This is a genomic window from Micromonospora sp. SL1-18 (genome assembly GCF_047921505.1).
Lineage (GTDB): Bacteria > Actinomycetota > Actinomycetes > Mycobacteriales > Micromonosporaceae > Micromonospora.
On the sequence record NZ_JBLROA010000005.1, the window covers coordinates 111,264 to 162,814 of the forward strand.

At 71.7% G+C, this 51,551-nt stretch carries 49 protein-coding genes and 2 pseudogenes (1 of these 51 only partly in view); 16 read left to right on the forward strand and 35 right to left on the reverse strand.

Annotation, left to right across the window (positions count from 1 at the left end):
* From ACNAW0_RS03825 to ACNAW0_RS03840, 4 genes are all read left to right on the forward strand, one after another.
* Positions 1-815, forward strand: partial view of a ThuA domain-containing protein gene (locus ACNAW0_RS03825; protein ID WP_416286284.1) — the 3' end only. The gene continues 2,521 nt to the left of window position 1, outside the view; 815 of the gene's 3,336 nt are visible here — the last part of the coding sequence; the start codon falls outside the window, past its left edge; the stop codon is at positions 813-815.
* A gap of 84 nt (positions 816-899) precedes the next feature.
* Positions 900-1,973 (forward strand): sugar phosphate isomerase/epimerase family protein, encoded by a 1,074-nt coding sequence (locus ACNAW0_RS03830; protein WP_416286285.1) that lies wholly within the window; start codon positions 900-902, stop codon positions 1,971-1,973.
* Between the two features lie 104 nt (positions 1,974-2,077).
* Entirely contained in the window at positions 2,078-3,262 is a 1,185-nt protein-coding gene (locus tag ACNAW0_RS03835) for an ROK family protein (RefSeq protein WP_416286286.1), read from the forward strand.
* 183 nt (positions 3,263-3,445) lie between these two features.
* Positions 3,446-4,954, forward strand: coding sequence for a M28 family metallopeptidase (locus ACNAW0_RS03840; RefSeq protein WP_416286287.1), 1,509 nt, complete (start codon positions 3,446-3,448; stop codon positions 4,952-4,954).
* Positions 4,955-5,047: 93 nt separating this feature from the next.
* On the opposite strand, the gene ACNAW0_RS03845 is transcribed toward ACNAW0_RS03840, so the two are convergent.
* The 17 genes from ACNAW0_RS03845 to ACNAW0_RS03925 all read right to left on the reverse strand — a co-directional run bounded on the left by ACNAW0_RS03845 (position 5,048) and on the right by ACNAW0_RS03925 (position 24,031).
* Entirely contained in the window at positions 5,048-6,058 is a 1,011-nt protein-coding gene (locus ACNAW0_RS03845; protein WP_416286288.1) for a sugar phosphate isomerase/epimerase family protein, read from the reverse strand.
* 261 nt (positions 6,059-6,319) lie between these two features.
* Entirely contained in the window at positions 6,320-7,387 is a 1,068-nt protein-coding gene (locus tag ACNAW0_RS03850) for a polyprenyl synthetase family protein (RefSeq protein WP_416286289.1), read from the reverse strand.
* On the reverse strand, positions 7,384-8,778 hold the full coding sequence (locus ACNAW0_RS03855; protein ID WP_416286290.1) for an alkaline phosphatase family protein: 1,395 nt from the start codon (positions 8,776-8,778) through the stop codon (positions 7,384-7,386). Before ACNAW0_RS03855 ends, ACNAW0_RS03850 begins: the two co-directional genes overlap by 4 nt.
* A 76-nt stretch (positions 8,779-8,854) precedes the next feature.
* Positions 8,855-10,048 carry a metabolite traffic protein EboE gene (eboE, locus tag ACNAW0_RS03860; RefSeq protein ID WP_416286291.1) on the reverse strand — a complete coding sequence of 398 codons (1,194 nt, stop codon included), beginning with the start codon at positions 10,046-10,048 and terminating at the stop codon, positions 8,855-8,857.
* Positions 10,048-10,899, reverse strand: coding sequence for a TatD family hydrolase (locus tag ACNAW0_RS03865; RefSeq protein WP_416286292.1), 852 nt, complete (start codon positions 10,897-10,899; stop codon positions 10,048-10,050). The genes eboE and ACNAW0_RS03865 overlap by 1 nt, the downstream gene beginning before the upstream one ends.
* On the reverse strand, positions 10,899-11,519 hold the full coding sequence (locus ACNAW0_RS03870) for an EboA domain-containing protein (protein ID WP_416286293.1): 621 nt from the start codon (positions 11,517-11,519) through the stop codon (positions 10,899-10,901). The genes ACNAW0_RS03865 and ACNAW0_RS03870 overlap by 1 nt, the downstream gene beginning before the upstream one ends.
* Positions 11,520-11,567: 48 nt before the next feature.
* The gene (locus ACNAW0_RS03875) at positions 11,568-12,536 is read right to left on the reverse strand and encodes a sugar phosphate isomerase/epimerase family protein (RefSeq protein WP_416286294.1); all 969 of its coding nucleotides are present in this window, start codon (positions 12,534-12,536) and stop codon (positions 11,568-11,570) included.
* Complete coding sequence (locus ACNAW0_RS03880) at positions 12,533-13,477, reverse strand: SCO3242 family prenyltransferase (protein ID WP_416286295.1); 945 nt, start codon at positions 13,475-13,477, stop codon at positions 12,533-12,535. Before ACNAW0_RS03880 ends, ACNAW0_RS03875 begins: the two co-directional genes overlap by 4 nt.
* Entirely contained in the window at positions 13,474-14,622 is a 1,149-nt protein-coding gene (locus ACNAW0_RS03885; protein WP_416286297.1) for an inositol-3-phosphate synthase, read from the reverse strand. The genes ACNAW0_RS03880 and ACNAW0_RS03885 overlap by 4 nt, the downstream gene beginning before the upstream one ends.
* A gap of 218 nt (positions 14,623-14,840) precedes the next feature.
* A complete protein-coding gene (locus tag ACNAW0_RS03890; protein ID WP_416286298.1) occupies positions 14,841-16,046 on the reverse strand; it encodes a Gfo/Idh/MocA family protein in 1,206 nt (401 codons plus the stop codon).
* A gap of 20 nt (positions 16,047-16,066) precedes the next feature.
* On the reverse strand, positions 16,067-17,119 hold the full coding sequence (locus tag ACNAW0_RS03895; protein WP_416286299.1) for a substrate-binding domain-containing protein: 1,053 nt from the start codon (positions 17,117-17,119) through the stop codon (positions 16,067-16,069).
* 93 nt (positions 17,120-17,212) lie between these two features.
* On the reverse strand, positions 17,213-18,316 hold the full coding sequence (locus ACNAW0_RS03900) for an ABC transporter permease (RefSeq protein WP_416286300.1): 1,104 nt from the start codon (positions 18,314-18,316) through the stop codon (positions 17,213-17,215).
* 76 nt (positions 18,317-18,392) lie between these two features.
* Positions 18,393-19,955 (reverse strand): sugar ABC transporter ATP-binding protein, encoded by a 1,563-nt coding sequence (locus ACNAW0_RS03905; protein ID WP_416286301.1) that lies wholly within the window; start codon positions 19,953-19,955, stop codon positions 18,393-18,395.
* On the reverse strand, positions 19,952-21,130 hold the full coding sequence (locus ACNAW0_RS03910; protein WP_416286302.1) for an ROK family transcriptional regulator: 1,179 nt from the start codon (positions 21,128-21,130) through the stop codon (positions 19,952-19,954). The genes ACNAW0_RS03905 and ACNAW0_RS03910 overlap by 4 nt, the downstream gene beginning before the upstream one ends.
* Positions 21,131-21,336: 206 nt before the next feature.
* The gene (locus ACNAW0_RS03915; RefSeq protein WP_416286303.1) at positions 21,337-22,386 is read right to left on the reverse strand and encodes a YihY/virulence factor BrkB family protein; all 1,050 of its coding nucleotides are present in this window, start codon (positions 22,384-22,386) and stop codon (positions 21,337-21,339) included.
* A 59-nt stretch (positions 22,387-22,445) separates the two neighbouring features.
* Positions 22,446-23,255: an ABC transporter permease gene (locus ACNAW0_RS03920; protein WP_416286304.1), complete on the reverse strand. Its 810-nt coding sequence runs from the start codon at positions 23,253-23,255 to the stop codon at positions 22,446-22,448.
* A gap of 11 nt (positions 23,256-23,266) precedes the next feature.
* Positions 23,267-24,031: an ABC transporter permease gene (locus ACNAW0_RS03925; RefSeq protein WP_416286340.1), complete on the reverse strand. Its 765-nt coding sequence runs from the start codon at positions 24,029-24,031 to the stop codon at positions 23,267-23,269.
* A gap of 286 nt (positions 24,032-24,317) precedes the next feature.
* Here ACNAW0_RS03925 and ACNAW0_RS03930 point away from each other — a divergent pair, with 286 nt between their 5' ends.
* From ACNAW0_RS03930 to ACNAW0_RS03940, 3 genes are all read left to right on the forward strand, one after another.
* Positions 24,318-26,051, forward strand: coding sequence for a lamin tail domain-containing protein (locus ACNAW0_RS03930; protein WP_416286305.1), 1,734 nt, complete (start codon positions 24,318-24,320; stop codon positions 26,049-26,051).
* Complete coding sequence (locus ACNAW0_RS03935) at positions 26,048-26,638, forward strand: SH3 domain-containing protein (protein WP_416286306.1); 591 nt, start codon at positions 26,048-26,050, stop codon at positions 26,636-26,638. The genes ACNAW0_RS03930 and ACNAW0_RS03935 overlap by 4 nt, the downstream gene beginning before the upstream one ends.
* Before the next feature lie 148 nt (positions 26,639-26,786).
* Positions 26,787-27,113, forward strand: coding sequence for a DivIVA domain-containing protein (locus ACNAW0_RS03940; protein WP_416286307.1), 327 nt, complete (start codon positions 26,787-26,789; stop codon positions 27,111-27,113).
* Between the two features lie 77 nt (positions 27,114-27,190).
* Here ACNAW0_RS03940 and ACNAW0_RS03945 read toward each other — a convergent pair whose 3' ends face one another.
* From ACNAW0_RS03945 to ACNAW0_RS03955, 3 genes are all read right to left on the reverse strand, one after another.
* Positions 27,191-27,838 (reverse strand): hypothetical protein, encoded by a 648-nt coding sequence (locus ACNAW0_RS03945; protein WP_416286308.1) that lies wholly within the window; start codon positions 27,836-27,838, stop codon positions 27,191-27,193.
* A 308-nt stretch (positions 27,839-28,146) separates the two neighbouring features.
* A complete protein-coding gene (locus tag ACNAW0_RS03950) occupies positions 28,147-28,338 on the reverse strand; it encodes a DUF397 domain-containing protein (RefSeq protein ID WP_416286309.1) in 192 nt (63 codons plus the stop codon).
* Positions 28,335-29,117 carry a helix-turn-helix domain-containing protein gene (locus ACNAW0_RS03955; RefSeq protein WP_416286310.1) on the reverse strand — a complete coding sequence of 261 codons (783 nt, stop codon included), beginning with the start codon at positions 29,115-29,117 and terminating at the stop codon, positions 28,335-28,337. Before ACNAW0_RS03955 ends, ACNAW0_RS03950 begins: the two co-directional genes overlap by 4 nt.
* A gap of 225 nt (positions 29,118-29,342) precedes the next feature.
* Between ACNAW0_RS03955 and ACNAW0_RS03960 the strand changes: the two genes are divergently transcribed.
* Both ACNAW0_RS03960 and ACNAW0_RS03965 read left to right on the forward strand, forming a co-directional pair.
* The gene (locus tag ACNAW0_RS03960; protein ID WP_416286311.1) at positions 29,343-29,564 is read left to right on the forward strand and encodes a hypothetical protein; all 222 of its coding nucleotides are present in this window, start codon (positions 29,343-29,345) and stop codon (positions 29,562-29,564) included.
* On the forward strand, positions 29,564-29,809 hold the full coding sequence (locus tag ACNAW0_RS03965) for a flavin reductase (protein ID WP_416286312.1): 246 nt from the start codon (positions 29,564-29,566) through the stop codon (positions 29,807-29,809). Before ACNAW0_RS03960 ends, ACNAW0_RS03965 begins: the two co-directional genes overlap by 1 nt.
* A gap of 114 nt (positions 29,810-29,923) precedes the next feature.
* Here ACNAW0_RS03965 and ACNAW0_RS03970 read toward each other — a convergent pair whose 3' ends face one another.
* Positions 29,924-30,682 carry a TetR/AcrR family transcriptional regulator gene (locus ACNAW0_RS03970; RefSeq protein ID WP_416286314.1) on the reverse strand — a complete coding sequence of 253 codons (759 nt, stop codon included), beginning with the start codon at positions 30,680-30,682 and terminating at the stop codon, positions 29,924-29,926.
* A gap of 110 nt (positions 30,683-30,792) precedes the next feature.
* Between ACNAW0_RS03970 and ACNAW0_RS03975 the strand changes: the two genes are divergently transcribed.
* Entirely contained in the window at positions 30,793-31,992 is a 1,200-nt protein-coding gene (locus ACNAW0_RS03975) for a DUF418 domain-containing protein (protein WP_416286315.1), read from the forward strand.
* Between the two features lie 87 nt (positions 31,993-32,079).
* On the opposite strand, the gene ACNAW0_RS03980 is transcribed toward ACNAW0_RS03975, so the two are convergent.
* Entirely contained in the window at positions 32,080-33,012 is a 933-nt protein-coding gene (locus ACNAW0_RS03980) for an ABC transporter ATP-binding protein (protein ID WP_416286316.1), read from the reverse strand.
* Positions 33,013-33,284: 272 nt separating this feature from the next.
* Between ACNAW0_RS03980 and ACNAW0_RS03985 the strand changes: the two genes are divergently transcribed.
* The 3 genes from ACNAW0_RS03985 to ACNAW0_RS03995 all read left to right on the forward strand — a co-directional run bounded on the left by ACNAW0_RS03985 (position 33,285) and on the right by ACNAW0_RS03995 (position 34,982).
* Positions 33,285-33,869 carry a matrixin family metalloprotease gene (locus ACNAW0_RS03985; protein ID WP_416286317.1) on the forward strand — a complete coding sequence of 195 codons (585 nt, stop codon included), beginning with the start codon at positions 33,285-33,287 and terminating at the stop codon, positions 33,867-33,869.
* A 14-nt stretch (positions 33,870-33,883) separates the two neighbouring features.
* Positions 33,884-34,618 (forward strand): hypothetical protein, encoded by a 735-nt coding sequence (locus ACNAW0_RS03990; protein WP_416286318.1) that lies wholly within the window; start codon positions 33,884-33,886, stop codon positions 34,616-34,618.
* Positions 34,619-34,883: 265 nt separating this feature from the next.
* A complete protein-coding gene (locus tag ACNAW0_RS03995; protein WP_416286319.1) occupies positions 34,884-34,982 on the forward strand; it encodes a hypothetical protein in 99 nt (32 codons plus the stop codon).
* Here ACNAW0_RS03995 and ACNAW0_RS04000 read toward each other — a convergent pair.
* The 3 genes and pseudogenes from ACNAW0_RS04000 to ACNAW0_RS04010 all read right to left on the reverse strand — a co-directional run bounded on the left by ACNAW0_RS04000 (position 34,967) and on the right by ACNAW0_RS04010 (position 36,662).
* On the reverse strand, positions 34,967-35,365 hold the full coding sequence (locus tag ACNAW0_RS04000; RefSeq protein WP_416286320.1) for a transposase: 399 nt from the start codon (positions 35,363-35,365) through the stop codon (positions 34,967-34,969). The two genes, ACNAW0_RS03995 and ACNAW0_RS04000, sit on opposite strands and share 16 nt — an antisense overlap.
* A gap of 161 nt (positions 35,366-35,526) precedes the next feature.
* Positions 35,527-35,757, reverse strand: a pseudogene (locus ACNAW0_RS04005) (transposase family protein); the annotation flags it as partial.
* 551 nt (positions 35,758-36,308) lie between these two features.
* Positions 36,309-36,662: a hypothetical protein gene (locus tag ACNAW0_RS04010; protein ID WP_416286321.1), complete on the reverse strand. Its 354-nt coding sequence runs from the start codon at positions 36,660-36,662 to the stop codon at positions 36,309-36,311.
* Between the two features lie 51 nt (positions 36,663-36,713).
* Here ACNAW0_RS04010 and ACNAW0_RS04015 point away from each other — a divergent pair.
* Both ACNAW0_RS04015 and ACNAW0_RS04020 read left to right on the forward strand, forming a co-directional pair.
* Positions 36,714-36,899: pseudogene (locus tag ACNAW0_RS04015) on the forward strand (hypothetical protein); the annotation flags it as partial.
* Positions 36,900-37,186: 287 nt separating this feature from the next.
* Positions 37,187-37,621, forward strand: a complete 435-nt coding sequence (locus ACNAW0_RS04020) for a replication-relaxation family protein (RefSeq protein WP_416286322.1) — start codon at positions 37,187-37,189, stop codon at positions 37,619-37,621.
* Between the two features lie 10 nt (positions 37,622-37,631).
* Here ACNAW0_RS04020 and ACNAW0_RS04025 read toward each other — a convergent pair whose 3' ends face one another.
* The 10 genes from ACNAW0_RS04025 to ppdK all read right to left on the reverse strand — a co-directional run bounded on the left by ACNAW0_RS04025 (position 37,632) and on the right by ppdK (position 49,029).
* Positions 37,632-38,168, reverse strand: a complete 537-nt coding sequence (locus tag ACNAW0_RS04025) for a hypothetical protein (protein WP_416286323.1) — start codon at positions 38,166-38,168, stop codon at positions 37,632-37,634.
* Positions 38,169-40,061, reverse strand: coding sequence for a DNA primase (dnaG, locus tag ACNAW0_RS04030; RefSeq protein WP_416286324.1), 1,893 nt, complete (start codon positions 40,059-40,061; stop codon positions 38,169-38,171).
* 88 nt (positions 40,062-40,149) lie between these two features.
* Entirely contained in the window at positions 40,150-41,412 is a 1,263-nt protein-coding gene (locus tag ACNAW0_RS04035; protein WP_416286325.1) for a phospholipase D-like domain-containing protein, read from the reverse strand.
* 45 nt (positions 41,413-41,457) lie between these two features.
* Complete coding sequence (locus ACNAW0_RS04040; RefSeq protein ID WP_416286326.1) at positions 41,458-41,709, reverse strand: helix-turn-helix transcriptional regulator; 252 nt, start codon at positions 41,707-41,709, stop codon at positions 41,458-41,460.
* 10 nt (positions 41,710-41,719) lie between these two features.
* The gene (locus tag ACNAW0_RS04045) at positions 41,720-42,571 is read right to left on the reverse strand and encodes an ABC transporter permease (protein ID WP_416286327.1); all 852 of its coding nucleotides are present in this window, start codon (positions 42,569-42,571) and stop codon (positions 41,720-41,722) included.
* The gene (locus tag ACNAW0_RS04050) at positions 42,568-43,542 is read right to left on the reverse strand and encodes an ABC transporter ATP-binding protein (protein ID WP_416286328.1); all 975 of its coding nucleotides are present in this window, start codon (positions 43,540-43,542) and stop codon (positions 42,568-42,570) included. The genes ACNAW0_RS04045 and ACNAW0_RS04050 overlap by 4 nt, the downstream gene beginning before the upstream one ends.
* A gap of 100 nt (positions 43,543-43,642) precedes the next feature.
* The gene (locus ACNAW0_RS04055; protein ID WP_416286330.1) at positions 43,643-44,479 is read right to left on the reverse strand and encodes a siderophore-interacting protein; all 837 of its coding nucleotides are present in this window, start codon (positions 44,477-44,479) and stop codon (positions 43,643-43,645) included.
* A gap of 5 nt (positions 44,480-44,484) precedes the next feature.
* Positions 44,485-45,774, reverse strand: coding sequence for a deoxyguanosinetriphosphate triphosphohydrolase (locus ACNAW0_RS04060; protein ID WP_416286331.1), 1,290 nt, complete (start codon positions 45,772-45,774; stop codon positions 44,485-44,487).
* Positions 45,775-45,831: 57 nt separating this feature from the next.
* Positions 45,832-46,185 carry a VOC family protein gene (locus tag ACNAW0_RS04065; protein WP_416286332.1) on the reverse strand — a complete coding sequence of 118 codons (354 nt, stop codon included), beginning with the start codon at positions 46,183-46,185 and terminating at the stop codon, positions 45,832-45,834.
* Between the two features lie 135 nt (positions 46,186-46,320).
* Positions 46,321-49,029: a pyruvate, phosphate dikinase gene (ppdK, locus tag ACNAW0_RS04070; RefSeq protein ID WP_416286333.1), complete on the reverse strand. Its 2,709-nt coding sequence runs from the start codon at positions 49,027-49,029 to the stop codon at positions 46,321-46,323.
* 505 nt (positions 49,030-49,534) lie between these two features.
* Between ppdK and ACNAW0_RS04075 the strand changes: the two genes are divergently transcribed.
* Complete coding sequence (locus ACNAW0_RS04075) at positions 49,535-51,283, forward strand: family 20 glycosylhydrolase (protein WP_416286341.1); 1,749 nt, start codon at positions 49,535-49,537, stop codon at positions 51,281-51,283.
* The last annotated feature ends 268 nt before the right edge of the window (positions 51,284-51,551 follow it).

The window sequence follows — 51,551 nt, forward strand, 5'->3', positions numbered from 1 at the left end:
TGACCGACTCCAGCGGCAAGAAGTCGTCGGCGAACACCACCATCACGGTGGGCAACACCGCGCCGACGGTCACCGTCGACACCCCCGTGGAAGGCGGCTTCTTCAACTGGGGCGACGACATCCCCTGGTCGGTGACGGTCACCGACCCGGAGGACGGGCCGATCGACTGCAGCAAGGTCGAAGTGACCTTCGTCCTCGGACATGACGAGCACGGCCACGGCGAGGCCAACCAGTTCGGCTGCTCGGGCGTGCTGCCCACGGAGGCCGATGACGCCTCGCACGGCGGCTACATCTACGGCGTCGTCAGCGCGTCCTACACGGACAAAGGCGCGAACGGGCAACCGCCGCTGACCACCGTGGCCCAGAACGTCATCCAGGTGAAGCGGCAGGAGGTGGAGTTCGCCCGAGACCAGTCCGGCACGACCGTCGGCAGTAGCGCCGACACCGGCGGCGGCCAGCAGCGGGGCAGCCTGGATCCGGGTGACTGGATCGCCGTCAACAACAAGGTCAACCTGACCAACATGTCGTCGGTGACGTTCCGTACCTCGGGCGGGAGCGCCGCCACCGCCGGGCAGCCCCGGTTCGGGATCGAGTTGCGGCTCGACCGACCCGACGGCCCGCTGCTCACCACCGCGACCATCAACGCGACGTCCGGCAACAACGCGTTCAGAAGCACCACCGTGCCGATCACCGATCCGGGCGGGTCGCACAAGCTCTACCTGGTCTTCACCACCGTCCCCGGTGGTCCGGCCAACGGCTTCGGCAACCTCAACTGGGTCAACTTCAACGGCCCGGGCATCGGCATCACCCCGTGACGCCGGAGTCGGGGGCCGCCGGACGGCGGCCCCCGACCGGCCCGCTCCCCGTACACCCCCGTCACCTGAGAGAGGCAGCACGAGATGAACAACAGCACACCCGGAATGAGCCGCCGCCGCATGCTCGGCGCCATCGCCGGGGCGGCGGGCGCCGTCGCCGCCGGCGCCGCCGGCCTCGCGCCGTCGGCCGCCTTCGCGAGCAACGGCGTACTCGTCCCGCCCGGCAAGCGGGGCATCATCCTCTACAGCGTCCGCGACCGGATCACCGCCGTCCCCGACGAGACCGGCGTGCCGTACGGGTTCGAGCAGGTGCTCGCCCGGCTCGCCGAGGTCGGCTACAAGGAGGTCGAGTTCGCCGGGTACACCCAGCACACCTCGATCCTCGGCCGGCAGATCACCCCGCAGGAGATCCGCAAGGTCCTCGACGACAACGGGCTGCGGGCCAACGGTTCGCACGCCTCCGTGCCGGGCACGGTCACCCCGGCCACCATCGCCCAGTTCGAGCAGACGCTCGACACCGCCGAGATCCTCGGCATGACCCACATCGGCACCGGCAGCGACCCGACCAGCAGCAACTACAAGGCCGACTGGGACGCCGCCGCGGACCGGTGGAACACCTTCGGCGAGATGGCCGCCGCCCGAGGGCTCAAGCTCTACACCCACAACCACGACGTGGCGTACAACTTCCTGCGGGACAGCGGGCCGCTGGACGCGCAGGGCCGGCCGACCCGGTCCTCGGGCATCCGGAAGCTGGAGTACTTCTTCGGGCTCACCAACCCGGAGTGGGTCTGGTTCGAGATGGACATCTACTGGGCGCACGTGGCGCAGCACCGGTACCGCAGCTACACCGACCCGGACGGTGTGACGCAGACGAACATCTTCGACCCGCTGGCCACCGTGCAGGTCCGGACCAACCGCTTCCCGCTGTTCCACGCCAAGGACGGCGCTTTCAACCCAGCCACCACCAACGGCTACGACATGGTGCCGCTCGGCCAGGGCGACATCGACTACGGCACCTTCTTCGCCAACATGGGGGCCAAGGGCTACCACAACCCGATGTGGGAGCAGGACAACGCCCCGGGCGGTGCCGCCGACCCGGGCCGGTCGCTGCGCTACGCGGAGGTCAGCTACCAGCACATGTCGGGTCTGCGGGGCTGACGGATCCGACCGGCCGCAGGGGCCGCCCCCGGTTACCGGGGGCGGCCCCCTCGCGTCACCGGCCGTAACAGCGGTGTGGCACATTCCGGTGGGAGGTGGTCACGATGACGATGATCGGACCGGAGAACGCGGACCAGGCACGGCTGCTGCGCCTGCTGCGCGACGACGGCCCCCGCTCACGGGTGGAGCTGCTCGACGTCCTGGGCCTGCCCCGGGCCCGGTTCGGCGCGGAGGTGGACCGGCTCGCCGCGCAGGACCTGGTGGAAACCGCGGGGCCGGCCGCGTCGCGGGGCGGTCGCCGCTCGTCGCTGCTCCGGATCGCCGGCCGGGTCCGGTTCGGCGCGGTGGCCGTCGGCGAGGGGCGGCTCGAGGTCGCGCTCACCGACGGTGAGTTGACCATCATCAACCGGTACGCCGAGCCGGTCGACGTACGCCTCGGGCCGGAGGCGGTGGTGGGGCGCGCGGTCGAACTGCTCGCGAAGCTGCAGGCCGAGGCCGGGCTGGCCCGGCTGACCGGGGTCGGGGTGGCCCTGCCCGCGCCGGTCGCGGTTCGCGAAGGCAACCCGGTCTCCTCGCCCGCGCTGCCCGGCTGGCACCAGTTCCCGGTCCGCGGCACCATCGCTGCGGAGCTGGGCTGCCCGGTGCAGGTCGACAACGACGCCAACGTGATGGCCCTCGGCGAGCACCATGCCGGCACCGGCCGTGCGTTCGACGACTTCCTCTACGTCAAGCTGGGCAGCGCGATCGGCTGCGGGCTGGTGCACGGAGGGGCGCTGTACCGGGGCGCGAGCAGCGGGGCCGGCGATGTCGCACACCTCCAGGTCAGCGAAGACGGGCCGCTGTGCGGCTGTGGCCAGACCGGCTGCCTGGAGGCGTACTGCGGGAATGCCGCGCTGGTCCGGCAGGCGGTGACCGCCGCGCGGGCCGGGCGCTCGACGGCGCTCGGCGACCGGCTGGCCGAGTCCGGCACCCTGACCATCGACGACGTGGCCGCGGCGGCGACCGGCGGTGACCCGACCGCGCAGACGATGGTCCGCGCCGCCGCCCGCCGGCTCGGGCAGGTGCTGGTCAGCCTGGTCAGCTTCGTCAACCCGGCCATCGTGATCATCGGCGGCGCGCCGCTGGGCATCAGACCCGTGCTGCTGGCCGAGATCCGCGGCGTGGTCTACCGGCGCTCGACGCCGCTGGCCACCGACAGCATGCCGATCGTCCTCTCCGACCTCGACGATCGGGCCGCCCTGGTCGGCGCCGCCCGGCTGATCAGCGACCAGGTCTTCGCAGCCCGCTGAGCGCCGCCGGTCCGGCCGCCGCCCGACCGGGGGCGGCCGCCGCGTCCCAGGGGGTGCGGAACATCACTTCCATGGCTATGCTCACCGGACTTCCCCAGGCTCACCGGGCCGACCCATCCCGTGAGCCTGGCTGGCCAATAGGAGGACATTGTGGTCTCCCGCAAAGCCTGGCAGCGTGGTGCGGTGGCAACCGCGACCGCGGTGCTGGTCGGCGTCGCCACCGCGGCGCCGGCAGCGCACGCCGAACCCAACAACAACAATTCACAGAAGCTGCGGGCGGCAGTCACCGCCGACGGCATCATCAAGCACCTCAAGGCCCTGCAGCGAATCGCCGACGAGAACGGTGGTACGCGGGTGGCCGGCTCGGCCGGCTACGACCGCTCGGTCGACTATGCCGAAGGCGTGCTCCGCGCGGCCGGCTTGCAGGTGAGCCGGCAGCCGTTCCAGTACCAGACGTTCATCTCGCACGGTCCCGGCCTGCTGCAGCGGGTTTCCCCGTCGCCGGCCGCCGACCTGCGGAACGTGTTGATGAGCTACTCGGGCAGCGGCGACGTGACCGCGTCGGCGTCGGTGCCGACCGGCTCCGCCTTCGGCTGCACGCCAGGGGACTTCGGCCCGGCCAACGCCGGCACGATCATCCTCATCAGCCGTGGCGGAAGCACCGACACCCTTTCCTGCAGCTTCGGCTTGAAGGCCCGCAACGCGTTCAACGCCGGGGCGGCCGCCGTGGTCATCTACAACAACACCACTGGCGATCTGAACGGGACGCTGGGCGAGGACTTCACGCTCGACTTCGCGGCGACCGGCATCACCCAGGAGCTCGGCCAGCAGCTCGTTGCGCAGGTCCCCAGTGGCCTGAAGCTACGGGTCAAGGCCGACACCTTCCGTGGTAAGGCCACCGCTGAAAACCTCATCGCCGAATCGGTCTGGGGCGACCCGAACAACGTGGTGATGGCCGGTGCCCACCTGGACTCGGTCTCCGCTGGCCCCGGCATCAACGACAACGGCTCGGGCAGCGGGTCGCTGCTGGAGATCGCCACGCAGATGCGCAAGGTCAAGCCGAAGAACAAGGTCCGCTTCGCCCTCTGGGGTGCGGAGGAGTCCGGCCTGATCGGCTCGGAGCACTACGTTGCCAACCTGTCGGCGGCAGAGACCAAGAAGATTGCTCTCTACCTGAACTTCGACATGGTGGCCTCGCCCAACTACGTGCGGTTCGTCTACGACGGCGACAACTCGGCGTTCCCGGTCGGCACCGGGTCCGCTCCCGGGCCGGCCGGCTCGGGCGCCATCGAGCAGCTCTTCCACGACTACTTCGCCTCACAGGGGCTGGCATCGCGGGAGACGCCGTTCTCCGGGCGTAGCGACTACGGGCCGTTCATCGCCGCAGGCGTGGACATCCCGTCCGGTGGCCTGTTCACCGGCGCCGAGGGCATCAAGACCGCGGACGAGGCGGCGGTCTTCGGTGGCACTGCGGGCAGCCCGTACGACTCGTGCTACCACCAGGCCTGCGACAACATCGACAACATCAACAAGCAGGCGCTTGAGGAGATGTCGGACGCGGTCGCGCACGCCGTGATCACGTACGCCTTCGACACCAGCAGCCTGCACGCGCCGGTCCAGGGCAAGGGACCGGGTGCCGGCGACAGCGGTGGCGGTGGCCTGCACGACCACGACCACGAGGTCACGCAGTAACCGTCCGGCCAACCAGACCGGCAACTGCACCGAAAGGGCGGGAGGCGACCGAGGTCGCCTCCCGCCCTTCCCAGTTCGTAGCGACCGGAAGGATTAATCCCGGCTGCTGCTGAAGGCGGCGTCGAAGGCGGCGGCCGGCGCGTCGAAGGCGAGCCGGCGTACGAACTGCAACGCCTCGGGCGCACCGACCAGCCGGTCCATGCCGGCGTCCTCCCACTCGACGGAGATCGGGCCGTCGTAACCGATCGCGTTCAACGCGCGGAAGCAGTCCTCCCACGGCACGTCGCCGTGGCCGGTGGAGACGAAGTCCCAGCCGCGCCGCAGGTCAGCCCAGGGCAGGTGGGAGGAGAGTCGCCCCCGCCGGCCGTCACCGGTACGCACCTTCGCGTCCTTGCAGTCGACGTGGTAGATCCGGTCGGCGAAGTCGAAGATGAAGTTGACCGGGTCCAGCTCCTGCCAGACGAAGTGCGACGGGTCCCAGTTCAGCCCGAACGCCGGCCGGTGGCCGATCGCCTCCAGCGTCCGCTTGGTGGTCCAGTAGTCGTACGCGATCTCGCTGGGGTGCACCTCGTGGGCGAAGCGCACGCCCACCTCGTCGAAGACGTCGAGGATCGGGTTCCACCGGTCGGCGAAATCCTGGTAGCCGCGTTCGATCATGGCCGGCGGGACGGGCGGGAACATCGCCAGGGTGTGCCAGATCGACGAGCCGGTGAAGCCGACCACCGTCTTCACCCCGAGCTTCGCCGCCGCGCGGGCGGTGTCCTTCATCTCCTCGGCGGCCCGCCGGCGGACGCCCTCCGGCTCACCGTCGCCCCAGATCCGGGCGGGCAGGATGTCCTGGTGCCGCTCGTCGATCGGGTGGTCGCAGACCGCCTGGCCGACCAGGTGGTTGGAGATGGCGAAGACCTTCAGGTTGTGCTTGGCGAGGGTGGCCCGCTTCCGGTCCACGTACGACTCGTCCGCGAGCGCCTTGTCGACCTCGAAGTGGTCACCCCAGCAGGCGATCTCGAGGCCGTCGTACCCCCACTCGGCGGCGAGCCGGCAGACCTCGTCGAACGGAAGATCGGCCCACTGGCCGGTGAAGAGCGTGATGGGTCGCGCCATTGTCCTTCTCCCCTGTCGTGATGGGGATTCCGTAGCGGACCGGGGCGAGGGCGACCGGATGCGGACGACCCCGACGGGCACCGGTGGGCGCGGTCGCACCTGGGCCCGACGGGTTGCGCCTCCCGTCGGATCACCGGCCACCTCGCGGTCGCCGTCCTCACTCTATTTCTGCCGCACGGTTCGCGGAAGGCCCCACCGGTGCGGGTCCGCTGTTAAGAAGGGGACCCTTTACTACGCCAGGCGTTAATAGGGGGCCCCTCCTTACACCTCGCGGTGTGCGGCGCGGGTGGTGAGGTCGGTGAGGGCCGCCCGGGCCGGCTCGGCCAGCGGCAGCCCGTCCAGCGCGGCGCGGGCCTGGCCGACGCGGGCCTGGATCATCTCCTCGACCCGCTCGCGCGCGCCCGTGGCCTCGATGACCCGCCGCACCTCGGCCGCGCCCCCGTGGTCCAGCTCGGGGTCGCCGACGAGCACCCGCAGCCGCGCCGCCTGAGCCGGGCCGGCCGCCTGCCGGGCCAGCGCCATCAGCACCGTCGGCTTGCCCTCGCGCAGGTCGTCCAGGTTGGACTTGCCGGTCGCCGCCGGGTCGCCGAATACGCCGAGCAGGTCGTCGCGGAGCTGGAAGGCGTCCCCGAGCGGGTCGCCGAAGTCGGCCAACGCCGCCACCGCCTCAGGGTCGGCACCGGCCAGGGCGGCGCCGATCTGCACCGGGCGGGTCACCGTGTAGCGGGCGGTCTTCATCCGGACGACCACGAGCGCCGCCGCCACCGAGCCGTCGCCGACGGCGGAGACCACGTCCAGGTACTCCCCCGCGATCACCTCGGCCCGCATCTGCGCGAAAACGGCGAGACCGTGCCGAACCCGGGCGGGATCCAGCCCGCAGCCGTGGAACATCTGCCCCGACCAGGCGGCGCAGAGGTCACCGCAGAGCAGGGCGGCGTCCCGGCCGTACGCCTCCGGGTCGCCGCACCAGCCGGAGCGGGCGTGCAGGTCGGCGAAGCTCCGGTGCACCGTGGGCTGGCCGCGCCGGCGGTCGCTGCGATCGAGAATGTCGTCGTGAATCAGGGCGAACGCGTGGAACAGTTCCAGCGCCGCCGCCGCGGCCACGATCGGGGCGCCGTCGGGGCCGCCGAAGCCCCGCCACCCCCAGTAACAGAAGAGGGGCCGCACCCGCTTGCCACCGGCGAGGACGAACCGGTGCAGCACGGCGTGGACGACCGCCGTACCGTCGTCCGACCAACCCGCCCGCTGCCGATCCAGGAACGCGGCGAGCGCGGCGTCGAAGCGGTCCCGCAGCAGGGCAGGGTCGGTCGGTGCGACGGTGACGGTCATGGCGCCTCCCTGGCCAGTCCGGCGAGCTGAAGCAGCAGAGCCTTCACGTCGGCCGCGGCCAGCCGGTCCCGGGCCGCCGACGGGTCGGAGCAGAGCAGCACCGGCCCGTCGGCCGGGTCGGCGGGCAGCCGGCCGTGCGAGCCACGGACCGCCCGCGCCCCGGCGTCCAGCCCGACCACGCTCATCAGATAGCGCAGGCCGAGCTTCTTACGGGCCAGCGCCACCGCCGCCCGACGCTTCGCGGCGCCCGGGGCGGCCGGGTCGAAGAACAGCTCGGCCGGGTCGTAGCCGGGCTTGCGGTGGATCTCCACCAGCCGGGCGAAGTCGGGCGCGCGCGCGTCGTCGAGCCAGTAGTAGTAGGTGAACCAGGCGTCCGGCTCGGCCACCAGCACCAGTTCGCCGGAACGGGGATGGTCCAGCCCGTACCCGGCCTGGCCGGTCGCGTCCAGCACCTCGGCCACCCCGGGCAGCCCGGCGCAGAGCTTCGCCACCGCCGGCAGGTCGGCCGGGTCCTTCACGTACACGTGCGCCACCTGGTGGTCGGCGACCGCGAAGGCCCGCGACGTCCAGGGATCGAGGTACTCCATCCCGGCCTGGGTGTAGACCCGCAGCATCCCCTCGGCGCGCAGCAGCCGGTTGACGTCCACTGGGCGGGAGACGTCGGTGATGCCGTACTCGGAGAGCGCCACCACGGTGGCGTCCCGCTCCCGCGCGGCGTCCAGCAGCGGGGCCAGCACCGCGTCCAGCTCGGCCGCCGCGGCGGCCGCCTCCGGCCCGGACGGGCCGAAGCGTTGCAGGTCGTAGTCGAGGTGCGGCACGTAGACCAGGGTCAGGTCGGGGTTGTGGTCGGCGAGGATCCGCTCGGCGGCCCGGCAGATCCACCGGGACGACGGCAGCCCGGCGCCCGGCCCCCAGTAGGTGAACAGCGGGAAGGTGCCGAGCGCGTCGGTGAGCTCGTCGCGCAGCTCGGGCGGGTCGGTCCAACAGTCCGGCTCCTTGCGCCCGTCCGCGTGGTAGATCGGCCGCGGGGTGACCGTCCAGTCCACGTCGGCGCCCATCGCGTACCACCAGCAGACGTTGGCCACCCGGTAGCCGGGCTCGACCCGGCGGGCCGCCTGCCACAGTTTCTCCCCGCCGACCAGGGCGTTGTGCTGCCGCCAGAGCAGCACCTCGCCGAGGTCTCGGAAGTACCAGCCGTTGCCGACGATCCCGTGGCCGGCAGGCGGTTCTCCGGTGAGGAAGGTGGACTGCACCGAGCAGGTGACCGCCGGCAGCACCGTGCCCAGCTCGGCGACGAAGCCCGCCTCGGCGACCGCGCGCAGCCGGGGCATGTGCGCCAGCAGGCGCGGCGTCAGCCCCACCACGTCGATGACCACCAGCCTGCGGCTCATGTCGGCACCTCGCTTCGCTCGGCACCGCCACGAGGCACCACAGCACTGTGTCGATGATTCACTCGCTGACGCTCGCTCATGCCGGCACCTCGCTTCGCTCGGTGGGGGCCAGGCCGAGCCCGACCAGCTCGTCGCGGGCGAAGGCCAGCTCGGCGGCGATCCCGGCGGCCAGCTCCGCGTCGGTGCGCGGCCGCCGTGCCGCCGGCAGCACCCCCCAGGTGTACGTCTCGACGTCGAGGTGGTCGCAGCCGGCTGCCGGCCCGGCGTACAGGGCGGCGAGGGCGGCCCGCAACACCGGCACGGTGGACCGCAGTGGCGGCTCGGGCGGGGCGTGCAGCGGCACGTGGTAGTGCACCCGCCACGGCCCGGGCAGCCGCGCGTCGAGTGCGGCGTCCAGGTCGTCGGCCGCGTACGCCGGGTCGGCCGGGTCGGTGACCGCGGCGCAGCCGGCCGCCCGGGTCTGGTGCAGGAAACGCGGCTCGACCCAGCGGCGCAGCGCCTCGGCCGAGCCGGCCGGGTCGCCCGCCTCGACGGCGGCGGAGACCTGCACCTTGACCACCGGCAGCCCGGCGGCCCGCAGCCGGCCCAGCGCCTCGACCGGCTCCTCCCAGGCGCAGGCGAGGTGGGCCAGATCGAGGCAGATCCCGAGCCGATCCAAATCCATGCCTGAGAATATCCTACGCGCCTGTCCGGTGGACTCCACCAGGCAGCCCGGTTCCGGCTCGAAGCCGACCCGGACGGTCCGACCGGTCTCCCGCTCCACCGCGGCCAGCCCGGCGGCCAGCTCGTCGAGGTTACGCCGGGCGGCGTCGGCCCGCTCGCCGTCCCAGGGCGTACGCCAGGCCAGCGGCAGGGTGGAGATCGAGCCCCGGGCCGCGTCCTCGGGGAGCAGGTCGGCCAGCACCCGGGCCAGGTCCAGGGTGTACCCGAGCCGCTCCGGGGTGGTCCAGTCCGGGTGGTACACCGCGCCCTTCACCACCGGCGCCTGGAAGGCCGCGTACGGGAAGCCGTTGAGGGTGACCACCTCCAGCCCGCGTACGGTCAGCTCGTGCCGGAGCCGGCGGCGGGCCGCCGGGTCGGCGGCGAGTGCGGTGGCCACCGGGGCGGCCAGCCAGAGCCCCAGCCCGAGCAGGTTGGCGCCGAGCGCCCGGCGGACGCCGAGCGCGTACGTGTCGAGCTGGGCGAGGATCCCGGCCAGGTCCTCGGCCGGGTGGACGTTGGTGCAGTAGCCGAGGTGCACGGTGCTGCCGTCGGCATGTCGCAGGCGCATCACGAACCCCCGCGCAGGATGGAGTTGCCGGCGAAGGTCGGTGCCGGGGCGTCCACGTCGCTGAGGTCCAGCTTTCCGGACTGGCCGTAGAACTCCACCGGGTTGCGCCACAGCACCCGGTCCACGTCGTCCTCGGTGAACCCGGCGAGCAGCATCGCCTCACCGGTGGCCCGGGTGAGCAGCGGGTCGGAGTGCCCCCAGTCGGCGGCCGAGTTGACCAGCATCCGCTCCGTCCCGTACGTCTTGAGCAGCTCGACCATCCGCGGCGGCGACATCTTGGTCTCCGGGTAGATGGAGAAACCCAGCCAGCAGCCGGTGTCCCGGACCAGCTTCACGGTGATCTCGTTGAGGTGGTCGACCAGCACCCGCCCGGGTTCGATGCCGGACTCGGCGACCACCGCCAGGGTGCGTTCGACGCCGCGGGCCTTGTCCCGGTGCGGGGTGTGCACCAGGGCGGGCAGGTCGTGCGCGACGGCCAGCGCGAGCTGCCCGGCGAAGGCGGCATCCTCGTCCGGGGTCATCGAGTCGTAGCCGATCTCGCCGACCGCCACCACGCCATCCTTGTCCAGGTAGCGCGGGAGCAGGTCGAGCACCGGACGGCAACGCGGGTCGTTGGCCTCCTTCGGGTTCAGCGCCACGGTGGCGTGGTGCCGGACGCCGAACTGCCCGGCCCGGAACGGTTCCCAGCCGATCAGCGAGTCGAAGTAGTCGACGAACGAGGCGACGCTGGTGCGTGGCTGACCGAGCCAGAACGCCGGCTCCACCACCGCGCGTACCCCGGCGGCGGCCATCCGCTCGTAGTCGTCGGTGGTCCGGGACGTCATGTGGATGTGCGGGTCGAAGATGCGCATCACGCCTCCCTGGCGGTGGTCGAGTGCGAGCCGGCGCCGAGCCGGGCGAGCAGGTCGGTGGCGTCGGTGGGCATGGCCCGGCCAGCCGCGTGTCGTTCGGCGGCGAGCGCGGCCAGCATCGCCGCCAGCTCGCTGTCCGCCCGGCCGTCGAGGTCGTCGACGGCAGCCAGCGGTACGCCGGTGAAGACGCACTTGAGCACGGCCTGCCGCCAGGCCGGCTGCTCCAGGTGCCGGGCGTACGGGCCGAGGGCCGCGGCGATCAGCCGGGTGTCGTTGGTGCGGATCGCGTCGTGCAGCAGCGGGACGCAGGCCGCCCCGATCGGCAGCAGCGGCAGGGCGCGCAGCACGGCCCGCTTCTCGGCCGCGTCGCCGTGCCGGTAGAGGGAGTCGGCCACCACCGCGTGGTCGGCGGGCAGTGCGGTGAGCAGCAGCGCCCGGGCGGCCTCGTCGACCGTCCAGCCGGACGGGTCGGCCAGCGGCTCCCGGCCGCACCGCCGCGCGGTGGAGGCGAAGAAGCGTGGGATCGCCGCGGGCTCGGTCGCGACGCGGCGCAGCGCCGCGTCCAGCCACTGCGGATCGGGTACGCCCCGCAGCGCGGCGCGCAGTCGGTCGGGTGTCATGCCGTCTCCCCTCTCATGGGTGGAAGCTGGTCAGCCACCGCCGTCAGGTCACCGCGCGGGTGGTGGCAGCGGTACCCGGGACGGCGCGGCGGCCGCCCGGGCGGCGGTACGCAGGAAATCGAGCGAGTGGGCGGCGACGGCGGGCGCGGCGTGCGAGTGCCGGGGCAGTTCCACAGCCACCAGGCCGCGGTAGCCGGCGTCGGCGAGGGCGCGCAGCACCGGCGGGAAGTCGATCTCGCCGGTGCCGAACTCCAGGTGCTCGTGCACGCCCCGACGCATGTCGTCGATCTGCACATTGACCAGGTGGTCGGCGACCGCCGTCACGCAGTCGGGCACCGGCTGCGGCTCCAGGCAGCGACAGTGTCCGATGTCGAGGGTGATGCCGAAGCCGGGCGGCGCGCCGAGCGCGTCCCGCAGCCGGTGCCAGCCGGCGATGTCCTCGACCAGCATGCCCGGCTCGGGTTCGAACCCGAGCGGCACGCCGGCCGCCGCGGCCTCGGCGCAGACGGTGGCGCAGCCGGCGACAAGCCGATCCCAGGCGACGGCTTCCGGCACCTCCGGCGGGCGTACGCCGGCCCAGCACGAGACCGCCTCCGCGCCCAGGTCGGCGCCGATCCGCACGGCCCGGCGAAGGAACTCGATCCGTCGCGCCGGGTCGTCGTGCAGCAGCGTCGGGGCGTGCTTGTGCCACGGGTCGAGCAGGTAGCGGGCGCCGGTCTCGATCACCACGGCCAGGCCGAGCGCGGCGAGCCGGCGGTGCACGGCGGACACCCGGCGGGCCAGCTCGGGCGCGAACGGGTCGAGGTGGTCGTGGTCCAGGGTGAGCGCCACCCCCTGGTAGCCGAGGTCCGCGAGCACGCCGAGCGCGTCGTCGAGGCGGTGGTTGGCGAAGCCGTTGGTCCCGAATCCGAACCGGAGCCCGGCCGGGTCCAGCGGGCTCCTGGCGTCCGCCGCCGTCGGCGTGCTGCCGGTCGGCGCGGATGGGAGCGGGGGGCTGGTCGCCGGTCGGCCGGTCATGTCGGCGAGACCAGCCGGGCCAGGCGGCGGCCGAGCGGGGCGGCGGCTGCGACGGCGAGACCGAGCACCCGGGCACCGGCCCGGGCGGTCAGCGCGCCCTGCAACGCGGGCAGCCCGGTGATGCCCGCGCCGACGGCGGCGCGTACCCGGGCCGGTGACGGGTCGGCGAGCACCCGGGCCTGCGCCGACCCGTAGCGGGTGGCGTAGCCGGCGGCGAGCGCGGCGGGCACCGGGTCGGTACGGCTCAGCGCGGTGGCGGCGACCAGCGCGGTGCCGGCCAGGGTGGCCCGGGGCAGCCGTCGGTCGGCCCCGGAGACCTCGCGGCGGGAGAGCGCGGTGACGGTCCACGTGTGCGCGGCCACGGTCAGCGCCGCCGGCAGCGCCCGGACCAGACCCCGCCCGACCGCGGGGACGCGACCGGCGCGGGTCGCGCTCCGGCCCGCGCCGCCGGCAGGTCCAAGCCGGCGGGACCGGGCAACCGGGCGGCCGGGCGCCGGGCTGGGGCTCGCGCCGAGCAGCACGTCCAGGCCCCGGCAGGCGGCCATCACGGCGGGGCCGGCCGCGGTGTTCTTGGCGAACAGGTCGTAACCCCAGATCGCGGCGGCGAGCGGGACCGCGACGGCAGTGGCCCGCCGACCCCCGGCGGCGGTGGCCACGGCGAGCCCGGCGGCGGTCAGGCCGGCGGCGACGCCGAACGCGGTGGCCGGGTGGACCCGGCCGGACGGGATCGGCCGTTCGGGGCGCTCGACCGCGTCCAGCCGGCGGTCGGCCCAGTCGTTGGCGGCCATGCCGGCCCAGTAGAGCAGCACCGACGCCCCGGCCAGCGCGGGCGTACGCCGGTCCAGCGCGCCGGCCGCCGCCGCGCCGGCCAGCACGTCCCCCGGTACGGAGAGTGCGGCGGGCGCCCGGACCAGCTCGGCGAGGTCGGCGAGCCGGGTCATCGCCCGGCCCCGGCATGCAGCGCGTCGACGAAGTCGCAGAGCACCGTCCACTGCTCGGCGAGCGAGTGGGCGGGCGCGTCGATGCCGTCCTTGAAGAAGAAGGCCAGCTCGGCGAGGGGGCCGGTGTGGCCGACGGCGTGCGCGGCGGCGGTGAGCCGGGCCAGGTCGAGCACCAGCGGGGCGGCCAGCGCGGAATCGCAGCCGTGCCAGGTGAACTCCATCCGCATGCGGGTGCCGAGGAAGCCGGCGAAGGTGACCAGGTCCCAGGCGGTCTTGAAGTCGCCGAGGTCCTCGACGTAGTCGATCCGGGTGTCACCCTGCGGCACATAGCCGAGGGTCTCGCCGAGCACCCGCTGCTTGCTGCCCACCTTGGCGGCGTTGGCTGCCGGTTCGGCGAGCGTGGCGCCGTCCCCGCCGCCGAGCAGGTTCAACCCGGACCAGGAGCGTACGGCCAGGTGCCGCATCGCGAACATCGGCGCGATCACCGACTTGACCAGGGTCTCCCCGGTCTTGCCGTCGTGCCCGGCGTACGGCAGGCCATGCTCGTGGGCCAGCGTTGCCAGCGCCGGCAGCCGGGCACCGGTCGACGGCGTGAAGTCCACGTACGGGCAGCCGGCGGTGAACGCCGCGTACGCGTACAGCGAGCTGGTCGGCAGCACCTCGTCGGGACCGGCCAGCGCGTCCCGCAGCGCGGCGAGGTCGTGGTGGGCGGGGTGCGCGGTGGCGACCGGTTCGGTGGCGGAGACGTTGACCACCACCACCCGGTCCAGCGTGTGCCGGCGCCGGAAGTCGGTCAGGTCGCGGGCCACGGCGGCGGCCCGCTCGGCCTGGGTGCCCCCGGTCGGGGCGGGACGCAGCGCCGCCTCGACGCCGGCCAGCTCGCCGACGAGGGCGTCCACCAGCCGGGCGGGCAGCACCCCGGCGGCGGCGAGCGCCTCGGCCCGCTTGGTGAGCGGGGTGGCGACCACGTCGTGGCCGCCGAGGACGAGGTCGGCGAAGGCCGGCAGGGCCGGCCCGCGTAGCTCGGGCAGCTCGGTGACGCAGCCGGTCGGGTCGGTGAGCCCGGCCCGCAGGGCCAGCGCCCCGACGATGCTGGTGGTCGCGACCGAGCCGCGCGCTCCCACCAGCCAGACACCCGTACGCATCGTGCTCCCTCCCCAGGGTCGGGCCGGTCCGCCGGTGCGGCCGGGGAATCCCGGTCCGGCCGCACCGGACGGCCGTGCTGGTCGTGCCGTGCCGGAGGCTCCGGTGGCACACTCCCCGAGGTCGACCTCGTCCCCGCCGTGGGGCGCAACCGCGGCGGGCCCTCGCCGGTCGGCGCCGGGAAGCCTCTCGGGCGGCGCCGGTGGCGCCGCGTCACGGATCAGGCGGCCACTTCGGCCAGTGTGGGCTCCACCTCCGTCCAGGCGGCCAGCTCCGCCGAGCGGGCCACCGCGTCGAGCACGAGTTGGACCTGCAACGCGTCGGCGAACGACGGTGCCGGGTCGGTGCCGGTGGCGACCGCCTCGATGAAGTCGCGCATCTGGTGGGTGAAGGAGTGCTCGTAGCCGATGATGTGGCCGGGCGGCCACCACGCCGACAGGTACGGGTGCTCCGGCTCGGTCACCAGGATCCGGGTGAACCCCTGCTCGGCGGCGGGCCGGGCGGCGTCGTAGAACTCCAGCTCGTTGAGGCGTTCCAGGTCGAAGACCAGGGTGCCGAGCGAGCCGTTGATCTCCACCCGGAGCGCGTTCTTGCGGCCGGTGGCGAACCGGCTCGCCTCGTACGTGGCCAGCGCCCCGCCGTCGAGTCGGGCCACGAAGACCGCCGCGTCGTCGACGGTCACCTGGCCCGTCGCCTGGCCGTGGCCGTCGGCCTGCGCGGCCAGGCCGCTCGACCCGGCCGGCAACGGCCGCTCCTTGACGAAGGTTTCGGTGAGCGCGCTGACCCCGGTGATCTGCTGCCCGGTGACGAACTGGGTGAGGTCGATGATGTGCGCGCCGATGTCGCCGAGCGCGCCGGAGCCCGCCCTGTCCTTCTGCAACCGCCAGACCAGTGGGAACTGCGGGTCGGTGATCCAGTCCTGGAGATAGACCGCGCGCACGTGCCGGATCTCGCCGAGCCGCCCGTCGGCAACGAACTGCCGCATCATGGTGACGGCGGGCACCCGGCGGTAGTTGAACCCGCACATGGTGCGTATCCCGTCGGCCCGGGCCTGGGCGGCGGCGGCCGCCATCTGCCGGGCCTCCTCGACGGTGTTGGCCAGCGGCTTCTCGCACAGCACGTGCTTGCCGGCGGCCAGCGCGGCGATCGCGATCTCGCAGTGGCTGTCTCCCGGTGTGCAGATGTCGACCACGTCGATCTCGTCGGATTCGACCAGTCGCCGCCAGTCCGTGGTGTGCCCGTCCCAGCCGAGCCGGTCGGCGGCGTCGGCCACCTTCGGCTCGTCCCGGCCGCAGATGAGCGCCATCCGCACCCGCGCCGGCAGGTCATACACGCGGTTCACGGTGCGCCACGCCTGGGAGTGCGCGGCGCCCATGAACGCGTAGCCGACCATGCCGACCCGCAGAAGTCTGTCGTGAGTGGACAAGGTGGGTCTCCCCCCGTATATCAGAACCCGAGCTTCAGGTAGTTGCTCGCGTTCTCCTTGGTGATCGTCTCGGAGGCGAGCACGATCTCCTTCGGCACCTGGAGTTCCACCAGGTCGGACATGCCCCGGTCCTGGCCGATCAGGCGGGCCAGCGAGATGGCCGAGGAGGCCATCGACGGGCTGTAGGTGACGGTGGCCTTCAGCACGGTGTTGTCGGCCTGGATGTCCTCCATGGCCTTCTTCGAGCCGGCGCCGCCGACCATGAAGAACTCCTTGCGGTTGGCCTGGCCGACCGCGGCGAGGACACCGATGCCCTGGTCGTCGTCGTGGTTCCAGATCGCGTCGATCTTCGGCAGCGCCTGGAACAGGCCGGTGGCCTCCTGCTGACCGGAGTCGGCGGTGAACCTCGCCGCCCGGCGGTTGGCGACCTTCAGGCCGTACGACGCGAGGGTGTCGGCGAAGCCCTTCGACCGCTCCTGCGTCAGCTCCAGCTCGTCCATCCCGGCGATCTCACCGATGACCGGATTGCTGACCCCCTTGGCCTTGAGCTGCTCGGCGATGTAGTTGGCGGCGGCCACCCCCATGCCGTAGTTGTCGCCCTTGATCTGCAGCCGGTAGGCCCGCGCGTCGGGGAACGCCCGGTCCAGGTTGACCACCGGGATGCCGGCCTTCATCGCCTCCAGGCCGAACGCGTTCAGCTCCTTGCCGTCGTGCGGCAGCAGCACGATCACGTCGGGCTTCTGGGAGACCAGGGTGGACAGCGCCGCCCGCTGGGCCGCCGCGTCCGCGCCGGCCTCCACGGTCTTGAGCTCCACATCGGAGTACGCCCCGGCCTGCGCCTTGGCGTTGTTGGTGATCGCGGCGATCCAGCCGTGGTCGGCGGCCGGGGCGGAGAAGCCGATGGTCACCTTCTTGCCGGCCTCGTTGTTGCCGCCGGTGGCGGCGGCCTTGGTCTGCGCTTCGGTGGGCTTCTGCTCGTTGCTGGTGCAGCCGGCGAGCACGGCGCCGGCGGAAAGCGCTGCCCCGCCGAAGAGCAGCCGGCGGCGCGACAGGTCGCGACCCTGCGTTGTCATGACGGCCTCCTGGATGAGGTGGTGCGGTGGGAGAAGGGTGTGTTGAGCCCGGCCACCGTCGCTGTCGAGGTGGCCGCCGGTGCGGCGGTGGAATCAGGTGGTGATGGTTCGGTTGCGGTGCAGGAACTGGGTGAGGCTGCCGAACTGGACCTGCTGGACCAGGACGGCGGCGACGATGATGCCGCCCTTGACCATGTTCTGCGCCTCGGGGGAGAGGCCGTTGATGGCGAAGAGGTTGGTGATGGTGGAGAAGATGACCACCCCGAGCAGGGAGCCCACAATGGTCCCCCGCCCGCCGCTGAGCAGCGTGCCGCCGATGATCGCGGCGGCGATCGCGTCCAGCTCGTAGAGGTTGGCCATCGCTGCCTGGGCGGAGGTGGCCTGCGCGGTCAGCATGATCGCGGCGATGCCGCAACAGAGGCCGGAGAGCGCGTAGAGCAGCAGGGTGTGCCGGCGCACGTTGATGCCGGCGAGCCGGGCCGCCTCGGGGTTGCCGCCGACGGCCACCGTGCGACGGCCGAAGGTGGTGCGGTTGAGCAGCACCCAACCGGCGGCGACCACCGCGGCGAGGATGTAGACCAGCAGCGGGATGCCGAGCAGGTTCGTGCTGGCGATGTCGTTGATGAAGGTGTTGTTCGAGACCTGGGTCTGTTTGCCGGAGATCTCGGCGGCGAGACCGCGCGCGGCGACCATCATCGCGAGGGTGGCGATGAACGGCACCAGCCGCCCGTACGAGATGAGCAGCCCGTTGACCACGCCGACGCCCAGCCCGACGGTGAGCGCGCTGAAGATCATCCCGCCGGCGCCGTAGCTCTGGGTGGCGACCGTGGTGGACCACACCCCGGCCACCGCGACGATCGCGCCCACCGACAGGTCGATGCCCCCGCCGATGATCACGAAGGTCATCCCGACGGTGACCACGCCGACCACCGAGGCCAGCTTGAGGATGGTGAGCGTGTTACCCCACACCCAGCTCGCGTTGCCATAGAGGTCGGGCCGGGTGAGGATGCCGATGACGACCAGCACCAGCAGGGTGGCCAGCAGGCCGAGGTTGCGCCGGGCGCCCTCGCCCGCGTCACCCCGCCACCACGACAACCGGCCCCGCGTGTCGGACTTCGCGGCCCCGGCCGGGCCGACCGACGGCGACTGGGCCAGTCCCGACGCCTGCTCCGACGTTGCGGTAGGTGTCTCGCTCATGCCGCCGCCTCGCTTCGCTCGGCGCCGTCACGAGACTCACCGGCACTGTATTGATGATTCGCTCGCTGCCGCTCGCTCATGCCGGCGCGCCTTCCATGAGGGACCCCGCCATGACGAGGTCGAGCACAGTGTTCTCGTCGATTTCGCCGGCCGGGGCCTCGCGGACCACCCGGCCCTCCCGCATCACCAGCACCCGGTCGGCCAGGCCGAGCACCTCGGGCACCTCACTGGAGACCAGCAGCACCCCGACGCCCCGGGCGGCGAGCGCTCGGATCACCTGGTACAGCTCGGCCCGGGCGCCCACGTCCACGCCCCGGGTCGGCTCGTCGAGCAGCAGCAGCCGGGTGTCCCCGAGCAGCCACCGGCCGACCACCACCTTCTGCTGGTTACCACCGGAGAGCGTGCGCACCAACCGGCGTACGTCGCGGGGACGCAGCTCCAGCGAGTCGGCGATCCGGTCCGCCTCGGCCCGTTCCCGCCCGGCGTCGGTGAAACCGAGGCGCGCGTACCGGCCGAAGGTCGCCAGGGTCACGTTGCGGTAGATCGGCTCGCCGAGCAGCAACGCCTGGCTCTTGCGCTCCTCCGGGGCCATCCCCATGCCGGCCCGTACCGCCGCGCCTACGTTGCCCGCGCGCAGCGCGCGCCCGCCCATCCGGACCGAACCGGCCTGCGCGCGCCGGGCGCCGTAGATGGTTTCCAGCAGCTCGGAGCGGCCGGAACCGACCAGCCCGGCGATGCCGACGATCTCCCCGGCCCGCACGGTCAGCGACACGTCGGCGAACTCGCCGGTCCGGGTGAGCCCGTCGACCCGCAGCAGCTCCGTGCCGGCGGGCTCGTCGGCCGGGCGCTCTGGGAAGACGTACTCGATGGTTCGCCCGGTCATCCGGGCGACCAGGTCGCGGGTCGGGGTGTCGCGGGCCGCCAGGTTCGCCGCCGTGGTCCGGCCGTCCTTGAGTACGGTGACCCGGTCGCCGATCTCGCGGATCTCCTCCAACCGGTGCGAGATGTAGATGACCGCGATCCCCTGCGCGGTGAGCTCCCGGATGATCCGGAACAGGTTGCCCACCTCGTCGTGGGCGAGCACGGCGCTCGGCTCGTCCATGATGATCAGTCGGGCCTCGTGCGACAGCGCCCGGGCCATGCTGACGACCTGCTTGCCGGCGGCGGGCAGGTGGCGGACCAGCCGGCCGGGCGGGATCTCCGGGTGCCCGAGCCGGGCCAGGATCTGTCGGGTACGCCGGGCCATGTGACCGCGCCGGACGAAGCCGAGCCGGCGCGGCTCGTGGCCGAGGAAGGCGTTCTCCGCCACCGACAGGTCCTCGACCAGGTCGAGTTCCTGGTAGATGGTGGCGATCCCGGCGCGCATCGCGGCCTGCGGGTTGGCGAAGCTCGCCGGCTCGCCGCGCCACTCGACCTCGCCGGAGTCCGGCTGGTGCACCCCGGCGAGCACCTTGATCAGGGTGGACTTGCCGGCGCCGTTCTGCCCGAGCAGGCAGTGCACCTCACCCGCCCGGACCTCCAACTGCACCCCGTCGAGCGCGCGTACGCCGGGGAAGGTCTTGACCACGTCGGTGAGACGCAGGACCACCTCGCCCGCGACGGCGTCGGCGGGGGCCGCCACCAGCGGCCCGGTCGTCATGCCGCCTCCCCGAAGGCCAGGTCGCTGGCGAGCACCGCGGCCCCGGCCACCCCGGCGCGCGGGCCGAGTTCGGACAGGACGACCGGCAGGTTGCCGGTGGCCAGCGGCAGTGAGCGGCGGTAGACCACGCTGCGGATCTCGGCGAGCAGGATGTGGCCGAGCTGGGCGAGCCCACCGCCGATGACGATCATCGACGGGTTGGTGAAGCTCACCAGGCCGGCCAGCACGCTGCCGACCCGCCGGCCGCCGTCGCGGATGAGCTGGATGCAGGTGACGTCCCCCTCGGCCGCCCCCTGCGCCACGTCCAGCGCGGTGACCGCGCCCCGGGCTTCGAGTCGTTCGGCGAGTGCCGGGGAGACCCCGGCGCGGGCCGCCGCGGTGGCCTCCCGGGCCAGCGCGGCCCCGCTGAAGACGGCCTCCAGGCAGCCGAGGTTGCCGCAGGAGCACATCGGACCGTTCGGGTCGACCTGGATGTGGCCGATGTCGCCGGCACAGCCGTCGGTGCCCCGGTAGACCTCGCCGTTGAGATAGATGCCGCAGCCGACCCCGGTGCCGATCTTGATGAACAGGCAGTCGTCCACCGAGTGGGCAACGCCGCCGTGCCGCTCGCCGATCGCCATGATGTTGACGTCGTTGTCGACCACCGCGGGGCAGCCGTGCTCCCGGGTCAGCAGCTCACGGACCGGGAAACGGTCCCAGCCGGGCATGATCGGCGGCGAGACGGGCACGCCGTCCCGGAAGCTCACCGGCCCGGGCACGCCGATGCCGACCGCGTCCAGCCGCTCGTACGCGCCGTCCACCTTGGCCTTGTGCAGCAGCTCGTTGACCCGCTGGAGGGTCACCTTCGGCCCGGAGCGGATGTCGGCGGGCTCGGCGTACGCGGCCACCGGCTCGAGCCGGCCGTTGACCACCTCGACGTCGATCGAGCTGGCGCCCAGGTCGACCGCGGCGAAGCGCAGGTGCGGGCTCAGCTCGACCAGGGTGGAGCGGCGACCGCCCCGGGAGGCGGCCAGCCCTGCCTCGGCGACGTAGCCGAGGCCGACCAGGCGCTCCAGCTCGGCGAGCAGGCGCGGACGGGGCATCTGCAACCGGTCGCCGAGCTCGGCCCGGGACACCGCCCCCTCGTCCCGGAGCAGTCGTAGGAGCTGTACGTGCAGGGGGTCCGCTGTCCGCACCGGGACTCACCTCCGCATCGGAGTCGTTCACATCGACGAAACAGCGATGTGTCGTGTCCGACACAGTAAGAGGCTTCCGGGTCACATGTCCATAGCTTCGGCCGATCTGACGCAAACTTTTGTCCATGCGAACAAAAGCGCGGAAGTGGCTCACGAAAAGATGATCCACTTCCGGCGCCGCCCGGCAGGGCTGCCCCACCAGCCGGTCAGTGGCCGGGCCTGCCCTTCTTCCTGAGCTTGCGGTCGTCGCGCAGTTGGACGTACGGCTCCTCGTCGGCGGGATGCCCCGCCGCGATGGCGCGGCTGCGCTCCAGCTCGGCGTCGAACTCCGCGCCGAGCAGGATGGCGATGTTGGTCAACCAGAGCCAGACCAGGAAGATGATCACGCCGGCCACCGCGCCGTACGTCTTGTTGTACGCGCCGAAATTCGCGAGGTAGAGGGCGAACAGCACGGAGATGACCAGCCAGATCACCACGGCCAGCACGCCGCCGGGACTGACCCAGCGGAAGCCGCCCTGGCGGGCGTTCGGCGAGGCCCAGTAGAGGATCGCGAACATCAGGCTCACCAGGATCAGCAGCACCGGCCATTTGGCGATGTTCCACACCGTCACGGCCGCCGAGCCGAGACCGATCGCGCTGCCGACCTGGGTGGCCAGCCGGCCGCTGAACACCACGATGACCGAGGCAGCCAGCAGCATCACGCCGACCAGGGCGGTCACTCCGAGCCGGATCGACAGGGTCTTCCAGATCGGCCGGCCTTCCGGCACGTCGTAGATCGTGTTGGCGGCGCGCATGAAGGCGGCGATGTAGCTGGAGGCCGACCAGTAGGCACCCAGCACACCGACGACCGCGACGATGCTGGCCAGGCCCTCCGAGCTGCTCGCCTGGTCGACCGCGAGGTCGATGATGTGCCGGATGGTCGGCTGCGGCAGCGCCTGGTCGAGGGTGTCCCGGACGCCCTTGACGGCTTCCTTGCCGAGCAGACCGACCACCGAGATGAGCGCCAACATGCCCGGGAAAATCGAGAGCACCCCGTAGTAGGTGAGCGCGGCGGCCCGGTCGATCAGGTTGTCCGCCTGGAACTCCCGGACCGCACGCTTCAGCGTCGGCGCCCACCCGGCGGCGCCCGACAACTGCCGCGGGCTCCTCGGGCCCTCGTCCGGGCCGGCCGGCCCCGAGCGCTTCGTCCCGCCGGAGACGGTGCCGGAATCATCGCGGCCGGGCCCGCTCCGGGCGGAAGACTCGTCGGCGGTCATCGCCCCCTCCCTCGTCGGCGTCGTCCCCCGACATGCCCAGACGGGAGGGCGTTAACCACCTACTTGTAGAGCAACCTGCCCATCCGGCGGGACGCCAGCGTGAGCATGACGGCGGCCAGCACCACCAGGTACGCCACGTCCAGCAGCCAGGACCAGCCGGAACCCTCGACACAGATCGCCCGGATCAGGTGCACCGACCGGTAGAGCGGGGTCAACTCGACCACCCAGTGCAGCACGGCCGGATACGCCTCGGCCGGCACGAAGGTGCCGGAGAAGAGGAAGAGGGTGAACTGGGCCGACCCCATCAGGTCGAAATCCTGCCAGCCGCGGATCAGGGTAGCGACGACCATGCCGAGCGCGCCGAACGCGACGCCGACCAGCATCGCGGCCGGGAAGGCGGCGACCGCCCGGGCCGCGGTGGTCAGGTCCATCGCCACCATGATCACCAGGAACGCGGCCGAGTAGAGGCTGCCCCGGATCATCGCCCAGCCCAGCTCGCCCAGGGCGATCTCGAACGGCTGCACCGGGGTCGCGATGACCCCGTCGTACAGCTTCATGAACTTCATCTTCCCGAAGAAGTTGAAGGTGGTCTCGGACAGCGCGCCGTTCATCGCCGAGGAGGCCAGCATGGCCGGGGCGACGAACGCCGCGTACGAGACCACCTGCCCGCCGGGCAGGGTGAGGTCGCCGACCAGCGCGCCCACCCCGACGCCGATCGAGAACAGGTAGAGCACCGGCTCCAGGAAGCCGGAGAGCAGCACCAGCCAGTACGCGCTCCGCAACGCGGTGAGGTTGCGCTCGGCGACCGACGCGGACCGGCGGGGCGCTCCCTCGAAGCTGACCAGCCGGGGCAGGACTAGACCGACCACGACACCCTCCCCTAGACGACCAGCGAGCGGCGGAACACGTGCCGGGCCAGCAGCCAGCCGGCGGCGGACCAGGCGGCGAGGTAGAGCAGATGTCCGGCGACCGGCCACTGCGGGGCGGTGCCGAGGGTGGCGGCCCGGCACAGGTCCACGCCGTGCCAGACCGGGGTCGCGTACGCCAGCCAGCGCAGCGCCTCCGGCAGCGACTCGACCGGGAAGAACACCCCGGCGAACAGGGTCATCGGAATCACCGCGAACCGGAACAGCAGGGCAAGGTAGCTGTCGCTCGGCACCGCCGCACTGAACGCGAAGGTCGGCGCGGCGACCGCGAGCCCGAGCAGCACCACCACCGGCAGGACGGCCACCGCCCAGGGCGAGCGCAACGCCCCGAACAGCGCCGTCACCAGCACGAACGCGGCGGCGCTGGTCAACACCCGGAACAACACGAAGGCGAGGTGCCCGGCAAGGATGTCCCCGATCCGCAGCGGCGCCGCGACCTGCGCGTGGTAGGTCCGGATCCAGCGGAGGTTGCTGTGCACCGGCCAGGTCGACTCCGCCATGGCAACCTGCAGGGCGGTGGAGGCGATCAGGCCGGGCACCAGCCACTCCAGGTAGGACACCCCGCCCACGCCCCGGTGCACGTACGCCCCGACGCCGACGCCGAAGCCGAGCACGGTGAGCACCGGCAGCAGGAAGGAGGAGAAGATCCCCGCCCGCCAGGTGCGCCGGTAGCCGACCAGGTGGTGCGCGAAGACCGTCAGCGCCGGGATGCGTGCCATCCCCGGCCCGGCCCGCTCCGCCACGCTCACCGCGACCACCCCCGCTCTCCGCCGCCCTGGCCTTCCTACCGCCCGGGTACGACAGACCGCGGCCACCCTACGACGGGCCATCGATGCTGTCGCGGCAGTTTCGGCCGGCTCCCGCCACCACCTGCACCCTGATCGCCAACCCACCGTTACCAGTCCGAAAGCTGGTCTTCGCGTTACCGACATCTATCATTGCGAATGTCCGGCCTCGACGCGAACCACCGCGTCGTGAAGATCGGGTGCCCCGGAGGCCAGGAAAATGCGTCATCCCCGTTCCCTCCCGCTGCTGACAGCGGGGCTCCTTGTCGCGGCCACCGTCGCGCTCGTCAACCCGCCCGCCGCGTCCGCCGCCGCGGCGGACGCCCCGCACTGCTCCACCGCCGGCACCTGGCGGCAGGGCGAGTTCAACATCTACTGGTTCGATGTGGAGCAGGGCGACTCTCAGCTCATCGTCGGGCCGACCGGCCGCACCATGCTGATCGATTTGGGCGAGACCGCGTACAACTCCACCACCAACAGCAACGCCGGGAAGGTGGCCCCACAGATCCGCGCCATCTGCGGCATCGCCTCCGGCCCGGTGCACCTGGACTACGTGATGGCCTCCCACCATCACCTGGACCACATTGGCTACGCGGGCAACCCGAACGACACCACGAAGTACGGCAACGGCCTCTACCAACTGCTCACCCCAACCACGAGCGGCGGCCTCGGCTTCACCGTGGGCGCCCTCTACGACCATGACGGCGGCGTCTGGACCGACACCAACGCCGACGGCACCTGCAACCCCGGCACCTCCGCCGCGCCGAGCAACGAGATCGCGTACCACAACGCGGGCACCACCTCGACCACCGCCGTCCGCTGGATGTGCTGGCTGTACGGGCCGGCCGCGCAGGCCGACCGGGCCAACATCGCCGGCAAGGTCCAGCGGATCACCAACACCGCCGCGTGGCCCTCGTTCGACCTGGGCACCGGGGTCACGTCCGCTGCGGTCGAGGCGAACGGCAAGGACATCAAGCAGGCCGACGGGGTGACCCCGGTCAGCGGCGACCACACCGCCGCCGCCGTCCCGCCCAGCGAGAACGACTACTCGATCGGCGTCCGGACCGCGTTCGGCCCGTTCGTGTACGCCACCGCCGGTGACAGCGACGGCGAGTACGCCACCAGCGCGAACGGCTACACGTACAACAACATCGAGGCGCTGCTGGCCACGAAGATGGGGTCGGTCAACGCGCTGCGCGCCAACCACCACGGGTCGGCACACTCGTCGTCCGACACGTACCTGAAGGCGACCACGCCCCAGGTCGGCTTCATCTCCTGCGGCGTCAACTCGTACGGCCACCCGGGCAACCGGACCCTGGACGCGTTCCGCTCGGTCGGCGCGGACATCTACCTGGCCAACAACCCGTGCGACACCAAGGACACCACGGGCGCGGCGATCAACTACGCGGGCACGCTGAACAAGAACGGCACCGTGCACCTGGCCACCACCGGCGGCGGCACCGGGTTCACCGTGGACTACGACCTGGGCAGCCGCACGTACACCACCCGGAACGGCGGAGGCGGAGGCACGGGCGGCGGCCCGACCAAGGTGAAGGTCAACGAGGTGCTGATGGCGCCCTCGGGCACCGGCACCGAGTGGGTCGAGCTCTACAACCCCACCACCTCGACGGTCGACATCGGCGGCCTGTACATCGACGACATCCCCAACGGAGGCGGGGCGCCCAAGCAGATCCCGGCCGGCACCAAGATCCCGGCCGGCGGCCGGTGGGTGATGGAGTTCGCGAGCGGGTTCCTCAACAACACCGGGCCGGAGTCCGTGCGGTACCTGAAGATCGTCAGCGGGGTGGAGACGGTCTACGACAGCTACAGCTGGACGCTGGGTTCCACCCAGTACGACAAGGTCTTCCACCGCATGGGCGACGGCGGGGAATGGTGCGGCACCATCTCCACCAACGTCACCAAGGGCGCCGCCAACCCGACCACCTGCCCGTGACGCCGCGACGGAAAGCCGTACTCGTCGGCGCGTTGCTGTTGGCGGCCGCGGGTATCACGCTCGCGGCCGCGGGCGGTCCGTCGGTCTCCGCCCGGTCCGCCACGCCAGCCCCGGCAAGCACCGGGGACGGGCGGCTGGTGCTGGTCAGCGGCCGGGACGACCACGGCCTGCTCGCCACCGAGCGGGTCCCGCTGCGGGACCGCCCGGCGGCCGAGGCGGCGGCGACAGGGGACGTGCCCGACGGCACCCTGGCCCGGGTGGTCGAGGTCCGCGGCACCTGGCTGCGGGTACGCGCCGCCGAGGGCCCATCCGCCGAGGGCTGGGTGGACGACTTCTTCCTGCGCGGCGGGGTGCACCTGGTGGGGCCGCCGCCGACCTGCGCGGTGCCGTTCGGCGACGGAACGCTGCCGGCGGGCGAGCAGGCGATCGTGCTCGACCTGCGGGAGGACCACGCCAAGGTGCGGATCAACCGCACCGGAGACACCGACTGGGTGGGCCGGTCCCTGGTCCGGGAACTCGCGCCGGACCGGTGCGGCACGCCCGAGCCGGACGAGCCGGCCGGCGACCATCATCACCACCACGACTGACCGCGCGGCCGGTCCGGCAACCCCGGGATGCCGGACCGGCCCGGGCCACTGTCGTGAACGACTTCTACCCCTTGGTCGACAGTGGGGCAGGGTGCAGGTGTGGCGCGGCTTGCATACGATCAAGCTCCATCGTCACCGGGAGGATCACATGGCCAACCTGACGCCGGCCGACGTCCGGAACGTCGCGTTCAGGAAGCCTCCGCTCGGCAAGCGAGGGTACGACGAGTGGGAGGTCGACAAATTCCTGGATGCCGTCGAGCAGACCATCACCGCGTTGACGGAGGAGGTGAGGTCCCTGCGCGCGCAGCTAGGACATGGGAGCTCCGAATCCGGGACCGATACACCGAGCGGTGGACCGGGGGCGGTGTCCAATGAGCTTGAGCAGATGAAGGAGCGGCTCTCGCGGCTTGAGGCCACCGTGGCGAATGCGGGCCTGAGGGCACCCGCAGCCGATCCCCTGTTCGGCGGTCGGTAGCGCCATGCGGGGGTGCGCCGAGCCGACGTACCCCGCATGCCATCCACCTCAGCTGCCAGCCAGCTTGGCCGTCCCGATCAGCCGAAGTGCGCGTCGATCACCGTCTCCGCGTCTGCCCGGCCGAGCCAGCGGTCGACGTGCAGGTGCTCCCCGGACCAGCTGACGATGCCGGTCCGCAGTTCCTCGCGGACCTCGTCCGCGTCCGGGTAGGCGCGGTCATCGAGCCGCCACCCCTCTGACTCCCCGGCGTCGACCAGCGCCGCGCTCAGCTCCACCGACAACGCGCGCCGGCCATCGCTGCCAGCGGGATCGCCGACCCTGACGTACAGGTAGCCGATCGCACCGCGGTCACTGCTCACCTCGGCGACCCGGCCGTCGAACCGCAAAATCGGGTCCCACCCCGATGGCGGCGCCTCCTGCGTTTCCCGCCACCGGCGGTAGGCGGCCATCCTCGCATCGTCCGCGCGCCGTTTGCGGCGGAAGGCCACCAGCGATCCGGCCCACATCAGCAGCCCGAGCGCGCCGCCGGCCCACATCAGGTCGCGGTCCTCGAGGGACCCGATCGACATCACCGCGACCAGGATCGGGTAGCAGCCCAGGACGAGGAGTATCGCCCACGGCGTGTAGAAGCCGGCGAGTCCGTGCCGACCCGCGAAGTCGAGGAACTGCGGCGGAATCTCCTCCTCGCCCTCCGCGCGTCGCGCGCGCTGGTCCCGGGCCCCCACTGCTCCTCCGCCCTCTACGGCGGGCCCACCGCTACCGGCCTGCGGCGAGCCAGATTGACACGTTCGCGAGGCGGTTGAAAACAATCTCCAACCGCACTCGGCCAAGCCAGTAGCGCACGCGTGCGAAGCGTCGACGGGGTGCTGCCTTCATCTGTTCCAGGGCAGCTCTTTCCGACCAATATCGCTCGGCAAGAATCATGGACGGGTCTACCAACGGTCTCATTCCGGGCTCCACGGGGATGGTCAGGGCGGTGACAGCCCCGCGTCCAACTGTGACCGGCAGTAGATGCCTGTCGCGCCGGAAGCCGCTACGGGCGCTCGGGAGCGTGCGCGACGAACGCGCGCCAGGCCTCGGGGCCGAAGGCCAGCACCGGACCGGTCGGGTCCTTGGAATCACGTACGGCGACCACGCCGGGGAGGTTGTCGGCCACCTCCACGCAGGCGCCGCCGCTGCCGTTGCTGCGGGTGCTCTTGCGCCAATGGGCGCCGGTCATGTTCATGTCTCCGCCACTTCCGCTATCAACTCAAGGGACTGCTGTTGCGATAGTGCCTCGCCACGGATCGACTCCCAAACCTCGACCATCTGCTGCACATACTCCGTGCGGTCGATCACCTGCCCATGGCGCTGCCCCTCCAGGTAGACAACATCCTCCCCGGCTGGCGAGGTGGCGATCACGAAGGGGCCGTCGAGGCCAGGGTAGGCGCCAGCCAGAAGCGGCACGACCTGGATTCGGACCCGCGGCAGGGCCGAGCCGAGCTTCACCAGGTGCCGCAACTGCTCGCGCATCACCTCAGGGCTACCGATCCGGCGGCGCAGCACGTACTCGTCGATGACCACGCTGAGCAGCGGCGGCCGATCCCGGGTGAGCACGGCTTGGCGGTCGATCCGGGCCGCCACCTGCTGGTCGATCTCGTCGGGCGCGAACAACCCGGCACCGACCAGGATGGCGCGAGCGTACCCCTCGGTCTGCAACAAGCCCGGCACATACACCGGCTCGTGCCAGCGCAGCGCTGTCGCCTCCAGCTCGATGCCGGCCCAGTCGCGGAACCACGGCACCACGGTCTCGCGGCTGATTCGCCGTTGGATGCGCTCGAATCGCCCGTCCGCCCCGAACACGGTGTCGCAGCGCCGCGCGAAGTCCAGGCTCGGCCGGCGTTCGCAGGTCTCCACCTTGGCGACCAGAGCACCCGAATAGCTCAACGCCTCGGCCAACGCCGTCTGGGACATGCCGCTGGTGGCCCGGGCCAGCCGCAACTCCTCCGCGAAGTGGTCCAGCATGGACGATCCTTCCACGGACAGCCTCCGTACATCTTCGTACCGCCTTGGGTCGCCCGGCAGACGCGCTGGTCGTCGGTGCGCGGGACCTCCCACCGTAGTCGCGTCCTCACCAGACTGTCATGCAGCGGAACCGCTCACGGGATCGGACGGCGGGCGGAACCAGGCCGGAGGCGTCCCACGACAACGAGGTCCGGGGCGCCTCCCTCCAACCTTCACGGAGGCTCGATGATGCGACTCAGGTTCTGGCGCTGCGGGCGCCCGACGCCGCCCACCACGCTCCCCCGGCGTACGCCCAACGAACGCCCGGCGTGGGCGACCGCCCCGACGGAGGTCTTCCCCGTCAACGGCCCGGGACGTCCGGGGCGGCTGACCCGGGCGCAGGAGTGGCGGGCGAACGGGGGCCGCTGGCTGCCGTCGCCGCGTGGCTCAGAGGAGGGCACACGCTGATGCCCCGCTACCGTCCGCACGTCGCGGCGCGCCCGTCGTGGCGCTGCCGGGTGTGCGGTGCCGCGTGGCCGTGCTCCCCGGCCCGGCTGGCGCTGCTCGGCGAGTATCGCGAGAACCGGACGGCCCTGCTGATCTACCTCGCCACCCTCATGCACGAGGCCGCGATCGACCTGACCGGCCAGTGCCCGCCGGAGCGGCTGACCGACCGTTTCCTCACCTGGGCCCGGGTGCGCGATCAATCGTGATGGTTGGCAGCTCAGCTGGCCGACACGCCGAGAGAGCAGCAGCTGCGCCGCCACCGATCGTGGCCCGCTGGACCCAAGCGGGTCGGCGCGGGGGGCCTCCGGTATCGGCGATACTCAGGTGTCGGATTGCGCGATCCGGACCGCGACGCCGTCGAGTATCAGTTCGAGCCCGAGCGAGAAGTCGGCGTCGGCGATCGCCGTGTTGGGGGTGTCCGACGGTGGTGCCTCGAACAACATCGAGGAGAACAGGCGGGCTGTCTCCGGGAAGCGTACGGGGTCGACGAGCCGGGCCATCGCGCGACCGTAGTCGCGCTCGGCGTCGGCCTGTCCCTGGCCTTCGGCTCTGCCTTCGGCGAGTTCGTGGTACTGCCGCACCGACTGGATCACGTATCCACTGATCAGCAACAGGGCACCGACCTTGTGGGCCCAGTCGAGGCGGGTGCGGGACATGATCGCCAGTGCGACCTCCATCCAGGCGATCTGGTACGGCCCGGAGGGTGGTCCGGAGGTGGGCACGCGGGTCAGCCACGGGCGACGCTGCATCACTGCGCGCTGAGCGAAGGCCCACCTGCGCAGCCCGTCGCGCCAGTCGTCGGTATCGAGGTCCGGTGGGGCGCCCAGAGCGTGGTCGGCCATGAGGGTGAGCAGTTCGTCCTTGGACCCGACGTGTCGGTAGAGCGACATCCCGGTGAAGCCGAGGCTCTCGGCGACCTTGGGTAGCGTCACGCCGCCGAGCCCGTCGCGGTCGGCGATCTGCACCGCGGCGGCGACGATGCGGTCGACGTCGAGGGCTGCGGGCCGCCCGAGACGCGAGGAATCCGGCAGCCTCCACAGCCGGCGCAGGGGCGCCGGAACGACGTCGTCGCTGGTCATGGCCCCCTCGTTCGCCCCTTGCGAAAACCAGGGACCATCCTGCCAGACCGCATTAGTATGCGCCTGATACTTTGTCATCGAAAGTAAGTGGTCCAGGGAGAGGGACGAGCATGAGCATTGCCGCCGCACCACGGACATCGAGAGGGCCGGTCCGGCGCGCCGAACGCGCCCTCGCACCGGACCTGGCCCGGGGAGCAATGCTGCTGATCATCGCGTTGGCCAACGTCGCCGGAGTTGTCTTCGCCGGCGAGCCGGGTCTCGACCCGATGCCGCAGGGCGCCGAGCGCGGCCTCAACTTCCTGCTCTTCGAACTCGTCCACGCCCGCGGGTATCCGGTCTTCGCCGTGATGTTCGGCTACGGCGTCATCCAGCTCGCCCGCCGCCAGGAGGCCGGCGGGGCGACGCCGAAGCAGATCCGCTCGGTGCTGTTGCGCCGCAACCTCTGGCTCGTCGTCTTCGGGTTCGCGCACGCCGCCCTGCTGTACTACGGCGACTTCCTCGGCGCCTACGGAATCGTCGGGATCGTGATGACCCTGGTGCTGCTGCGCCGCGGCGACAAGTTCCACCGCATCGTGCTCGTGCTGTGGGCGCTGTCGGCGGTCGAGATCCTGGTTCTCGGCGCCAGCGTGGTGAATGGCATTCTCGGAGGTTCGGGCGGGTCGGCCCCGCTGCCGGTCGGCCACGTAGATTCCCTCGCCGCGCCGGGGTACTTCGCATCCATGCTGGACCGCCTCGGCGAATGGCCGATGCACACGCTGAGCGTCCTGCCCTTCATCTTCATCACCTGGCTGGGCATGTGGGCCGCCCGCCGCCGCATCCTCGAAGACCCCGCCCGCCACAAGACCCTGCTCACGTGGACCGCCGTCCTTGGACTCGGCGTCGCCATCGCCGGAGGCATCCCGGCCGCCCTGGTCAGCGCCGGATGGCTGCACGTCGACGAGTCGACCGCCGGTCTGATGCTGATGCTCCACGGCGCCAGCGGCATGTTCGCCGGCCCGGGTTACGTGGCCGTCTTCGGCCTGATCGCGATGAGGGCCAACCGATCGGCTCCGGTCGTCGGCGCCCTCTCGGCCCTGGGCCAGCGTTCCCTGTCGGGATACCTGTTCCAGTCGGTGGCCTGGCTGGTCCTCCTGGCCCCCTTCACGCTCGCCCTCGGCGACCGTTTCAACAGCCCCACGATCACCGGACTGATCATCGCGGTGGCCATCTGGCTCGCGACCGTCCTGACCGCCCGCCTGCTCGACAGGCGCGGGCAGGCCGGCCCCGCCGAGATCGTCCTGCGCCATCTGACGTACGGGGCCCGGTCGTAGTTGCCGCACCGCACGGCCTGGCATCCAGCCGAGCCGTGCGCCCGGCGGTGGCTCCCGCGAGTTGTCGTCCCCTGTCGGGTAGCAGGCTCAGTCGATCAGGGTGCGGCCGGTGAGGTGGAGGAAGACGTCCTCCAGGCTGCTGCGCCGGACCAGGACGCTGGCCGGGACGAGGCCGCGGGCGGTCACCTCGGCCACCGCCGCGTCGCCGTCGGCCACGTAGAGCAGGATCCGGTCGGGCAGCACCTCGATCCGCTCCCCCAGCCCGCTCAGCTTGTCGGCGAACACCTCCTGCGACTCGGCGGCGAAGCGCAGCTCCACCACCTCCCGGGTGGAATGCTGCTCGATCAGGGCGCGCGGCGAGCCCTCCGCGACGATCCGGCCGCCGTCCATCACCACCAGCCGGTCGCAGAGCTGCTCGGCCTCGTCCATGTAGTGCGTGGTGAGCACCAGGGTCACGCCCTGCTGCTTGAGCCGGAACAGCCGCTCCCACACCAGGTGGCGGGCCTGCGGGTCGAGCCCGGTGGTGGGCTCGTCGAGCAGCACGATCGCCGGGTTGTTGACCAACGCGCGGGCGATGGTGAGCCGGCGCTTCATGCCGCCCGAGAGCGGCTCCACCTTGCTCTCGGCCCGCTCGGCGAGCTGCACGAAGTCGAGCAGCTCGGCGGCCCGCTCGCGGGCCACCCGGCGGGGGATGCCGAAGTAGCGGGCGTAGGTGGTGAGGTTCTCCCGGACGGTGAGCTCCGAGTCGAGGCTGTCGAGCTGCGGGCAGACGCCCAGCCGCGCCCGGATCGCCGGCCCGTCGCGGACCGGGTCCAGGTCGAGGATCCGCAACTCGCCGTCGGATGGCGGGGAGACGCAGCCGATCATCCGCATGGTGGACGACTTGCCGGCGCCGTTCGGCCCGAGGAAGCCGAACGCCTCGCCGGGGCGTACCTCGACGTCGATGCCGTCGACGGCGGTGAAGTCGCCGAACCTCTTCACCAGCCCTCGCGCCTGGATGAGTGGTCGCGCAGTGGTCACCGGCCGACGGTAGCCGCCGGGTCCGACAGACTCGACCGGTTAATGGCCGCACCCCTCACCGACACGGAGCACCGGGTCCACAATGATCAATGGAGAGCCACGCCACCTCCGACTCCCGACACAAAGTCCCTAATCAATGTATCCTGATCATGATTAACAGGTGTTTGCTATGGCGCTGACTCACCACCCTCCTCACCCATTGACAGCCGTCGTCCACTTTGGAATTCTCCCGAAAGCGGCCGCCGTCGGCGGTCCTGGTACGGGGAGATTTCATGGTCAAACGCACACTCGCAGCCCTGATGGCCGGCGTCATTCTCCTGGTCACAGACCTGGCGGCCGGGGCGCAGCCCGCCTCGGCGTACGCGACGTTCAACCGCCACAAACTGATCTACGGAGTGGGAAACTACGGGGCAAGCGATCAGTATTACTGGGTCGACTCTTCGGCATCCGGCTATTCCAGTACGATCGACACCGCGATGGACAACTGGATCTACACCTCGTCATACTGGGGAATCACGACGCCAATCTCGTATCTCCGGACTTCGACGAAGTCGAGCAGCAGGATGGACCACTACAAGGTCTCCACCGTCAACAGTTGGTGGGGCCTCACCCAGATGTTCAGCGGGTCCACACAGATCGACCCGTTGTCGGCGAACTGGGTGTGGGCGAAGGTCCTCCTTGACGGCGACTTCGCCAACTGCCCCAACAAGAAGGGGGTCATCGCCCACGAGCAGGGGCACAGCATGGGGCTGGCCCACGTGTACAGCGGAACGGCCGTGATGCGCGCAGACATCGGCGGTCTGTCCATCAACCGCGCCCAGCCCGATGACCTCAACGGCATCAACTACCTGTACTGAGGAGCACGACGACGATGACGAGGACCTTCAGGACGAAGTCCATGGCACTGCTGCTCGGCGTCGCGCTCACCAGCGGCCTGGCAGCCTGCGGCGGCTCAGCCGACCCTGAGGCGTCGGCGGCGGGGACGTCCGCCTCCTCCGCCCAGGCGGGAACCGGTGGGGATGCTGCTCCCGCGTCGGCCGACGCGCCGGTGGTCGTGCTCAAGGTGGCGGCCGACGCCGTGCTCAAGGAGGACTATGCGACTCTCGACCAGCTCGCGGCGAGCCCCAACGCCCGGGTGGTCGTCAGCGGCAAGGTCGTGGAGGCCACCCCGGTCTACCAGGAACAGGTCGCCTACACGAAGCTCATGGTGACGGTCACGAAGTCCAGCAGCAACAGCGTGGCGGTCGGCTCCACCGTCGTCGTCTACCGCGACGGCGGCCAGATCCCGCTGAGTCAGGTGCTGCCGGACCTCAAGTCCGACCAGATGGCGATGCTCCCCGCGTCCCCACCGGCCAATGCCGTCGTGGACTTCCGGTTCATGGGCTCCGAACAGAGCGCGGTGGGAGACGAGATCGTGGCGTTCCTCCAGCCCGACCCGAACCCGGGCCGCGCCGGGGCCTACCAGCTCGTCAGCTCGGTGCACGGCCTGCTCAAGCTCGACCGTAAGTCGAGCACCTACCACCGTCTGGGCGACGAGAAGCGGGCCGGGTACGAGACGTCGGCCAACACCGCCACCGCCGAGGCGTTCACGCGCCGCCGTTCGTGACGCGACCGCCCGACGCAGCCAAGGGTTCGTGACAGGAAGTGATCGGGCCGGATTCTCATCCGGCCCGATCACTTCGTACGGTCAGCGGGCGTTCGTGAACGTTGGTGGCCCTTGTGTGTTGAGCCGGCCGGGAGATCCGGCGCCGGGACGGCTGACGATGATGCTCCTGCTGCTGAAGGCGTGCTGGCGGACCACCGGCTGGATCCTCCCCGCCGTCTGCCTGCTGACCCGGGTGCTGTTCACCTAGCAGAGCGAGCTGATCCCGGTGCACGCGGAGGCGGCCAACTTCACCCGGGCGAGCGCGGCGAGCACCGACCCGATCCCGCTGCACCCGGGCGCGGTTCGGTACTACCGCGGCGGCTGATGCTGAACGAGATGAAAGTGATCGACGACGAGTTGGGCGTGGGGCAGCACCCTCCCGACCGCGGACTTGAAGATCGTGCACATGTCGATCGCGACGTAGCGCACCTCGTCACGCCATTGCTGCGGGCGTGCCAGGAACCAGTCGACCACGACCTGGGCGGTGCGGCCCTCGACCTGCCCGAGCAGTCCCTGTCCGCCGGACAGGTCCACGAAGCCGACGTGCCAGCGGTCTACAGCGGTCTGCCAGGTACCGGTCGCCTCGTCGAACAACCACGTCGGCCGGCCCCGGCGGACCTCGTCGATACCCAGCACCCGCACCGGTTGTGGCTGGGTGGGCAGCACCGCGACGGCGTGCGCGGTGAACGCCGCAGCGCCACCGGCCACGACATGTCATGATCACGGGCTGCCTGCACGATCGTGCGCCCGCCATCGGCGACAGCGGCGCCGGCCGCTGACCGTAACCGGCTGGTCAGCCGTTTGCGGGCCGGGACGGCGGCCACCGCTTCGGTGAACGACCCGCGCCGGCAACCAGGCTCATCACAACGCCAGCGGCGCTTGCACCACCGAAACCTCGGACGTCTACCACCAACGGGCAGGTCACGCGGCCGGGTCACCCGTCGGCCCTTCGACCTACGCGCCCGTGTTCCACACTCCGGACACCGCCGCGCCTGCTCATCAGCGGTGACCAGGTCCACGACCAGGCCGTCCGGCCCGTCCGCGACCCCAGCGACAGCCAGACCAGCAAGGCCCAGCAACCGATTCGTATCCTCAACCATGCCCGTGGCTCTTCTGTTGTGACCAACTTGCCTCGACAACAAGATGATCACCGAGGGCCACGGGCAACCTCACATCAGGGCGTCCACTCTAGACACCCCGGCGCCCCAGCCGACCCCCGCCAATGCGGGCGCTTCTGTCAGGAAGCCTGCCGTCTGACAGAACCTGACCGTGCGCCGTGGGGCTGTCAGGTTCGGCCTCCTGACAGAACCTGACAGCCCGGCGATGCCCACGCTCCTGTCAGGTCTGCGAGTCGGAGCGGGACCCGGCGGGACTGCGGTACACCATGCTGATCGCGGGCACCCGCCGAGTCCCGCTCGGCCCAGCCGGTACCGGGCGCGGGACTCATCGCCCCGAGCCACCGGGTCCCGCTGCGCTCTGGATCGAACTCGCTCGCCGGTCACCGGCGGGCGGGACCCGGCCAGCGGGACTGTCCGCTGTCTGGCCGTCGCCGAGGCGGCACCGGAGATAGAGCGTGGCGGAAGGTGGCTTCAAGCCGCCGCCTCCTGCCTCCGGGCCGGGCGGCCAAGGGGCCGGCTACGCTGCTCGGCGGCTACCGCCCGGCATCGGGTCTGCCCAAGAGCCCGAACATGTTGGCCCGGTGCACAATCTGCCCGTCACGCACGGCGGCGAGCATCGCCGCACACCGCTGTACCGGGACCAGCCCCACCGACCGGGCGACGGCGAGCAGTGCGCCGGGCAGGTCGATCAGGTCGTCCCGCTGGCGGCGTACCGGCCGGCAGGTGATCACCACGGTCCCGCCGGGACGCAGCAGCCGGTAGCTGGCGGCCAGGATCGCGGCGAACCCGTCGAGCAAGCGGGACCACCCACCATGGGCAAGATTGCCGCTCTCCCGGTCCCCATACTGGTGGTCCCGCTTGCGTACCCCGGTACTCGTCGCCCGCACGAGACCGTGAGTCCCGCGCCCGTACGGCGGCGAGGTGAGCACGAGTCCCACCCGGCCGACGCGCGGGAGCTGTCCCGGCACACCAAACCCGAGCTGGACGAGCACGATCTCGCGCATCTCGACGTCTACACCGCCCGGCCGCTGGTCGGCAACCGGGAGCTGCCCGGCTTCACCTACGTCACCAACCCACCGGCGCCGGTCGTGGGTGAGGCGACCGCGATCCGGCAGGAGTGCGCCGCCGCCCACACCCGCACCGGCGGTGAGCCGATGCAGCAGCTCGCCCGCACGGCGATGCGCCAGCGTCCCGCGACCGCGGGCCTCCGGGTCGCTCGTTCGGGGGCTCGGCTGGGTGCGGCATCGGGGGCTCGTCTGGGGGTGTCTGCGAAACGAGTCCCCAGACGAGTCCCCTGCACCTGACCTGTCAGGTGCCTGGCCTGCCCAAACCCACCCGATAACCCCGCCGAGATCAAGATCAACCTATCCAGACTCCCTACGGGATTCTCTCTCCACGGGGTGACCCATCTATGCCGCAATCGCGCTCTGCCAGTCTGCTGGCCATCTATCCCCACATCACCAGCCGTGACCGGCTCCTGCTCCAACTCCTCGACGACCACCAGGTCCTCACCACCGACCAGATCCACCGCATGCTGTTCCACGCCCGCCGCCCCTGCCAGATCCGGCTCGGTGAGCTGGCCGCCCTGGGCCTGCTGGACCGGTTCCGGTTCGCCCGCGACGGCGGCGGCAGCCACCCCGTGGCATTGGACCCTCGGCCACAACGGGCACCGGTTCCAAGCCGCCGCCCACCAGCGGCCCGAGCCCACCGTCGCACCAACCGAGTGATCAAGACCGTCGCCCGCGACGCATACGGCTTCCGCAACCCCATCAACCAGCGCCTCCGCACCCGCTGCGCTACCACCCGACGAACCCGAGGCCACCTCGACCCCCGCAAACTTCGCTGAGCCCTGATGCTCAGAGGTTCGCCGGGGCGTCGGCGGCCCGGGCGGCGGCGACCAGCCGCCCGGTCTCCGCGACCACCGCCTCGTCGTCGACGGGCGTGCCCGGGTCGTAGCGGACCGTCCAGGTCAGACCGTCCACCCCGGGCACCCGGCGGGCGGCGACCCGGCCGGCCCCGCCGGGCACCGGGTGGTGCGCGGTGTACGCGACCGAGCGGGTGACCCGGGTCCGCACCTGGTGCGGCAGGTCGCCCGGGTCGAGCAGCAGGTACGTCTCGGCCGGGCGGTCGGCGACGACCAGGTAGCCGTCGCGCTCGGCGACCCGGTCGGCCGGCGTGACGCTGAGCTCGCGCCCGGACCAGACCGCCTTGAGAATGTCGTGCCAGCCGATCCGCTGCCCCCGGCCGGGCAGCCAGAGCCCGAGGTTGCTGGCGACCACCACGCCGTCGCCCTCGCCGTTGCCGGCGGCGGCCCAGGCGAGCACCCGCTCCCCGGCGGCCAGCGGGGGCCGGGCGGCGGGCGGCAGCTTCGGCTTACGGTTGAACAGTCCCATTCAGAGCCCTCCGGCGGCCTGCTCGCGCAGCGCCCGCGCGTGCTGCTCCAGCGAGAGCAACTCGCCGAAGAGGGCGAAGTACTCGTCCTTGTTGCTCACCGGGTTGATCCGCTGGATCTTCGACTTGAGGTCCCTGATCCGGCCGGTCACGGAGCCCCACTGGAGCTGGGCCAGGGTGACCGAGACGTAGCGGGGGTCGGGCTCGCCGTCGATGCGCAGGGGCTCGACGGCCAGCTCGCCGACGAGGGCCTGGCCGGCCAGGTCGTCGCAGGCGTCCCGGACCTGCTCGATCCAGACCGCGCCGCCGGTGGCCGCCGCCACCCCGCCGGCCTCGGCGATCGCCGCCCGGACCGCCACATGCACCGGGTGCCGGTATTCGCCGGCCTCGACCGCGTCGAACATCGGGCCGGCCAGCACCGGCTCCTGGAGGGCGAGCTTCAGCGCCTCCCGTTCGACCAGCGACTGCGGGCTGTCCGCGGCCGGAGCGGCCGTGCCGGAGCGCGCCGGGGCGTTCGCCCCGCCGGCCGGTGGCCCGGACGCGGCGGCCAGCACCGCGCGCTGCACCGGCTCGATCTCCATGCCGAGGTCGCCGGCGAGCTTGCGGACGTACTCGGGACGCTTCTCCCGGTCTTTGATCTTGGCGACCAGCGGGGCGGACCGGCGCATCGCCTCCACCCGGCCGTCGACGGTGTCCAGGTCGTACCGGTTGATCACGTGGCGGAGCGCGAAGTCGACCAGCGGCTCGCGGCGGGCGACCAGGTCGCGGACGGCCAGGTCACCCTTGGCCAGGCGCAGCTCGCACGGGTCCATACTGTCGGGGCTGACCGCGATGAAGGTACGCCCGACGAAGCGCTGGTCGTCCTCGAAGGCACGCAGCGCGGCCTTCTGCCCGGCGGCGTCCCCGTCGAAGGTGAAGATGATCTCGCCGGCTCGTTCGTCGCTGTCGAAGAGCACCCGCCGCAGGACCGAGATGTGGTCGGCGCCGAACGCGGTGCCGCAGGTCGCCACGGCGGTGGTCACGCCGGCCAGGTGGCAGGCCATCACGTCGGTGTAGCCCTCGACCACGACCACCTTGCCCTGCTTGGCGATCTCCCGCTTGGCCTGGTCGATGCCGTAGAGGACGTGGGACTTCTTGTAAATCGGCGTCTCGGGCGTGTTCAGGTATTTCGGGCCGTCGTCGTCGTCGAAGAGCTTGCGGGCGCCGAGGCCGATCACGTCGCCGGTGAGGTCACGGATGGGCCAGAGCAGCCGCCGGCGGAACCGGTCGATCAGGGTGCCCGAGCGGGACGGCCGGGACAGCCCGGCGGTGACCAACTCGTCGTGGGTGAAGCCCTGCTGACGCAGCTGCTTGGTGAGCAGGTCCCAGGCGTCGGGGGCGAAGCCGCAGCCGTACCGCTCGGCGGCGGCCCGGTCGAAGCCGCGCTGGGCCAGGAACTCCCGGGCGGGACGGGCGCCGGCCGTGCCGAGCTGGGCGCGGTAGAACTCCACGGCGGCGGCGTGCGCGGCGACCAGCCGCTGCCGCTGCCCCTGCTGCGGCCGGCTGCGCGGGGCCGAGCGATCGTCCTCGACGTAGCGGAGCTGGAGGCCGGCGCGGGCGGCGAGCCGCTCGACGGACTCGACGAAGCTCAGGTGCTCGGCGTCCATCAGGAACTTGATCGCGTCACCGCCGGCCCCACAGCCGAAGCAGTACCAGACGTTGCGCGCCGGCGAGACGTTGAACGACGGGCTCTTCTCGTCGTGGAACGGGCACAGCCCCTTGAGGTTGCCGCCGCCGGCCGACTTGAGAGTCACCGTGTCGGAGATGACCTCGGCGATCGAGGTGCGCTCGCGAACCAACGCGATGTCCTCGTCCCGGATCCGCCCCGCCATCTCCGCCACCTCCTCGGCGTACATCCTGCCCTGCCGGGCCGACGATTCGGCGGTCGGGGGCACGGGCGTGTGGCGGACGCCGCCCGTCCCCCGACCGCGCTACGTCAGCCGGTCAGTAGATGCAGCTCCCGTTCGCCGGGTTGACACACTTGGCCCGGCTCCACAGGGTGGCGAAGTTGGCCCGGTAGCCCGCCGAGACGCCCGGGTTCTCGACCTTCACGAACGTCTCGTCGTGGTCGACCAGCGATGGACCGCTCAGGTTGTGCGAGCCGGTGAAGACGATCGTCCGCCCGCCGGTGCCGTTGTAGTTCCCTTTCACCACCAGATACTTCGAGTGCACCGTGACGACCCGGCCGTCGTAGTTGGTGGTCTCCGCGTCCCAGTACTTCTTCAGCTGCACGTTCGACGATCCGCGCAGGATCGAGTACACCCGGTCACCCATCGTGCCGTAGACCACCCGGACCTGGCAGCCCAGGCGGGCGATCCGCAGCAGCTCGCTGGCGACCGCCGTACGCGGATTGGTGAAGGATGCCTGTGCCACCTCAACGATGCACCCGCTCTCGAACGTGGTGACGTAGCTGAGCACGTTCTCGACGGTGTCGCCGCTGGCCCGGGGCGAGTGGTAGACGGTCACTCCGGTGGTCGGCGACTTGTAGTAGCCGTCGGCGGCGGAGAAGAAGTTGTTGTTCTTGCTCTCCGCCCGCATCACGTTGAAGTAGCGGGTGAAGTGGTCGTACAGGTCATAGTCCTCGTGCACGACCACTGCGTTGTTGAAGAGGTTGTTCTGCGAGAACGTCAGGTTCTGTGAGGTGATCAGCACGACCCGCTTCATCGTCCCCGAGGTGGAGAAGGTGAAGAACTTGTTGTGGTTGATCGAGTTCGTGTGGTTGGCGATGCAGGCGCTTGAGCCGGCGACCGAGGCCGACGAGGTGCCGCAGAAGACCAGGTCGTCGAGCTTGGCGGCGCGCAGTTTCTGGATTGCCGCGTTCGTCCGGTCGAGGTTGACGCCGCCCTCCCCCTCCCGGTCCAGCACCACCCGGACCACCACGCCCCGGGCGGCGGCCCGGGCCAGGGCGTCGGCCACCACCGGGGAGCTCCAGCTGTACATCGCACCGCGAATGTAGGAGCCGGCCGGCACCCCGTCGGCCAGGGCGACGATCTCGTCCTCGATGGTCCGGTCCCGGGTTGCGTCGTCCGCCGGCACGTTGAACCGGGTGTACGCCGGGAAGGTCGCGGTCACGGCCGCGTCGTCGGTCAGGTCGGGGGCCGCCGCGGCGCTCCCCGTCCCCGCCGCGGCGACACCCGGCGTACCGGGGGCCACGGCGAGGAGGGGGAGCGCGAGCGCGGCGGCGAGCAGGCACCGTCGAAGATTCATGTACAGGTTTCTATGGCATAACGGCGGCTCGATCAAGGCGCTCGGTCAGGCCGACCGGCCCGCCCCCGTGGCCGCGTCCCCGATCCGCGGGAACGGCTCGATGGAGAAGACAACCTCGACCGGCACCTCGAAGTACGCGGCGATCCGCAGCGCCAGGTGCAGGCTGGGGCGGAACTCGCCCCGCTCCAGGTAGCCGACCGTCTGGTAGTGCACGCCCAGGGCGTCGGCGAGCTGCCGCCGCGAAATGCCCCGCTCGGCGCGCAGCATCGCGATCCGGTTGTACACCGTCTCACTCATCGACGCCCTCTCACACCACCCGCTGCATGGCCTTCTCCCGGCGTGCCGCGACCCGGGACCCGGACTCGCGGCGGGCCATCCGGCGTAGCACGACGGGGGCCAGGATCAGCCCGAGTACGGCCCACAGGCCAAGCACGCCGAGCGTCTCCAGGTGCCGCCAGGACCCGCCCAGCTCGACCGCGGCCATCGCCTGCGGCAGCAGCGCCGAGCGCATCCCCAACCCTAGCCAGTAGATCGGAAACACCTGCGCGACGGCCTGCAGCCAGCCCGGGTAGCCGTTGATCGGATAGAAGATCCCGGAGAGCGCGATGAGGCCGAAGATCGGCAGCACCACCAGGCCCATGTTGCGGGGGTTCTCGATCAGCGAGCCGACGACCGCGCCCAGCGGCAGCACCGCCACCAGCCCGAGCGGCACCACCCAGGCCAGCGTGAGCCAGGCACCGCCGTCGGTGATCCGCAGACCGTCCAGGAAGAACAGCCCGGGGGTGAGCTGGAGGACCAGCCCGATCAGCGACACCGCCGAGAGCATGACGATCTTCCCGATCAGGTAGCCGAGCATCCCGTTCGGCGTCGCCTTGGCGCGCAGCAGCGTGCCGTCCTCCCGGTCGACGATGAGCTGCTGGGCCAGGCCGAGCAGGCCGCCGAAGGCCAGCCCCATGCCGAGCGCGCTGGGCAGCGTACGCGCGCCGAGTGAGAAGGAGGTGCCGGGCACGGTGGCGCCGCGCATGAAGAAGATCGTGACCAGCAGGATGACGGTCGGGAAGAAGTAGTTCCACAGGTCCTGACCGTTGGTGAAGGTGTTGCGCAGCTCGATCACACCGCGCCGGAGGCCGGCCCGGACGGCCGCCATGGTCGGGTTCATTCCTGGCTCCCCTGCTGCCACACCCGGCCGACGGCGCCGGTCCGGACCCCGGATTCCTCTTCGTAGACCAGTGCCATGTACGCGTCCTCCAGGCTGGCCCGGCGAACCTCCAGCTCCTGCACGTCGTCGCCGTGCTGTCGGAGCAGGTCCCGGACGAAGCCGGTGGCGTCGGCGGCGGAGTGCACGAAGCGTTCCCCGTCCCGCGTCCAGCGGATCTCCGCGTCCCCGGCGACCCGGCGGGCCAGCTCGTCGGGCGACCCGTCGGCGATGATCCGGCCACCGGCCAGGATGAGGATCCGGTCGGCGAGCTTCTCCGCCTCGTCCAGGTCGTGGGTGGTGAGCAGGATGGTGGTCTCGTCCAGGTCGGCGAGCCGGTGCACCAGTTCGTGGAACTCGCGCCGGGCGGCCGGGTCGAACCCGACCGTCGGCTCGTCCAGGAAGAGCAGCTCCGGGCGGCCCACGATGCCGACCGCCACGTCGAGCCGGCGGCGCTGGCCACCGGAGAGCTGGTGCACCCGCTTGCGCGCGTGCGGGGTGAGGCCCACGGTGTCCAGCAGCTCGTCGACCGGCCAGGGCCGGCGGATCCGGTCGGTGGAATACGGGGCGTAGAAGTCGCCGAGGTGGGCCAGCAGGTCCCGGACCCGCCACTTGCCGTGGTCCCGCCAGGACTGGAGCACCACCCCCATCCGGGCACGCCAGCGCTCGTCGCCCCGGCCCGGGTCGACGCCGAGGACGCGGACGTCGCCCGCCGAGCGCATCCGGAAGCCCTCCAGGACCTCGATGGTGGTGGTCTTGCCGGCGCCGTTGGGCCCGAGCAGGGCGAGCACCTCGCCGCGCCGGGCGGTGAAGTCGACCCCGTGCAGGACGTCGACGCTGCCGTACCGCATGCGCAGGTCGCGGACGTCGAGGACGAGGTCCTCGTCGGGCGGGTGCGGAGTCTCGGCGACTCCCGGTAGCTCGACCGCGGTCATGACCATCCCCCGAGATTGACGGATCACTACCGCGAAATGTAGCACCCCTACTACATGTCGAGGCACACCCACTCTCGGACAGGTCAGCCGGTGGCACCCGTCAGCCGGGGAGGGTGACGGATTCCTCGGCTTCGACCTGGGCGTTCCAGGCGCGCTTGGTGGAGCGCCAGCCCTCGTCGTCCATCCCGCGCCGCCAGTAGCCGGAGATGGACAGCGCCTCCTGGGGCACCCCGCGCTCGACGCGCAGCAGCCGGCGCAACTCCTTGACGGCGGCGGCCTCGCCGTGCACGAAGGCGTGCACCCGCCCGGGCGGGAAGTCGAACGCCCGGACCGCCTCCACCAGCGCCTCGCCCACCGGGCGGCCGGCCCGGTGCAGCCAGTTCAGCTCGACCGTGCCCGGGCTGGTCAGCGGCAGCTCGTCGGCCGGGCCGTCGACCTCGACGAAGACCTTCGCCCACGCGCCGGCCGGAAGCCGCTCAAGGGCGGCGGCAATCGCCGGTAGGGCGCTCTCGTCGCCGGCCAGCAGGTGCCAGTCGGCCGCCGGGTCCGGGGCGTACGCCCCGCCCGGGCCGGTGAAGAGCACCCGGTCGCCGGGGCGCAGCCTGGCCGCCCACGGCCCGGCCAGCCCCTGGTCGCCGTGGTGCACCACGTCGATCGTCAGCTCGCCCGCCGCCGCATCCCAGGCCCGCACCGTGTACGCCCGCAGCCGCGGCCACTGCTCGGCCGGGAACTCGCGCTTGATGGTGGCCAGGTCGGTGGGGTGAGGGTAGGCCACTCCGGCCGGCGGGAAGAGGAGCTTCACGTAATGATCGGCGTACGCGCCCACCGGCAGGCCGGCCAGCTCGTCCCCGCCCAGCACCAGCCGGACCAGGTGCGGGGTGGGCCGCTCGGTCCGTACGACCGTGGCGGCGGTGATCTTCTTCGGGCGCTCCGTCATGCCACTTAGGCTAGCCTAACTCCCCTGTCGCCCCCGCCGCCCGGGTCCACGCCAGGGCTGCGGGCGAGGCGGACGTGCCAGGCCAGGGCGGCCGGGTCGGTGAGTGAGGCCACCTGGTCGATCACCACCCGCAGCCGGGCGGCGTCGTCCCGGGCGTCCCGCCACAGCGGCGCGAAGACCGGGTCGAGCGCGTCAGGCGCCCGGTCCATCAGCACCGCGACGAGTTCGGCGAGGATCTCCCGCTGCTGCGAGTACCGGGTGCCGGCGCCGGGGCGGCGCATAACGTAGCGCAACGCGATGCCCTTGAGCAGCGCGCACTGCGCCCGGATCCGGCGGGGCACCACCAGGTCGGCGGCGTACCGGCGGTGCGGGCCGGGGCCGTGGCGCGCCTCGGTGGCGGCCACCACCGAGGCGACGAACCGGCCGGTGAGCACGCTGGTGGTCGCCTTCAGCGCGGCGAGGGCCCGGTGGCTGCCGTCGTACGCGGCGAGCGGGGCGAGCACCGGCTCGGCGAGCAGTTCGGCCAGCACCTCGTGCAGGTCCTCGGGGGCCTCCCCGGAGTACGCCGCCGCCACGTCCGCGCAGAGCGCCCGCCGCTCGTCGGGGTCGGCCAGCAGCGGGCGCAGGCTGACGTACCCGCCGTGGATGCCGTCCTCCACGTCGTGCACCGAGTACGCCACGTCGTCCGCCCAGTCCATCACCTGCGCCTCCAGGCAGCGCCGCCCGGCGGGCGGGGAACCGGCGCGCAGCCAGTCGAAGACCGGGCGGTCGTCGGCGTACACCCCGAACTTGCGCTCGCCGGGACGGCGCTCCCAGGGATACTTGCTGACCGCGTCGAGCGAGGCCCGGGTCAGGTTGAGCCCCACCGAGCGGCCGTCCGCAGTGAGCACCTTGGCCTCCAGCCGGGTGAGCACCCGCAGCGTCTGGGCGTTGCCCTCGAAGCCGCCGCACTCGGCGGCCAGGTCGTCCAGGGCAGCCTCGCCGTTGTGCCCGAAGGGCGGGTGACCGAGGTCGTGCGCCAGCCCGGCGGTGTCCACCACGTCCGGGTCGCAGCCGAGCCGGGCACCCATCTCCCGGGCGACCTGCGCCACCTCCAGCGAGTGGGTCAACCGGGTACGCAGGAAGTCGTCGGTGCCCGCGGTGTGCACCTGGGTCTTCGCGGCGAGCCGGCGGAACGCCGCCGAGTGCAGCACCCGCGCCCGGTCCCGCTCGTACGGCGACCGCCCGTACCCGGTGTCCTTCGGCGCCTCGACGACCAGCCGGGCCGTGTCGTCAGCGCCCGGACCCGCGCTCAACCGTCATCCCCGTTGCCGCGCCACCTCTGTTCGCGACTGCGGGCTCGCAAACCCGGCTCACTCCTCGCGCTCACGCAGCACGCAGAACTCGTTGCCCTCCGGGTCGGCCAGCACCGTCCACCGGACGTCGCCCTGATCGATGTCGACGGGCCGCGCGCCCATGTCGACCAGCCGCTCCACCTCGGCCTCCTGGTCGGCCGGGCGCAGGTCGATGTGCAGCCGGTTCTTGCCCCCTTTGGGCGCGGTGACCGGGACGAAGACGATGCCGGGCAGTTCGCCGGACGCGCGGCGGATCTCCACCTCGTCCGGCTTTTCGCTGATCACCTGGTACCCGAGCGCCTCGGCCCACCAGGCGGCGAGCCGGGACGGGTCATGGGCGTCGATGGTCAGGTTCTCCCAGACGCTGGTCATGCGGCCACCCTTCCTGATCAACACGTACGCGGGCGAGCCCAGGTTACGCCCGGCCGCCCGGGTTGGCGCACCGGGCGAGGCGGGGGCGGCGCGGGGCCACCGGCGCGGCGGCCGGTGACCCCGCGAACCACGCTGTCAGCGGGAGTCGGAGCCGGTGGTCTCCACCACCGCGCGGCCGGCCTCCAACCTGGCCACCGGCACCCGGAACGGGGAGCAGGAGACGTAGTCGAGCCCGACGGAGTGGAAGAAGTGCACCGAGTCGGGGTCGCCGCCGTGCTCGCCGCAGACGCCGAGCTTCAGCCCCGGTCGGGCGGCCCGGCCTTCCTCGGCGGCGATCCGCACCAGCCGGCCGACCCCGTCCCGGTCGATCGACTCGAACGGCGAGATGCCGAAGATGCCCAGCTCCAGGTAGCGCCAGAAGAACGCGCCCTCGACGTCGTCGCGGGAGAAGCCCCAGCCCATCTGGGTCAGGTCGTTGGTGCCGAAGGAGAAGAACTGCGCGGCCTCGGCGATCTGCCCGGCGGTCAGCGCCGCCCGGGGCACCTCGATCATCGTGCCGATCAGCACCTCGACGCCGCTGTCCCCGACCACCTCCGCGATGATCTTCTCGGCCTCGGCGCGTACCGTCTCCAGCTCCTGGACCGCGCCGACCAGCGGGACCATGATCTCCGGACAGGCCGACCCGCCGGCCCGGGTGACCTCGACGGCGGCCTCGGTGATCGCGCGGACCTGCATGGCGAACAGGCCGGGGATGACCAGGCCGAGCCGCACGCCGCGCAGGCCGAGCATCGGGTTCTCCTCGTGCATCCGCCGGACGGCGGCGAGCAGCGCCTCCTCCTTGGCCACGTCCTCGCCGCGCTCCTGGGCGACCGCGACGTTGACCGCGAGCTGCTCCAACGGGGGCAGGAACTCGTGCAGCGGCGGGTCGATCAGCCGTACGGTGACGGGCAGGCCGTCCATCTCGCGGAAGATCTCGATGAAGTCCGCCCGTTGCAGCGGCAGCAGCGCGGCCAGCGCGCCCTCCCGCTCGCGGTCGGTGCCGGCGAGGATGAGCCGCTCCACCAGCTCCCGCCGGTCGCCGAGGAACATGTGCTCGGTGCGGCACAGGCCGATGCCCTCGGCGCCGAAGCGCCGCGCCCGCGCCGCGTCCGCGCCGGTGTCGGCGTTCGTGCGGACCCGCAGCCGCCGCGCGGCGTCGGCGTGGCCCATGATCCGGTGTACGGCCCGCACCAGCGGATCGTCGGTCCGCTCCGGGTCGAGCTCGCCCTCGAAGTACCGCACCACCTCGGACGGCATGGCCGGCACCTCGCCGAGGTAGACCTTTCCGGTGGTGCCGTCGATGGAGACGATGTCACCCTCGTTGACGGTCTGCCCGGCGACGGTGAACTTCTTCGCCGGGACGTTGACGTCGAGCTCGTCCGCGCCGGACACGCAGGTCTTGCCCATGCCCCGGGCCACCACCGCGGCGTGGCTGGTCTTGCCGCCGCGCGAGGTGAGGATGCCCTTGGCGGCGATCATGCCGTTCAGGTCGTCCGGGTTGGTCTCCCGGCGGACCAGGATCACCGCCTCCCCCTCGCCGGCCAGCTCCACCGCCCGGGCCGAGGTGAAGACCACCTTGCCGACGGCGGCACCCGGCGACGCGCCGATGCCCCTGGCCACCGGCTCGAACTCGTGGTCCAGCTTGAACCGGGGAAACATCAGCTGGGCGAGCTGTGCGCCGTTGACCCGGTGCAGCGCCTCGTCCAGGTCGATCAGGCCCTCGTCGACCAACTGGCCGGCGATCACGAACGCGGCGGCGGCGGTGCGCTTGCCGACCCGGGTCTGGAGCATCCAGAGCTTGCCGCGCTCGATGGTGAACTCGATGTCGCAGAGGTCCTTGTAGTGCCCCTCCAGCCGGGCCATGTAGTCGAGCAGTTCGTCGTAGGACTTCTTGTCGATCCGCTCCAGCTCCTGCAGCGGCACGGTGTTGCGGATGCCGGCGACCACGTCCTCGCCCTGGGCGTTGGTCAGGTAGTCGCCGTAGATGCCCTGCGCGCCGCTGGCGGGGTCGCGGGTGAAGGCGACGCCGGTGCCGGAGTCCGGGCCGAGGTTGCCGAAGACCATGGCCACCACGTTGACCGCGGTACCCAGGTCGGCCGGGATGCGTTCCTGCCGGCGGTAGACCACCGCGCGGTCCGCGTTCCACGACTCGAAGACCGCGCGGATGGCCAGGTCGAGCTGCTCGCGCGGCTCCTGCGGGAACTCCCGTCCGGTGTGCTTGGCGAAGATCTTCTTGTACGCGTCGACGAGCGCGCGCAGGTCGTCCGCGTCCAGGTCGAGGTCGTTGCTGGTCCCCTTGGCCCGCTTGGCCTCGTCGATGGCGTGCTCGAACTCGTCGCCCGGCACCTCGCAGACGGTCTTGCCGAACATCTGGATCAGTCGGCGGTACGAATCCCAGGCGAACCTGTCGTTGCCGCCGGCCTGGGCGCTGAGCCCGATCACACTCCGGTCGTTGAGGCCGACGTTGAGGACGGTCTCCATCATGCCCGGCATCGAGAACTTGGCCCCCGAGCGGACCGACACCAGCAGCGGGTCGTCCGGGTCGCCCAGCTTGCGGCCCATGCCGCGCTCCAGGGACTCCAGGTGCGCCTCGATCTGGTCGGCCAGCCCGTCCGGCTCCCGCCCGGTCGCCAGGTACGCCTTGCAAGCCTCGGTGGTGATGGTGAAGCCGGGCGGGACCGGCAGGCCGAGATTCGTCATCTCGGCGAGGTTGGCCCCCTTGCCGCCGAGCAGATCCTTGAGGTCCTTGTTGCCCTCGGCGAAGTCGTAGACGTACTTGTTGTCCACCGTCTGTTGCGCTGCCACCAGAGCCTCCCACGCACACCGGAAGTGACACTTAACGAAGGTTCAGTTCGGACATACCCCGGGACCGACCACTGGTAATCCGTGTCACCAGCGTTCGGTGGGCGAAGGCTAAGCGAACTTCGAGTGGACGGGGACCGTTCGGTGACAAGCAGCACAGCCGTCACCACTATCCGCGTCCGTACCGGTTTTTGGGAACGGTTCCACGCGCACGACTACGCAATTCCGCTTCGCCTCGTACCCTTGACGGCACTGGTTCTGCTGAACCTGATCTTTGCCATATTCGACGCAAATACACCCCGGAGCCGTCGTCGTGCCGACCACCCCCGCCGCTTCCTCCGAGACCAGTCCCGAACCGCTCGACCGGGTCGACCGCGCCGCCCGGCAGCCGGCCGCCGCCGAGCTGGCCCGGACCGCAGCCCAGGCGGCCGGTGAACTGCTCGCCCCGGCCGCGCCGGTACGACTGCGCGACGTCGTGCCCGCCCCCGAGCTGGTCGCCCCGGACCCGATGGCCGACTTCACGCTGGCCGCGGACGCGGTGATCCGGGTGGACGCCGACCCGGCCGCCCGGGACGTCGCCGAACAGCTCGCCGAGCTGCTCCGCCCGGCGACCGGCTACCCGCTCCCCGTCACCGACACCACTGCCACTGCCGAGCTGGACGGCCTGCTCGTGCTCGCCCTGTCCAACGCGACGGCGTCGGTCGGCGCGACGGGCGCGGACGATGCCGTTTGCCCGATCGGCGGCGACGGCGCGGTTGGCGTTGCCGATGCGCATGCTTCGACCGGGGCGGGTGTTTCGGCCGGGGCAGGTGTTTCGGCCGGGGCAGGTGCTTCGGCCGGGACGGGTGCTTCGGCCAGGGCGGGTGTTTCGGCCGGGGCTGGTGCTTTGGTTGGGGCGGGTGTTTTGGCCGGGGCGGGTGCGGAGCGCGTGGACGCCGCGATCGGCGGGGAAGCGCTGGGCGACGAGGGCTACCGGCTCGACGTGACCGGCAGCGAGGTCCGGATCGCGGCGGCCACCGCGGCCGGCCTGTTCCACGGGGTGCAGACGCTGCGGCAGTTCCTGCCGGCGGCCGTGGAGAGCGCCACGCCGGCCGCCGAACGCTGGGTGGTGCCGGGCGGCACGATCGTCGACCGCCCCCGGTTCGCGTACCGCGGGGCGATGCTCGACGTGGCCCGGCACTTCTTCCCCGTCGAGGACGTGCTGCGGGTGGTCGACCATTTGGCCCGGTACAAGCTCAACCACCTGCACCTGCACCTCACCGACGACCAGGGGTGGCGGATCGCGGTCGACGCCTGGCCGAAGCTCACCGAGGTCGGCGGGACCACCGAGGTGGGCGGCGGCCCCGGCGGCTGGTACACCAAGGACGACTACCGCCGGATCGTCGGGTACGCCGCCCGACGGCACGTCACCGTCGTGCCGGAGATCGACCTGCCGGGCCACACCAACGCGGCGCTGGTCGCGTACCCGGAGCTGGCGCCCGGCAAGATCGCACCGCCGCCGTACACCGGCACCGAGGTCGGGTTCAGCTACGTCGACCCCGCCGACGAGCGGACATACGACTTCGTCGCCGACGTGCTCGGCGAGGTGGCCGCGCTGACTCCCGGGCCCTGGCTGCACATCGGCGGCGACGAGGCGTTCAAGGTGCCCGCCGAGGCCTACCGCGCCTTCATCGAACGGGCCCAGGAACTGGTGGCCGCGACCGGGAAGACCGTGCTCGGCTGGCACCAGCTCGCCCCGGCCGGGCATGCCGACGGGCGGGTGCTGCAGTGGTGGGGCACCAACGGCGAGGACCCGGTCACGGCCGAGGCGGTTCGCCGGGGCGGCCGGCTGATCCTCTCCCCCGCCAAGCACGCCTACCTGGACATGAAGTACGCCCCGGACACCCCGATCGGCCACGACTGGGCCGGCCTCATCGACGTACGGACGGCGTACGACTGGGACCCGGGTGCGCACCTGGCGGACGTGCCGGCGGAGGCGGTGCTCGGCGTGGAGGCACCGCTCTGGACCGAGTCGGTCACCTCGCTGGCCGAGATCGAGTTCATGCTCTTCCCGCGCCTGCCCGCCGTCGCCGAATTGGGCTGGTCACCCCGGGCGACGCACGACTGGGACGAGTTCCGCGAGCGGCTGGCCGGGCACGGGTCCCACTGGACGGCCGCCGGGATCACGTACCACCGCTCCCCGGAGGTGCCGTGGCCGGCGGAGCCCGCGATCCCGGCTCCCCGTAGCGCACCATCTGATCGGCAGCTCGAAAGGTAAGCGCTCGGCAGATGTAAAGGCCTGGCCGCGCTCCCCATCTCAGCCCTCTGGGCTGAGGGGTGATCCAGAGTTCCCAACGTTCCACGCAGCTCGTCCCCGGTTACGCCCGGTGGGGTGAGTGTCCGGATTCAGGCCCTGACCGAATGCGTGTGGTGTCGGGGTTTGGGGGCAGGTGCTCGGTGGCCGGGGCCACCCCGGGGGCGGAATGATGCCGGGGCCGGGGTCGTTGAACATGGCTGACCGCGCCGCATCCCGTGCCTGGTCACCG

What these genes read in the sequence shown, in the direction of transcription:
- ACNAW0_RS03895 (WP_416286299.1), bottom strand. Translation starts at nt 17,119, where the DNA reads ATGACAACGCAGGGTCGCGACCTGTCGCGCCGCCGGCTGCTCTTCGGC.
- ACNAW0_RS03870 (WP_416286293.1), bottom strand. Translation starts at nt 11,519, where the DNA reads ATGACACCCGACCGACTGCGCGCCGCGCTGCGGGGCGTACCCGATCCG.
- ACNAW0_RS03915 (WP_416286303.1), bottom strand. Translation starts at nt 22,386, where the DNA reads ATGACCGCCGACGAGTCTTCCGCCCGGAGCGGGCCCGGCCGCGATGAT.
- ACNAW0_RS03930 (WP_416286305.1), top strand. Translation starts at nt 24,318, where the DNA reads ATGCGTCATCCCCGTTCCCTCCCGCTGCTGACAGCGGGGCTCCTTGTC.
- ACNAW0_RS03875 (WP_416286294.1), bottom strand. Translation starts at nt 12,536, where the DNA reads ATGACCGGCCGACCGGCGACCAGCCCCCCGCTCCCATCCGCGCCGACC.
- ACNAW0_RS03950 (WP_416286309.1), bottom strand. Translation starts at nt 28,338, where the DNA reads ATGAACATGACCGGCGCCCATTGGCGCAAGAGCACCCGCAGCAACGGC.
- ACNAW0_RS03985 (WP_416286317.1), top strand. Translation starts at nt 33,285, where the DNA reads ATGGTCAAACGCACACTCGCAGCCCTGATGGCCGGCGTCATTCTCCTG.
- ACNAW0_RS03925 (WP_416286340.1), bottom strand. Translation starts at nt 24,031, where the DNA reads ATGGCACGCATCCCGGCGCTGACGGTCTTCGCGCACCACCTGGTCGGC.
- ACNAW0_RS03880 (WP_416286295.1), bottom strand. Translation starts at nt 13,477, where the DNA reads ATGACCCGGCTCGCCGACCTCGCCGAGCTGGTCCGGGCGCCCGCCGCA.
- ACNAW0_RS04050 (WP_416286328.1), bottom strand. Translation starts at nt 43,542, where the DNA reads ATGACCGCGGTCGAGCTACCGGGAGTCGCCGAGACTCCGCACCCGCCC.
- ACNAW0_RS03975 (WP_416286315.1), top strand. Translation starts at nt 30,793, where the DNA reads ATGAGCATTGCCGCCGCACCACGGACATCGAGAGGGCCGGTCCGGCGC.
- ACNAW0_RS04065 (WP_416286332.1), bottom strand. Translation starts at nt 46,185, where the DNA reads ATGACCAGCGTCTGGGAGAACCTGACCATCGACGCCCATGACCCGTCC.
- ACNAW0_RS04040 (WP_416286326.1), bottom strand. Translation starts at nt 41,709, where the DNA reads ATGAGTGAGACGGTGTACAACCGGATCGCGATGCTGCGCGCCGAGCGG.
- ACNAW0_RS03965 (WP_416286312.1), top strand. Translation starts at nt 29,564, where the DNA reads ATGCCCCGCTACCGTCCGCACGTCGCGGCGCGCCCGTCGTGGCGCTGC.
- dnaG (WP_416286324.1), bottom strand. Translation starts at nt 40,061, where the DNA reads ATGTACGCCGAGGAGGTGGCGGAGATGGCGGGGCGGATCCGGGACGAG.
- ACNAW0_RS03865 (WP_416286292.1), bottom strand. Translation starts at nt 10,899, where the DNA reads ATGCGCATCTTCGACCCGCACATCCACATGACGTCCCGGACCACCGAC.
- ACNAW0_RS03835 (WP_416286286.1), top strand. Translation starts at nt 2,078, where the DNA reads ATGACGATGATCGGACCGGAGAACGCGGACCAGGCACGGCTGCTGCGC.
- ACNAW0_RS04055 (WP_416286330.1), bottom strand. Translation starts at nt 44,479, where the DNA reads ATGACGGAGCGCCCGAAGAAGATCACCGCCGCCACGGTCGTACGGACC.
- ACNAW0_RS03845 (WP_416286288.1), bottom strand. Translation starts at nt 6,058, where the DNA reads ATGGCGCGACCCATCACGCTCTTCACCGGCCAGTGGGCCGATCTTCCG.
- ACNAW0_RS03855 (WP_416286290.1), bottom strand. Translation starts at nt 8,778, where the DNA reads ATGAGCCGCAGGCTGGTGGTCATCGACGTGGTGGGGCTGACGCCGCGC.
- ACNAW0_RS04035 (WP_416286325.1), bottom strand. Translation starts at nt 41,412, where the DNA reads ATGAATCTTCGACGGTGCCTGCTCGCCGCCGCGCTCGCGCTCCCCCTC.
- ACNAW0_RS04020 (WP_416286322.1), top strand. Translation starts at nt 37,187, where the DNA reads ATGCCGCAATCGCGCTCTGCCAGTCTGCTGGCCATCTATCCCCACATC.
- ACNAW0_RS04045 (WP_416286327.1), bottom strand. Translation starts at nt 42,571, where the DNA reads ATGAACCCGACCATGGCGGCCGTCCGGGCCGGCCTCCGGCGCGGTGTG.
- ACNAW0_RS03885 (WP_416286297.1), bottom strand. Translation starts at nt 14,622, where the DNA reads ATGCGTACGGGTGTCTGGCTGGTGGGAGCGCGCGGCTCGGTCGCGACC.
- ACNAW0_RS03955 (WP_416286310.1), bottom strand. Translation starts at nt 29,117, where the DNA reads ATGCTGGACCACTTCGCGGAGGAGTTGCGGCTGGCCCGGGCCACCAGC.
- ACNAW0_RS04075 (WP_416286341.1), top strand. Translation starts at nt 49,535, where the DNA reads ATGGCCGACTTCACGCTGGCCGCGGACGCGGTGATCCGGGTGGACGCC.
- ACNAW0_RS03850 (WP_416286289.1), bottom strand. Translation starts at nt 7,387, where the DNA reads ATGACCGTCACCGTCGCACCGACCGACCCTGCCCTGCTGCGGGACCGC.
- ACNAW0_RS03990 (WP_416286318.1), top strand. Translation starts at nt 33,884, where the DNA reads ATGACGAGGACCTTCAGGACGAAGTCCATGGCACTGCTGCTCGGCGTC.
- ACNAW0_RS04025 (WP_416286323.1), bottom strand. Translation starts at nt 38,168, where the DNA reads ATGGGACTGTTCAACCGTAAGCCGAAGCTGCCGCCCGCCGCCCGGCCC.
- ACNAW0_RS03960 (WP_416286311.1), top strand. Translation starts at nt 29,343, where the DNA reads ATGATGCGACTCAGGTTCTGGCGCTGCGGGCGCCCGACGCCGCCCACC.
- ACNAW0_RS03830 (WP_416286285.1), top strand. Translation starts at nt 900, where the DNA reads ATGAACAACAGCACACCCGGAATGAGCCGCCGCCGCATGCTCGGCGCC.
- ACNAW0_RS03940 (WP_416286307.1), top strand. Translation starts at nt 26,787, where the DNA reads ATGGCCAACCTGACGCCGGCCGACGTCCGGAACGTCGCGTTCAGGAAG.
- ACNAW0_RS03970 (WP_416286314.1), bottom strand. Translation starts at nt 30,682, where the DNA reads ATGACCAGCGACGACGTCGTTCCGGCGCCCCTGCGCCGGCTGTGGAGG.
- ACNAW0_RS03905 (WP_416286301.1), bottom strand. Translation starts at nt 19,955, where the DNA reads ATGACGACCGGGCCGCTGGTGGCGGCCCCCGCCGACGCCGTCGCGGGC.
- ACNAW0_RS03900 (WP_416286300.1), bottom strand. Translation starts at nt 18,316, where the DNA reads ATGAGCGAGACACCTACCGCAACGTCGGAGCAGGCGTCGGGACTGGCC.
- eboE (WP_416286291.1), bottom strand. Translation starts at nt 10,048, where the DNA reads ATGCGCCTGCGACATGCCGACGGCAGCACCGTGCACCTCGGCTACTGC.